The organism is Mesorhizobium sp. CA15 (genome assembly GCF_020165215.1).
Classification (GTDB): Bacteria; Pseudomonadota; Alphaproteobacteria; order Rhizobiales; family Rhizobiaceae; genus Mesorhizobium.
The window spans coordinates 397,394-454,731 of the sequence record NZ_JAIUHQ010000003.1; the positions used below are offsets into that span (position 1 = coordinate 397,394).

The 57,338-nt window shown below is 62.5% G+C and carries 50 protein-coding genes and 1 tRNA gene (2 of these 51 running past the window's edge); 26 read left to right on the plus strand and 25 right to left on the minus strand.

All coding sequences use genetic code 11. From position 1 onward, the window contains the following. Window positions 1–949 carry the 5' portion of an A/G-specific adenine glycosylase gene (mutY, locus tag LB515_RS08545; RefSeq protein ID WP_224707420.1) on the minus strand. The gene continues 206 nt to the left of window position 1, outside the view, so only the first 949 of its 1,155 coding nucleotides appear in the window; its start codon is at window positions 947–949; its stop codon lies beyond the left edge, outside the window. Between the two features lie 32 nt (window positions 950–981). Here mutY and LB515_RS08550 point away from each other — a divergent pair, with 32 nt between their 5' ends. From LB515_RS08550 to smc, 3 genes are all read left to right on the plus strand, one after another. After that, window positions 982–1,491 (plus strand): DUF721 domain-containing protein, encoded by a 510-nt coding sequence (locus LB515_RS08550; protein ID WP_224637707.1) that lies wholly within the window; start codon window positions 982–984, stop codon window positions 1,489–1,491. Between the two features lie 154 nt (window positions 1,492–1,645). Beyond that, entirely contained in the window at window positions 1,646–2,392 is a 747-nt protein-coding gene (locus LB515_RS08555) for a DsbA family protein (protein ID WP_140847337.1), read from the plus strand. 63 nt (window positions 2,393–2,455) lie between these two features. Further along, window positions 2,456–5,914 carry a chromosome segregation protein SMC gene (gene smc, locus LB515_RS08560; protein WP_224707421.1) on the plus strand — a complete coding sequence of 1,153 codons (3,459 nt, stop codon included), beginning with the start codon at window positions 2,456–2,458 and terminating at the stop codon, window positions 5,912–5,914. A 31-nt stretch (window positions 5,915–5,945) separates the two neighbouring features. On the opposite strand, the gene LB515_RS08565 is transcribed toward smc, so the two are convergent. Further along, on the minus strand, window positions 5,946–7,658 hold the full coding sequence (locus tag LB515_RS08565; RefSeq protein ID WP_224707422.1) for an HAD family hydrolase: 1,713 nt from the start codon (window positions 7,656–7,658) through the stop codon (window positions 5,946–5,948). A gap of 247 nt (window positions 7,659–7,905) precedes the next feature. Here LB515_RS08565 and LB515_RS08570 point away from each other — a divergent pair, with 247 nt between their 5' ends. Continuing rightward, complete coding sequence (locus LB515_RS08570) at window positions 7,906–8,415, plus strand: anthrone oxygenase family protein (RefSeq protein ID WP_224707423.1); 510 nt, start codon at window positions 7,906–7,908, stop codon at window positions 8,413–8,415. 85 nt (window positions 8,416–8,500) lie between these two features. Here LB515_RS08570 and LB515_RS08575 read toward each other — a convergent pair. From LB515_RS08575 to LB515_RS08595, 5 genes are all read right to left on the minus strand, one after another. Then, window positions 8,501–8,575: transfer RNA gene (locus LB515_RS08575), tRNA-Gln, on the minus strand. Window positions 8,576–8,806: 231 nt separating this feature from the next. Then, complete coding sequence (locus LB515_RS08580; protein ID WP_224707424.1) at window positions 8,807–9,763, minus strand: NAD-dependent epimerase/dehydratase family protein; 957 nt, start codon at window positions 9,761–9,763, stop codon at window positions 8,807–8,809. Between the two features lie 95 nt (window positions 9,764–9,858). After that, on the minus strand, window positions 9,859–10,842 hold the full coding sequence (gmd, locus tag LB515_RS08585; RefSeq protein WP_224526321.1) for a GDP-mannose 4,6-dehydratase: 984 nt from the start codon (window positions 10,840–10,842) through the stop codon (window positions 9,859–9,861). 99 nt (window positions 10,843–10,941) lie between these two features. After that, a complete protein-coding gene (locus LB515_RS08590) occupies window positions 10,942–12,366 on the minus strand; it encodes a phosphomannomutase (RefSeq protein ID WP_224707425.1) in 1,425 nt (474 codons plus the stop codon). Between the two features lie 90 nt (window positions 12,367–12,456). After that, entirely contained in the window at window positions 12,457–12,801 is a 345-nt protein-coding gene (locus tag LB515_RS08595) for a VOC family protein (protein ID WP_224707426.1), read from the minus strand. A gap of 214 nt (window positions 12,802–13,015) precedes the next feature. Between LB515_RS08595 and ppdK the strand changes: the two genes are divergently transcribed. The 4 genes from ppdK to LB515_RS08615 all read left to right on the plus strand — a co-directional run bounded on the left by ppdK (window position 13,016) and on the right by LB515_RS08615 (window position 19,207). Beyond that, entirely contained in the window at window positions 13,016–15,700 is a 2,685-nt protein-coding gene (gene ppdK, locus LB515_RS08600) for a pyruvate, phosphate dikinase (protein ID WP_224637714.1), read from the plus strand. A 119-nt stretch (window positions 15,701–15,819) separates the two neighbouring features. Then, window positions 15,820–16,923 carry a glycosyltransferase family 9 protein gene (locus LB515_RS08605; protein WP_224707427.1) on the plus strand — a complete coding sequence of 368 codons (1,104 nt, stop codon included), beginning with the start codon at window positions 15,820–15,822 and terminating at the stop codon, window positions 16,921–16,923. Window positions 16,924–17,176: 253 nt separating this feature from the next. Continuing rightward, entirely contained in the window at window positions 17,177–18,334 is a 1,158-nt protein-coding gene (locus LB515_RS08610) for a glycosyltransferase family 9 protein (protein WP_224707428.1), read from the plus strand. A gap of 135 nt (window positions 18,335–18,469) precedes the next feature. Then, window positions 18,470–19,207 (plus strand): polysaccharide deacetylase family protein, encoded by a 738-nt coding sequence (locus tag LB515_RS08615; protein WP_224707429.1) that lies wholly within the window; start codon window positions 18,470–18,472, stop codon window positions 19,205–19,207. Window positions 19,208–19,290: 83 nt separating this feature from the next. On the opposite strand, the gene LB515_RS08620 is transcribed toward LB515_RS08615, so the two are convergent. Together LB515_RS08620 and LB515_RS08625 are read right to left on the minus strand one after the other, a co-directional pair. Continuing rightward, complete coding sequence (locus LB515_RS08620; RefSeq protein WP_095766800.1) at window positions 19,291–19,680, minus strand: DUF427 domain-containing protein; 390 nt, start codon at window positions 19,678–19,680, stop codon at window positions 19,291–19,293. Window positions 19,681–19,884: 204 nt separating this feature from the next. Beyond that, a complete protein-coding gene (locus LB515_RS08625) occupies window positions 19,885–20,241 on the minus strand; it encodes a hypothetical protein (protein WP_224707430.1) in 357 nt (118 codons plus the stop codon). A gap of 189 nt (window positions 20,242–20,430) precedes the next feature. Here LB515_RS08625 and LB515_RS08630 point away from each other — a divergent pair, with 189 nt between their 5' ends. Together LB515_RS08630 and LB515_RS08635 are read left to right on the plus strand one after the other, a co-directional pair. Then, the gene (locus tag LB515_RS08630; protein WP_224707431.1) at window positions 20,431–22,059 is read left to right on the plus strand and encodes a fatty-acid--CoA ligase; all 1,629 of its coding nucleotides are present in this window, start codon (window positions 20,431–20,433) and stop codon (window positions 22,057–22,059) included. Window positions 22,060–22,140: 81 nt separating this feature from the next. Next, complete coding sequence (locus tag LB515_RS08635; protein WP_224637718.1) at window positions 22,141–22,926, plus strand: DUF1499 domain-containing protein; 786 nt, start codon at window positions 22,141–22,143, stop codon at window positions 22,924–22,926. On the opposite strand, the gene LB515_RS08640 is transcribed toward LB515_RS08635, so the two are convergent. Then, window positions 22,927–23,835: an MBL fold metallo-hydrolase gene (locus LB515_RS08640; protein WP_224707432.1), complete on the minus strand. Its 909-nt coding sequence runs from the start codon at window positions 23,833–23,835 to the stop codon at window positions 22,927–22,929. It abuts the gene before it with no gap. A gap of 221 nt (window positions 23,836–24,056) precedes the next feature. Here LB515_RS08640 and LB515_RS08645 point away from each other — a divergent pair, with 221 nt between their 5' ends. From LB515_RS08645 to LB515_RS08685, 9 genes are all read left to right on the plus strand, one after another. Then, window positions 24,057–24,647 carry a biotin transporter BioY gene (locus LB515_RS08645; RefSeq protein ID WP_224707433.1) on the plus strand — a complete coding sequence of 197 codons (591 nt, stop codon included), beginning with the start codon at window positions 24,057–24,059 and terminating at the stop codon, window positions 24,645–24,647. A gap of 221 nt (window positions 24,648–24,868) precedes the next feature. Next, a complete protein-coding gene (gene rfbA / locus LB515_RS08650; protein WP_224526296.1) occupies window positions 24,869–25,759 on the plus strand; it encodes a glucose-1-phosphate thymidylyltransferase RfbA in 891 nt (296 codons plus the stop codon). Further along, window positions 25,752–26,306 (plus strand): dTDP-4-dehydrorhamnose 3,5-epimerase, encoded by a 555-nt coding sequence (gene rfbC, locus LB515_RS08655; RefSeq protein ID WP_224707434.1) that lies wholly within the window; start codon window positions 25,752–25,754, stop codon window positions 26,304–26,306. Before rfbA ends, rfbC begins: the two co-directional genes overlap by 8 nt. A gap of 14 nt (window positions 26,307–26,320) precedes the next feature. After that, window positions 26,321–27,496, plus strand: coding sequence for a dTDP-glucose 4,6-dehydratase (gene rfbB / locus LB515_RS08660; RefSeq protein WP_224707514.1), 1,176 nt, complete (start codon window positions 26,321–26,323; stop codon window positions 27,494–27,496). Beyond that, on the plus strand, window positions 27,493–28,434 hold the full coding sequence (gene rfbD, locus LB515_RS08665) for a dTDP-4-dehydrorhamnose reductase (protein WP_224707435.1): 942 nt from the start codon (window positions 27,493–27,495) through the stop codon (window positions 28,432–28,434). The genes rfbB and rfbD overlap by 4 nt, the downstream gene beginning before the upstream one ends. Before the next feature lie 77 nt (window positions 28,435–28,511). Further along, window positions 28,512–29,978: a glucosyltransferase domain-containing protein gene (locus LB515_RS08670; RefSeq protein ID WP_224707436.1), complete on the plus strand. Its 1,467-nt coding sequence runs from the start codon at window positions 28,512–28,514 to the stop codon at window positions 29,976–29,978. Further along, window positions 29,975–30,943 carry a class I SAM-dependent methyltransferase gene (locus tag LB515_RS08675; RefSeq protein ID WP_224707437.1) on the plus strand — a complete coding sequence of 323 codons (969 nt, stop codon included), beginning with the start codon at window positions 29,975–29,977 and terminating at the stop codon, window positions 30,941–30,943. Before LB515_RS08670 ends, LB515_RS08675 begins: the two co-directional genes overlap by 4 nt. Before the next feature lie 93 nt (window positions 30,944–31,036). Next, window positions 31,037–32,137, plus strand: coding sequence for a rhamnan synthesis F family protein (locus LB515_RS08680; protein ID WP_224707438.1), 1,101 nt, complete (start codon window positions 31,037–31,039; stop codon window positions 32,135–32,137). Beyond that, window positions 32,124–32,855, plus strand: coding sequence for a hypothetical protein (locus LB515_RS08685; RefSeq protein ID WP_224526275.1), 732 nt, complete (start codon window positions 32,124–32,126; stop codon window positions 32,853–32,855). The genes LB515_RS08680 and LB515_RS08685 overlap by 14 nt, the downstream gene beginning before the upstream one ends. Before the next feature lie 24 nt (window positions 32,856–32,879). Here LB515_RS08685 and LB515_RS08690 read toward each other — a convergent pair whose 3' ends face one another. The 6 genes from LB515_RS08690 to LB515_RS08715 all read right to left on the minus strand — a co-directional run bounded on the left by LB515_RS08690 (window position 32,880) and on the right by LB515_RS08715 (window position 38,076). Continuing rightward, window positions 32,880–33,260, minus strand: a complete 381-nt coding sequence (locus tag LB515_RS08690) for a hypothetical protein (RefSeq protein ID WP_224707439.1) — start codon at window positions 33,258–33,260, stop codon at window positions 32,880–32,882. Then, on the minus strand, window positions 33,250–34,200 hold the full coding sequence (locus LB515_RS08695; protein ID WP_224707440.1) for a WxcM-like domain-containing protein: 951 nt from the start codon (window positions 34,198–34,200) through the stop codon (window positions 33,250–33,252). Before LB515_RS08695 ends, LB515_RS08690 begins: the two co-directional genes overlap by 11 nt. Further along, window positions 34,197–35,135: a glycosyltransferase family 2 protein gene (locus LB515_RS08700; protein ID WP_224526267.1), complete on the minus strand. Its 939-nt coding sequence runs from the start codon at window positions 35,133–35,135 to the stop codon at window positions 34,197–34,199. The genes LB515_RS08695 and LB515_RS08700 overlap by 4 nt, the downstream gene beginning before the upstream one ends. Beyond that, on the minus strand, window positions 35,132–36,394 hold the full coding sequence (locus tag LB515_RS08705) for a DegT/DnrJ/EryC1/StrS family aminotransferase (RefSeq protein WP_224707441.1): 1,263 nt from the start codon (window positions 36,392–36,394) through the stop codon (window positions 35,132–35,134). The genes LB515_RS08700 and LB515_RS08705 overlap by 4 nt, the downstream gene beginning before the upstream one ends. A gap of 61 nt (window positions 36,395–36,455) precedes the next feature. After that, window positions 36,456–37,199 (minus strand): ABC transporter ATP-binding protein, encoded by a 744-nt coding sequence (locus LB515_RS08710; protein ID WP_224707442.1) that lies wholly within the window; start codon window positions 37,197–37,199, stop codon window positions 36,456–36,458. A 7-nt stretch (window positions 37,200–37,206) separates the two neighbouring features. Further along, window positions 37,207–38,076, minus strand: a complete 870-nt coding sequence (locus LB515_RS08715) for an ABC transporter permease (protein WP_224707443.1) — start codon at window positions 38,074–38,076, stop codon at window positions 37,207–37,209. 314 nt (window positions 38,077–38,390) lie between these two features. On the opposite strand from LB515_RS08715, the gene LB515_RS08720 reads away from it, so the two are divergent. The 3 genes from LB515_RS08720 (at window position 38,391) to LB515_RS08730 (ending at window position 41,969) form a co-directional block, all read left to right on the plus strand. Next, window positions 38,391–40,424 (plus strand): UDP-N-acetylglucosamine 4,6-dehydratase, encoded by a 2,034-nt coding sequence (locus tag LB515_RS08720; RefSeq protein ID WP_224707444.1) that lies wholly within the window; start codon window positions 38,391–38,393, stop codon window positions 40,422–40,424. 93 nt (window positions 40,425–40,517) lie between these two features. After that, complete coding sequence (locus LB515_RS08725) at window positions 40,518–41,429, plus strand: glycosyltransferase family 2 protein (RefSeq protein WP_318012617.1); 912 nt, start codon at window positions 40,518–40,520, stop codon at window positions 41,427–41,429. Between the two features lie 3 nt (window positions 41,430–41,432). Next, window positions 41,433–41,969 (plus strand): sugar transferase, encoded by a 537-nt coding sequence (locus LB515_RS08730; protein ID WP_224707445.1) that lies wholly within the window; start codon window positions 41,433–41,435, stop codon window positions 41,967–41,969. A 13-nt stretch (window positions 41,970–41,982) separates the two neighbouring features. On the opposite strand, the gene LB515_RS08735 is transcribed toward LB515_RS08730, so the two are convergent. Both LB515_RS08735 and LB515_RS08740 read right to left on the minus strand, forming a co-directional pair. Continuing rightward, entirely contained in the window at window positions 41,983–42,927 is a 945-nt protein-coding gene (locus LB515_RS08735) for an NAD-dependent epimerase/dehydratase family protein (RefSeq protein WP_224707446.1), read from the minus strand. Beyond that, a complete protein-coding gene (locus LB515_RS08740) occupies window positions 42,924–44,216 on the minus strand; it encodes an O-antigen ligase family protein (RefSeq protein ID WP_224707447.1) in 1,293 nt (430 codons plus the stop codon). The genes LB515_RS08735 and LB515_RS08740 overlap by 4 nt, the downstream gene beginning before the upstream one ends. Window positions 44,217–44,668: 452 nt before the next feature. Between LB515_RS08740 and cysD the strand changes: the two genes are divergently transcribed. From cysD to cysQ, 3 genes are read left to right on the plus strand one after another with little or no spacing between them, the layout of a single operon-like run. Continuing rightward, window positions 44,669–45,574 carry a sulfate adenylyltransferase subunit CysD gene (gene cysD / locus LB515_RS08745; protein WP_224707448.1) on the plus strand — a complete coding sequence of 302 codons (906 nt, stop codon included), beginning with the start codon at window positions 44,669–44,671 and terminating at the stop codon, window positions 45,572–45,574. A gap of 2 nt (window positions 45,575–45,576) precedes the next feature. Beyond that, the gene (cysN, locus tag LB515_RS08750) at window positions 45,577–47,514 is read left to right on the plus strand and encodes a sulfate adenylyltransferase subunit CysN (RefSeq protein WP_224707449.1); all 1,938 of its coding nucleotides are present in this window, start codon (window positions 45,577–45,579) and stop codon (window positions 47,512–47,514) included. A gap of 7 nt (window positions 47,515–47,521) precedes the next feature. Further along, complete coding sequence (gene cysQ, locus LB515_RS08755; RefSeq protein WP_224707516.1) at window positions 47,522–48,301, plus strand: 3'(2'),5'-bisphosphate nucleotidase CysQ; 780 nt, start codon at window positions 47,522–47,524, stop codon at window positions 48,299–48,301. 117 nt (window positions 48,302–48,418) lie between these two features. Here cysQ and LB515_RS08760 read toward each other — a convergent pair whose 3' ends face one another. From LB515_RS08760 to LB515_RS08790, 7 genes are all read right to left on the minus strand, one after another. After that, window positions 48,419–48,715 (minus strand): DUF982 domain-containing protein, encoded by a 297-nt coding sequence (locus LB515_RS08760; RefSeq protein WP_140846230.1) that lies wholly within the window; start codon window positions 48,713–48,715, stop codon window positions 48,419–48,421. 200 nt (window positions 48,716–48,915) lie between these two features. Continuing rightward, the gene (locus LB515_RS08765) at window positions 48,916–51,084 is read right to left on the minus strand and encodes an amylo-alpha-1,6-glucosidase (RefSeq protein WP_224707450.1); all 2,169 of its coding nucleotides are present in this window, start codon (window positions 51,082–51,084) and stop codon (window positions 48,916–48,918) included. A gap of 224 nt (window positions 51,085–51,308) precedes the next feature. Next, window positions 51,309–52,403, minus strand: a complete 1,095-nt coding sequence (locus LB515_RS08770; RefSeq protein WP_224707451.1) for a glycosyltransferase family 4 protein — start codon at window positions 52,401–52,403, stop codon at window positions 51,309–51,311. A gap of 466 nt (window positions 52,404–52,869) precedes the next feature. Further along, window positions 52,870–54,012 (minus strand): DegT/DnrJ/EryC1/StrS family aminotransferase, encoded by a 1,143-nt coding sequence (locus LB515_RS08775; protein WP_224707452.1) that lies wholly within the window; start codon window positions 54,010–54,012, stop codon window positions 52,870–52,872. A 255-nt stretch (window positions 54,013–54,267) separates the two neighbouring features. After that, window positions 54,268–55,191, minus strand: coding sequence for a carbohydrate kinase family protein (locus LB515_RS08780; RefSeq protein ID WP_095766827.1), 924 nt, complete (start codon window positions 55,189–55,191; stop codon window positions 54,268–54,270). Continuing rightward, window positions 55,188–55,634 (minus strand): RbsD/FucU family protein, encoded by a 447-nt coding sequence (locus LB515_RS08785; protein ID WP_095766828.1) that lies wholly within the window; start codon window positions 55,632–55,634, stop codon window positions 55,188–55,190. Before LB515_RS08785 ends, LB515_RS08780 begins: the two co-directional genes overlap by 4 nt. A gap of 1 nt (window position 55,635) precedes the next feature. Beyond that, window positions 55,636–56,859: an ROK family transcriptional regulator gene (locus LB515_RS08790; protein WP_140845712.1), complete on the minus strand. Its 1,224-nt coding sequence runs from the start codon at window positions 56,857–56,859 to the stop codon at window positions 55,636–55,638. 212 nt (window positions 56,860–57,071) lie between these two features. On the opposite strand from LB515_RS08790, the gene LB515_RS08795 reads away from it, so the two are divergent. After that, on the plus strand, window positions 57,072–57,338 hold the start of the coding sequence (locus tag LB515_RS08795) for a sugar ABC transporter substrate-binding protein (RefSeq protein WP_095767162.1). 768 nt of this gene lie beyond the right edge of the window; 267 of the gene's 1,035 nt are visible here — the first part of the coding sequence; its start codon is at window positions 57,072–57,074; the stop codon falls past the right edge of the window.

A 57,338-nucleotide genomic window follows, 5' to 3' on the forward strand; every position in this document is an offset into this window, starting at 1 on the left:
AATCGGCGGGAAAAGGCGCGGCATCCGCCGTCGTCGCGCCATCCACCCTGGCGGTCCAGGCGGTGGTCGGCACCTCCGTCATGCCGCCGAGCAGGCCTTTGTCGGGCCGCTTGCGCAAGAGGATGGCGCCGTCGTCGCGCTCGGCGACGAAGGCGGCACCCTTGCGCAGCGGCTTGTCGTCCTTCGGCAGGCGGACCGGAAAGCGTTCCGGATCGCCGCTGAGAATGGCGCTGCAATCCTCGCGCACCGGGCACAGCATGCAGCGCGGGCGCTTCGGCGTGCAGATCGTCGCGCCGAGATCCATCATCGCCTGGGCGAAATCGCCGGGCCCCGTTTGCGGTACCAGCTTTTCGACCAGCGCTCGGATCTGCGGCTTGGCCTCGCTGAGCGGTGTTTCGATCGAATAGAGCCGGGTCACGACCCGCTCGACATTGCCGTCGACGACCGCCGCCGGCCGGTCGAAGGCGATCGCCGCGATCGCCGCAGCGGTGTAGGCACCGACGCCCGGCAATTCGCGCAGGCCGGCCTCGGTGTCGGGAAAGCGGCCGCCTCGCAGCGCCACGAGGTCGGCGCAGGCCTTCAGGTTGCGCGCCCTTGAGTAATAGCCGAGCCCGGCCCACGCCTTCATCACGTCCTCGGCGGGTGCCGCCGCCAGCGCCTCGACCGTAGGCCATTTCTCGACGAACTTGCGGAAATAGGCTTTTACCGCCTCGACCGTGGTCTGTTGCAGCATCACCTCGGACAGCCAGACGCGATAGGGGTCGGGCCTTGCGCCTCGCGCAAACGCGCTTGGCGTCACACGCCAGGGCAGGTCACGATGATGCGCATCATACCAGGCAAGCAGGCAGGCCCCGATATCCCGGGATCCAGCTTTGCTGGTATCTCCGGATCCCGCGTCGCCGGATGCGGCCTGCTGTGATGCCTTGCGGGTCTGGTTTAGTGGTGCCATTGATCGGATGAGCTGGGGACTGGAGAACGCACATGGCAGGGAAAAGGCCCTTCGGCAATCCCGTTCCGGTCAGCGATCTCGCGACCGAGATCCTCGATCCGGTGCTGAAGAAGCGCGCCGGCATCTCGATAGGGTTGGTGCAGTCCTGGGAAGAGATCGCCGGACCGCGCCTTGCCGCCTACTCGCGGCCGGAAAAAATCCAGTGGCCGCGCCGGCTGCATGAGGACGACCCGTTCGAGCCGGCGACATTGATCATCGCCTGCGAGGGCATGGCCGCGCTGCATCTGCAGCACGAGGCCGGCGAGGTGATCAACCGCGTCAACGCCTTCCTGGGTTTCAACGCGGTCGGCCGCATCAAGATCCTGCAAAAACCGGTGCTTTCGCAAAAGGCGCGCCCAAAGCCAGCGCCGCGGCCTTTGAGCGAGGCCGAAAAATCGAAGCTTTCGCGCATGGTCGGCAAGATCGAGGACGACGGCCTGCGCGCTTCGCTGGAGCGGCTCGGCGCTACAATTATGGGTGAAAGGAAGCCCAAAGGGTCGTAAGAAGCGTCATGAATGCGTTACCGATCTCGCGCATTCGTGATGCTTGTGATCAAGTTTCCCGATTGGATTGAGGATCGCGATGCCTTAATTCGCGCCAACTCTCGCCTTTTCTAGCCCTTGCATTGCAAAATCCAACCGATATCAGGTGATTCGCATGAACCGTGCCCCGTTTGGCAAAAGTCTGTCTCGCAGAAACCTTCTGACCACGCTGGCTGCTGTTCCTGCGGTGGCGCTGCTTGCAGCATGCAGCGACTCCGGCGAGGAGGCCAAGGCCGCCGATGTGAAGCCGGCCAACCCGTCGACGCCTGCCAAGCCGGCCGCGACGCCTGCGGCGGCCCAGGTGCCCGAGGCGCAGGGCACCGTCGACATGGCGGAGCTGCTGAAGCCCGGCGCGCTGCCCGACAAGCAGCTCGGCAAGGACGACGCCAAGGTCACAATCGTCGAATACGCATCGATGACCTGCCCGCATTGCGCGCATTTCAACGACACCACCTTCCCTCAGTTGAAGTCGAAATACATCGACACCGGCAAGGTCCGTTACATCCTGCGCGAATTCCCATTCGACCCGAGCGCTGAGGCCGGCTTCATGCTGGCGCGCTGCTCGAAGGATAATTACTTCGCCATGGTCGACGTGCTGTTCAAGCAGCAGCCGAGCTGGGTTGGCGTCAGCAACACCAAGGAAGCGCTGCTGCAGATCTCGAAGCTTGCCGGTTTTACACAGGAGTCCTTTGAGTCCTGCTTGACGGACCAGAAACTTCTGGACGATGTGAGAGCAGTCCAGAAACGCGGAGCGGACGAGTTCAAGGTCGACTCGACGCCGACCTTCTTCATCAATGGAAAGACCTACAAAGGGGCGATGTCGATTGAGGAAATGTCGGCCATCATCGACCCTCTGCTCTGACATCCAGGCCGCGCCGAAGCGGTCCGGCTTCGGCGCGCACCCCTGTAGTGTCGGGCGGCGCGAATGAAGTTTTCGCGCCTTCGCCTCCTTGGTTTCAAGTCCTTCGTGGAGCCCGGCGAGTTCGTCATCGAACGCGGGCTGACCGGCATTGTCGGGCCGAACGGCTGCGGCAAGTCGAACCTCGTCGAAGCGCTGCGCTGGGTGATGGGCGAAAGCTCCTATAAGAACATGCGCGCGTCCGGCATGGACGACGTGATCTTCTCGGGCTCGGGTGCGCGGCCTGCGCGCAACACCGCCGAAGTCACGCTTTTCCTCGACAACACCGACCGCACGGCACCCGCCGCCTTCAATGATGCCGATGAATTGCAGGTGTCGCGCCGCATCGAGCGCGAGGCGGGCTCGCTCTACCGCATCAACGGCAAGGAAGCGCGCGCCAAGGACGTGCAGCTTCTGTTCGCCGACCAATCGACCGGCGCGCGCTCGCCCTCGATGGTCGGGCAGGGCCGCATCGGCGAGCTGATCCAGGCCAAGCCCCAGGCCCGTCGCGCGCTGCTCGAAGAGGCGGCCGGCATTTCCGGCCTGCACACGCGCCGTCACGAAGCCGAGCTCAGACTGAAGGGTGCCGAGCAGAATCTCGAGCGGCTGGACGACGTCGTCGGCGAGCTGGAAGGTCAGATCGAGAGCCTGAAGCGCCAGGCGCGCCAGGCCTCGCGCTTCAAGAATCTCTCGGCCGATATCCGCAAGGCCGAGGCAACGCTCTTGCATCTGCGCTGGACGCTGGCCAAGGCGCAGGAAGGCGAGGCGCGTTCAGCGCTTGCCGTCGCCACCACGCTGGTCGGCGACCGCGCCGCCGCCCAGATGGCGGCGGCCAGGGAGCAGGGCATCGCCGCGCACCGGCTGCCCGATCTGCGCGACGCCGAAGCCGCCGCAGCCGCCGCCTTCCAGCGCCTGTCGATCGCCAAGACCCAGATCGAGGAAGAGGCCGGCCGCATCCGTGCGCGCCAGACCGAGCTCGAACGCCGGCTGCAGCAGCTCGACGCCGACATCGCCCGCGAGGAGCGGATGGTGCGCGACAATGCCGACATCCTCGAGCGTCTGCGCGCCGAGGAGGCCGAGCTCAATTCGGAAAACGCCGGTGCTGCCGAGCGCGAGGCGACCACGCGCGCCGCCTTCGAGCAGGCCGGCGCGACGCTCTCGCAAAGCGAGGCGAAACTTGCCGAGCTGACAGCCGAGCGTGCCGAGGCGGCTGCCTCGCGCCACCAGATCGAGCGTAGCTTGCGCGAGACCGCCGAGCGCCGCGACCGCTTCGCGCGCCAGCTTGCCGAGGTCGACCGCGAGCTGTCCGATATCGTCGCGCGGATTTCCGGCCTGCCCGATCCGGCCGAAAAGCGCCTGCTGGTCGAGGACGCGCTGGCTCGGCTGGAAGAGAGCGAGGCCGGCGCCATTTCCGCCGAGCAGGCCGTCGCCGAGGCTCGCGCGGCCGAAAGCGCCGCTCGCCCGCCGCTGCAGGATGCAAGGGCCGAACTGGCGCGCATCGAGACCGAAGCGCGCACGCTGGCCAAGATCCTCAACGCCGCCAGTGGCGATCTCTTTCCGTCCGTGCTGGAGCAGATCAATGTCGAGCGCGGCTATGAAACCGCGCTTGGCGCGGCCCTCGGCGAGGATCTCGACGTCCCGCTCGACCGCAGCGCCCCGGTGCATTGGGGCGAAAGCGCGGTGCAGCCCGGCGATGCGGCGCTGCCTGAAGGCGTGAAGAGCCTTGCCAGCGTGGTGCGCGCGCCGGCGCAGCTTGCGCGCCGTCTGGCGCAGATCGGCATCGTCGACGGCGCCGACGGCCGTCGTATTCAGGCGCAGCTTGCGCCCGGCCAGCGGCTGGTCAGCCGCGACGGCGCGCTCTGGCGCTGGGACGGCCTGACCGCGAGCGCAGATGCCCCGACCGCCGCCGCGCAGCGGCTGGCGCAGAAGAACCGCCTGGCCGAGCTCGATGCCGAAGCCGTGCAGGCGACGCGCGTCGTGCGCGAGGCCGAGGAAGCGCTGGCTCGCGCCGAGCAGGCGATGCGCCTGGCAAGTGAGGCCGAGCGCAATGCTCGCCAGGCCGGCCGCGATGCCCAGCATGCGCTGGATGCCGCGCGTAACGCGCTGGCCGAGGCCGAGAAGGCTGGCGGCGAGCTGTTGAGCCGGCGCGCCGCGCTAGAAGAGGCACGCGCTCGCATCGTTGACAGCCACGAGGAGACGCAGGCCTCCTTCCTCGAAGCCGAGGAGATGCTGAAGGACGCGCCCGATCTCGGCGATCTGCAGCTTCAACTCGAACAGGCTTCCGCCAACGTCTCGCGCGACCGCGCCACGCTTTCCGATGCACGCGCCGTGCATGAAGGGCTGCGGCGCGAGGCCGAGGCGCGCATTCGCCGGTTGGACGCCATCGGTGCCGAGCGCAAAAACTGGGTGGAGCGCGCCGAAAATGCCTCGACGCAGATCGCCGCCCTTGGCGAGCGCAAGGCAGAAGCCGAAGCCGAGCGCGAGCGGCTGGCCGATGCGCCCGACGAGATCGACGCCAAGCGCCGTGCCCTGCTGACGCAGCTTTCCGAGGCCGAGGCGCTGCGCAAGGCTGCCGGCGACCGCCTGCAGGAGGCGGAAAACAAGCAGGCGGAGCTCGACAAGGCGGCCACCGCTGCCATCCAGTCGCTCGCCGAATCGCGCGAAACCCGCGTTCGCGCCGAGGAGCGGCTGACCGCGGCGGATGAACGCCGCGCCGAGGTCGAGGCGCGCATCCAGGAGGCGCTGAACACGCCGCCACATCTGGTCATCAAGCATACCGGCCTCGAAGCCGACGATCCGATGCCCGACATGGCCGAGATCGAACGCCAGCTCGACCGGCTGAAGATCGAGCGCGAGCGGCTCGGCGCCGTGAACCTGCGCGCCGAGGAGGAGCAGAAGGAACTGTCCGACAGGCTGGAAACCATCGTTTCCGAGCGCGAGGACATCATCGAGGCGATCCGCAAGCTGCGCCAGGCGATCCAGAGCCTCAACCGCGAGGGCCGCGAGCGGCTGCTGTCGGCCTTCGAGGTGGTCAACGGCCACTTCCAGCGGCTGTTCTCGCATCTCTTCGGCGGCGGCACGGCCGAGCTGCAGTTGATCGAGTCGGAGGATCCGCTGGAGGCGGGGCTGGAAATCCTCGCCCGCCCGCCCGGCAAGAAGCCGCAGACCATGACGCTGCTTTCCGGCGGCGAGCAGGCGCTGACCGCGATGTCGCTGATCTTCGCGGTGTTCCTCACCAACCCCGCGCCGATCTGCGTGCTCGACGAGGTCGACGCGCCGCTCGACGATCACAATGTCGAGCGCTTCTGCAATTTGATGGACGAGATGTCGAAGACCACCGAGACGCGCTTCGTGATCATCACCCACAACCCCATCACCATGGCGCGCATGGACCGGCTGTTCGGCGTCACCATGGCCGAGCAGGGCGTCAGCCAGCTGGTTTCGGTGGACTTGCAGGCGGCCGAGGCGATGCGCGAGGCGAGCTGAAAGCTCGGCCGGTCAGGCCGGCGAACCTGCTCTACTTCTCCGCAGCCGTAGCAGGCGCCGTGTAGCGCCGCCGCACGGCGTCGATCACCAGCTTGCGGCTCTCGTCGGCCGATAATGCCTTGTTCTTCTCCGCCTCAGCCGTTTCTCGGGCGAGGTCCTTGTCCCTGATCTGTTGGCGGAACCATTTGGAATAGTCGCCGGCGCGCAGATGGTATTCCCATGTCTTGTCGTCGATGCCTTCCGCCATCTGCGCGAAGATGATGAGATTGTGGGCCCTGAGGTTCATCGCCTTCCTCGGACCGGTGAAGTAGAAGCTGCCTGCCTCGTCGAGCTCGCCCTCGGCATATTTGCGGCTGTGGCGCTTCAGCGACTGGTCCGGCTCGATTGCCTTTACCGTGATCGGCTTCTTGCCGTCGTGCGGCCGCCAGAACAGTACCCGGTCGCCCTTGGGCAACGGAATGCTCTTTGGCGCCTGGAGCCCCGTTTCCTTGCAGAAGGTCTTGATCACGCCCTTCGCCTTGGGCCCAAGCGCAATCACCGCCGTCACCAGGCCGAGCGCATCGGTCGAGATCGCTTCCGGATGGACAGTGATCAGCACCGTGCCGGGCAGCTCGATCGAAAGCACGGATCGCGTATCCCCGCGTCGCTTGGGCATCAAATGATGCGCCTCGTCGATGATCAGCCAGTGCGGCCTTGCCGTGCGATAGCGGACATTGCCGAGGCCCGGCAGCAATTCAGCGAAGAAATCGGGCCTCTCATCGACCTTCAGCGCCAGGCCGTTGACCACGATATTGGTCTGCGGTTTCTCGATCAATTCCAGCAACTGTTCCTTGTTCGGCGCGGTCGAGCCGTTGCCGAGCGGCACCGCGCCTTTCAGTCCGTCATAGTCGCCCTCGGGGTCGAAAATGCAGAATTGCAGACCCTTTTCGACCAGCCGCTCGGTGAGCGCCGTGGCCAAGGTCGATTTGCCTATGCCCGAGCTGCCGGCGATCAGCACCGTTTCCATCGGCGACAAGTAGATGTCCTTGCCGCGTGAGGTCCCGAGCAGCACGCCGCGCAAGCGTTTTTTAGCCAGCAGATGATCGTGCTTGACTAGCCTGCGGATCAGCTCCTCGACGCCCTTGCCGCGCGTTTCCTTGGTGACGAGGTCGGCGGTTTCCTTGACGGCGGGCAGCGCATTGGCCACCGCGACGCTGCAGCCCGAAGCCCTGAGGAAGGCGTGGTCGTTTTCGGCGTCGCCGACGGCCACGACATTGTGCGGCGACAGCTTCAGGTCGTCGAGCGCCGCCGCCAACCCGGTCGCCTTGTTGATGCCGGAAGGCAGGATCATAACCGCGCCCTTGTTGAAGATGATCTCCAGCTCCAGCCCAAGCTGCTTGATGACGTCGAGCACGGTGGCTTGGTGCGGCTCCCAGGTGGCGACGATCGAGCGGCCGACGGACAGCGGCTTCACGCCGCGCTTTTTGAGCCTGTCGACAAGATCCGCGGAAGGCGAGGGGGCGATCGTGCGCTCTTCCTCGCTGGCCGGCGTGTAGACCAGCGCGCCGTTTTCGGCGACCACCTTGTCGAACAGGGAAAGTTCGGGAAACACCTCCTTGAGATCGGGCAGTTCCCGTCCGGTGACCAGGATCAGCTTGCGCCCGGACTTCTTCAGCTTCTCCAGTGCCAAGATCGTGCTGGCCGCGACAAGGCCATCATGCGCCAGCGTGCCATCATAATCGGTGGCCAGTGCCATGAAATACATCGGTTGAAACCTCTCCGAACGGTGTTTGTCGGTCCGTCTGGAACGAACAACGCCTGTCGGCGGAAAAGGTTTAGGCTGATGGTTGGCGCCGAAACGATCGCTGTGTTTCGCCCAGCTCACGGCCCATACAGCGTCGCCCAGCGGAATTGGAGCGTGTGCCGACGGGAACCCGGTCGGCAGGATCACGTTCGGTCTTGACGAGGTTGCTCCCGCACAAGCGCTCGAGCTGGAGTGAGAGGCCGATCCGATGTATGTCTTTCTGGAGGTCCTGACCGTCGTCCTTGTGGCCGGTGCGATGGCTATGGCGCTCGCCCACGCGCTGGAGCTGCCGGGCAAGTTGCGACTCGGCAGGCAAGAGTATTTCGTTGTCCAACGCATCTACTACCCGGGTTTCACGATTGGAGGCGGCATCGCGGAGATCGGTGGGATCCTCGCGACTTTTGCGCTGATGCTGACGTCGAGCGGTGCGCTCCATGTCTGGCTGATCGCCGGCGCCTTGATCGCGCTCCTCGCCATGCAGTTTGTCTTCTGGTTCATGACCCAGCCGGTCAACAAGCACTGGCTGCAGGACGTGGAATTGAACGCGCCGGCCAAGCGCTTCTTCGCGATTGAAGGCAGCGACGGAGCTCCGCTCCCACCGGCGCAGGAGTGGACGACGCTGCGCAACCGCTGGGAACTATCGCACGTTATCCGCGCGGCACTGGCGATGCTGAGCCTGATCTTGCTCACCACCGCAATCGCCATTCAAGGCGCCTGATGTCCGACCGGTTCTCGGTCGAGCCACGCGATGCTTCAAACGCGTTGGCCGATCGTCCGTTCGAGCTTGGCGCTGATGTGGAGGTTGGCTGGGGCGCCAGGATTCGAACCTGGGAATGTCGGTACCAAAAACCGATGCCTTACCACTTGGCGACGCCCCAGCAGGCGGGCATGCCGCGCTGCGCGCGGCGTTATAGGACGAGGCGACGCAAAGCTCAATGCCGGGAGATCAACTAAAATCGGCAGTGACGCGGGGCCGCCATTTCCGGCCAGTTCGTCGCCCGATCGCCCCGCGGTGGATCGTAAGCCGCACGCGTCGCGCGGCAGCTTCGGGCGGTGCAGGCCGCGAGCGGCTCAGCTCCGCGTTCAGGGAAGCAGGCATGCATCCTTTCCTAGACCTGGGCCACGCGCGCGCGGCAATCCTCCAGGACGGCCGCAAGCGTATCCTCGAAGGGATGCTCGGGCGCCCAGCCGAGCAGGGTCCGGGCGCGGGTGGCATCGCCGACGATGCATGGCAGATCGCTCGGCCGCAACCGCAGCGGATCCTGCTCCGTGACGATCTTGACGCTGCTGCGGGCCAGCAGCCGATCGAGGATGTCTCCCATCCGCCAGGATAGGCCGGACGCAAGGTTGAAAATGGCGTTCGGCGCAAGATCGCGGCTCTTCAGAACCGCGCGCGCATAGGCGTTGGCGATGTCGCGCGCATCCAGGAAATCGCGCCTCGCATCGAGGTTGCCGACGCGGATCACCGGCGGAGCCAGGCCCGCTTCGATCCGGGCGATCTGCATGGCGAAGGCCGGCACGGCAAATGCCTCGGTCTGGCCCGGGCCCGTATGGTTGAAGGGGCGCATTCGGACACACTTCAATCCCTGGCGCGAAAGCGCGCCGAGCGCGAGGTCGGCCGCGGCCTTGGTCACGGCGTAGTCGTCGATCGGAGCAAGCAGCGTGCCTTCGTCGAGCGGGCGTCCGGTCTTGGCGCTTTCGCCATAGACCAGGCCCGATCCGACATGAACCAGCCAGCAGTCCGGTGCTTTGTCGAGGATGGCATGGGCCACGTTGAGCGCGCCGTCCACATGAATGCGCCATGTGTTGCGGGGATCGGCCTGGGCGGCACCCAGGGCCGCGACCGCCGCCATGTGAATGACATGGGTGGGCTGGTGACAGGCAATGGCATCATGGACGGCGGCCGGATCGGTCACGTCCAGTTCTTCGACCTGGCCGAAGGCGGGATGCGGTCCACCATCCTTGGAGGTCGCGGCAATGACAATTTCGCGGCCGCAAATCCTGCGCAGCGCGTCGCCCACATAGGGCCCGACGAAACCGTTGGCGCCGGTTATCAAAACGCGCATGCCGGCCTCACGGACCACGACGAATTGTCCGCATGCGGATGCGTGACGGAAGACGGTGCGTCAAGTCATCGACCTGTTGATGCAAGAGCTTCCTTTCAATTCCTGGCAGCCGAGTGGCGCGCCAGATCGGCGTCCACCATTTCGCGGATCATATCCTCCAGGGAGATCGTCGCTTCCCATCCGAGCTTCGCCTTTGCCTTGGCCGGATTGCCGCGAAGGATTTCGACTTCCGCCGGCCTGAACAGGTCGGGATCGATGACAAGATGGTCATCCATCTCCAGCCCGACATGCTCGAACGCGATCCTGCACATATCGCGCACCGTCGTCGTCCTGCCGGTGGCGACCACATAGTCGTCGGGCTGATCCTGCTGCAGCATCAGCCACATGGCGCGGACATAGTCCCTGGAGTGGCCCCAGTCGCGCTTGGCGTCGATGTTGCCCAGGCGCAGTTCCTTGGCCATGCCCTTCTTGATGCGCGCGACGGCGTCCGTGACTTTGCGTGTCACGAATTCGATGCCGCGAAGCGGCGATTCGTGATTGAACAGGATGCCGCTCGAAGCGTGCAGGCCGAAGCTCTCGCGATAATTGACGGTGATCCAGTGACCATAGACCTTCGCCACCGCATAGGGAGAGCGGGGATGGAAAGGCGTGGTCTCCGACTGCACCGGCTCCTGGATAAGGCCGTACATCTCCGACGACGACGCCTGGTAGAAACGCGCCTCGGGGATCTCGAGACGCAGCGCCTCGAGAACATTGGTGACGCCGATACCGGTGACGTTGCCTGTCAGGATCGGCTGCTGCCACGAGGATCTGACGAAAGACTGTGCGGCCAGGTTGTAGACCTCGTCCGGCCTTACGTCGCGCATGGTTCGACTAAGACCCGACAGGTCCGTCAGGTTGCCGTCCACGATCCGCACATCGTTTTCGATCCCCAGCCATTTCAGGCGCATGGTGTTGACGTCGGCTGTGCTCGACCGCCGCGCCAGCCCGTGGACTCGGTAACCCTTCGAAAGCAGGAGCTGGGCCAGATAGGCGCCATCCTGCCCCGTAATGCCGGTTATCAACGCCGTTCTTGTCATCGATGCTCTCAGGGCTCGGGCGAGACGTGGGGCACGTGTCCCCGTTATTGTAGAGCGGGCCGCGCCCCAAGCCTGCGGCGATCGCCGGCTCCGTCTTCGTTATACGGCTTCTGATTCATCTGCCAGTGTGGTGTCGCGCGCTCGTTCCAGCGCCATTGCCACAATCTCGCTCGCCCTGTCATGGCTGGCGGCCTCGGCATAGCACCGAAATTCGGGAGCGTTGCCGGAAGGCCGCAGATGGATGATCTCGCCGCTGGTCATCCGTGCCCTGAGACCATCGGTCTCATCGACGTCCAAGACGCTGCCGAAGGGGGCAAGGAAGTGTTGCAAAGCATCACGGTCGGCGAGCTTTCGCATCAAGCCGCGCGATTTCTCGACAGGGAAGTTCTCGAGCCGTTCGCTGGCGCAGACCGGAAGGCTCCAGGTTTGGCGCAGGCCGGAAAGCGATTTTCCGGACGATGCCATCGTGCCTAGCACCGCCAGGATCGGCAAAAATGAATCCCGTGTCGGCAGCGCCGACAAAGCCTTGCCGTTCACCACGCAGTCCGACCCCAGAAGAACCCCGCCATTGGCTTCGAAGCCGACGATAATGCCGCCTGCCTGCCGCGCGGCGTCCATTTCCGCTATGACGAAAGGGGATCCGACCTTCGTTCTCCTGACGCCGAATCCGAAAGCATCGGAGATGCCTGAATTGGAGGTGATCGGCGTCACCACAATGTCGGCCTTGAGGAACAGCGCCGTGGCCAGCCCGATCAGGTCGCCGCGGAACAGTTCGCCATTTTCGTCGATGACAAGCGGACGATCGGCATCGGCGTCGGCCGAGAGCACGGCGTCGAATTCGAATTCGCGCACCCAGCCTTTCACCCTCGCCATCGTTTCCTGGCCGACGGCTTCCGTATCGACGGGCACGAAGGTTTCTGTTTTCCCGACGGGGATCACCTCGGCGCCGTAGGACCGCAGGACCTCGACCAGCAGCTCCGCCGCAACCGTGCTGTGCTGGTAGACGCCGAGACGCATTCCGGAAAGGGCGCCAGGGGGCAGAATGCCATCGACACGATCTCGAAAGGCCGCGAGCGCCTGTTCATGGCCGGCTTGCCGGTCCGCATGGGCCGGAGGCCAGGGATATCGATCCGACAGTTCCGCGACGTGACGGGTGATGGCGGCCTCGTCCGCCTTGTCGATCTCGCCCTTCGGCCCATAGAATTTGATGCCGTTGCGGTCGGCGGGAATATGCGACCCCGTCACCATAAGCGCCGCGGCGCCATGCAGGCGGGCGTAAAAGGCGAGCGCGGGCGTGGGGATGGGACCGCAATCGACCGGCTGGAAGCCGGCTGTGGCCAAAGCCGCCATGCAGTCTTCGGCAATCGTTGGGCTGCTGTCGCGCAAATCGCGCCCGACGAAGACCTTGCCTTGCTGAAATCCGGTCGACCGCAAGCGCCGGGCGAAACCCTCAGTATAAAGTCCGCTTGGCCTTCCCACCAATTCGGAAGCCAAACCCCGAACGCCGCTTGAGCCGAATTTCATCAGTCTGCTTTGCTGTTGGAAGATTGCCGACGCTCATTGGAATGAGCCCGGCTGTCAACATCAAAAATAACTCGAAATCCGCGTCTTTTCCTAATGTCCCCAAACGGCCAGTTCGTTGCCGGCCGGATCAGTGAAGTGGAATCGCCTGCCGCCCGGGAAGGAAAAGATCGGCTTGACGATGGTGCCGCCAGCACTCTCGACCGCGTCCAGCGTTTCCTCGAGATTTTTGGAGTAGATGACCGGAAGCGGCTTGGCCGGCGCCTCGCCGGCATCCGCCTGGAAGCCGCCGTCGAGGCCTTCGGCAAAGGCGGAATAGGTCGGGCCGTAGTCGGTGAACGACCATGAAAAGGCGGCGCTGTAGAAAGATTTGACGCTGTCCAGCGTGCCGCCCGTCGCAGGCAGTTCAAGATAGTCGAATTTTCCATTGAGTTTCATCACGCTACTCCACTGCGTTCCTGTTATGTTCTATATCGGTCGTTTCCCTCCAGCAAGTCTTTTTGACGCAGCTTTTGCTTAATCGATTGTAGCCGCAGTGGTTGCTTGCCGGTGCCTTGCCTTTCGCAGTGCAGCATCCTATCGCTCGGAGCGGGGAAGGCGGGAAACGGCCATCATCCGGATGTTTCTATCTCCCACGAACTGGAGGGCAAGCATGACCAAGTGGGTTTACACCTTCGGCGACGGCGCCGCCGAGGGCCGTGCCGGCGACCGCAACCTTCTCGGCGGCAAGGGTGCCAATCTGGCCGAGATGTGCAGCCTCGGGCTGCCGGTGCCGCCCGGTTTCACCATCACCACGGAGGTCTGCAACGCCTATTACGCCAACGGCCGCACCTATCCCGGCGGGCTCGAGACGGATGTCGTCTCCGCTCTCGACCATATCGGCCGGATTACCGGCCGCCGCTTCGGCGACCCGTCGAAGCTGCTTCTGGTCTCCGTGCGCTCCGGTGCTCGCGCCTCGATGCCCGGCATGATGGATACGGTGCTCAATCTCGGCCTCAACGACGAGACGGTCGAGGCTTTGGCCGCCGATTCCGGGGATGCGCGTTTCGCCTATGACAGCTACCGCCGCTTCATCCAGATGTATTCCGACGTGGTCATGGGCCTGGACCACGAAGTGTTCGAGGAGATCCTCGAGGACCAGAAGGCGAGCCTCGGCCATGAGCTCGACACCGGCCTGACGGCCCAGGAATGGCAAGGCGTGATTTCGCTCTACAAGGCCAAGGTCGAGGAAGAACTCGGCAAGCCGTTCCCGCAAGATCCGCAGGAACAGCTCTGGGGCGCGATCGGCGCCGTGTTCTCGAGCTGGATGAACAACCGCGCCATCACCTACCGGCGCCTGCACGACATCCCGGAAAGCTGGGGCACCGCCGTCAACGTCCAGGCCATGGTATTCGGAAATATGGGCGACACGTCCGCGACCGGGGTCGCCTTCACGCGCAATCCCTCGACCGGCGAGAGGCAGCTCTACGGCGAATTCCTGGTCAATGCCCAGGGTGAGGACGTGGTGGCCGGCATCCGCACGCCGCAGAACATCACCGAGGCGGCGCGCATCGCCGCCGGCTCCGACAAGCCGTCGCTGCAGAAGCTTATGCCTGACGCCTTCCAGGCTTTCGTCGACATCTCCGACCGGCTGGAAAAGCACTACCGCGACATGCAGGATCTCGAATTCACCATCGAGCGCGGCAAATTGTGGATGTTGCAGACCCGCTCCGGCAAGCGCACCGCCAAGGCTGCGCTGAAGATTGCTGTCGAGATGGCGAAGGATGGGCTGATCACCAGGGAGGAGGCGGTCGCCCGCATCGATCCGGCCTCGCTCGATCAACTGCTCCATCCGACCATCGACCCGAATGCCGCGCGCGATGTCATAGGCACGGGCCTGCCGGCGTCGCCCGGCGCCGCCACCGGCGAGATCGTTTTTTCCTCCAGCGATGCCGAGGACGCCAGGGCGCAAGGCCGCAAGGTAATCCTGGTGCGCATCGAAACCAGCCCGGAGGACATCCACGGCATGCATGCCGCCGAAGGCATCCTCACCACGCGCGGCGGCATGACCAGCCACGCCGCGGTGGTGGCACGCGGCATGGGCAAGCCCTGCGTGTCCGGCGCCGGCTCGCTGCGTGTCGACTACAAGGCCGGCACGCTGCTCTCGATGGGCCAGACTTTCCGCAAAGGCGACATCATCACCATCGATGGCGGCAACGGCCAGGTGCTCAAAGGGGCGGTCGCCATGCTGCAGCCGGAGCTGTCGGGCGATTTCGCCGCCATCATGGAATGGGCCGACGCCGCGCGCCGCATGAAGGTGCGCACCAACGCCGAAACGCCGCTCGACGCCCGTATGGCGCGCTCTTTCGGCGCCGAGGGCATCGGGCTTTGCCGCACCGAGCACATGTTCTTTGATGGTGACCGTATCGTCGCCATGCGCGAGATGATCCTGGCCGACACCGAGAAGGACAGGCGTGCGGCCTTGGACAAGCTCTTGCCCATGCAGCGCTCGGACTTTCTCGAGCTGTTCGAGATCATGGCCGGCCTGCCGGTGACGATCCGCCTGCTCGACCCGCCGCTGCACGAATTCCTGCCGAAGACCGAGGCCGAGCTCGCCGAGGTCGCCTCCGCCATGAACGTGTCGGCCGACAAGCTCAGGCAGCGCACGGAAGCGCTGCACGAATTCAACCCGATGCTGGGCCATCGCGGCTGCCGGCTCGCCGTCTCCTATCCCGAGATCGCCGAGATGCAGGCGCGCGCCATCTTCGAGGCGGCGGTCGAGGCCGGCCACAAGGCCGGCGCGCTGGTCGTGCCGGAGATCATGGTACCGCTGGTCGGCCTGGTGAAGGAGCTGCAATACGTCAAGGCGCGCATCGATGCGGTCGCGCAAAGCGTCATGCAGGAGACTGGCACAAAGATCGACTATCTGACCGGCACGATGATCGAACTGCCGCGTGCGGCGATCCGGGCGCATGTCATTGCCGAAGCGGCCGAATTCTTCTCATTCGGAACCAACGATCTGACGCAGACCACGTTCGGCATCTCGCGCGACGATGCGGCGTCCTTCCTGGAAACCTACCGGCAGAAGGGCATCATCGAACAGGATCCGTTCGTGTCGCTCGACATTGACGGCGTCGGCGAGCTGGTGCGGATCGCGGCCGAAAAGGGCAAGGCGACGCGGCCGGGCATCAAGCTCGGCATCTGCGGCGAGCATGGCGGCGACCCGGCCTCGATCCGCTTCTGTGAGGAAGTCGGCCTCGACTATGTGTCGTGCTCGCCCTACCGCGTGCCGATCGCCAGGCTGGCCGCCGCGCAGGCGGCCGTGGCGGCAGCGAAGGGCGCGACAAAACGCGCCTGACATCCCGACACCTTACGGTTTTGTATGCAATGTCACGCGAACGTGCGCGTGACAGCCCTGAATCTCGACACCGTTCCAAGCGACTTTCCGGCACCGAATTTGTTGGTGTCGGAAAACCCATGTTGCAGATTTCCCCATCCGTTTACCGATCGATCCTGATCCTGCAGACCAAGTTCATCGGCGACATCGTGCTTGCCTCGGCGTTGGCGAAGAACCTGCAGCTTCAATATCCGGGCGTCAGGATCGTGTTTCTCTGCGAAGCCCATTTCGCCGGCTTTCTGACTGCCCATGGCATAGCTTCCGAGGTCGTCCCCTTCAGCCGTGCCAAGATGCGTGGCTCGCCGCTCGAACGAGGGCGCGAGCTCTTCCGCATGGTGCGCACATTGCGGCAGCACCGCTTCGATATGACCGTCGACATCACAGATTCCAAGACCTCGCGGATCATTTCCGGACTGGTCAACGCTCCGGTCAGGGTCGGCTATTTTCCGACCGAGCGGCCTTTGCGCTGGCACGAGCGTCAACCCGCCAATGTCAGGATGAAGCCATTCGGATTCGGCAAGAAGCATTATCTCTACCGTTATTTGTCTCCGCTGGAGGCCCTGGGCATCGATCTGCGCGTCAGGTCGCCGGCCATCCGGCCGCTGCCCTTCGAGACGACGCGCGTCCTGGCCTTGCTTGCCAGGCACCAGATCCAGCCAAACGCTTTTGTTGCGGTCCATGCCGGAGCAAGCTTCGCGGGGCGGCGGTGGCAGCCGGAACGCTTTGCCGAGACAATCGACAGAATCGTCCGCGAAACCGGCCTGCGTGTGGTCCTGGTCGGCGGTCCGGACGAGGTTGAGGCGACCGACAGGATCATGGCCGTGGCGAAGACGCCCGTCGTCAATCTGGCGGGCACGCTGCGGCTGGAAACGCTGCTGGCGCTGCTCAGGGAGGCTCGGCTGTTTCTGGGCAACGAAAGCGGACCGATGCATATGGCAGCCGCGGCTGGAACGCCGGTCGTCGGCCTGTTCGGCCTGACCAACCCGGTCCTTTGGGCGCCGGTCGGCGTGCCCAGCATTTCGTTGCGGCCATCGATGCCTTGCGACTGCATCGGGGGCGACCTGTGCCGTCGGACCGACCCGAGCAAGGCATGCTGCGTCTGGCGCCTAGAAGTCGATCCGGTGGTGGACGCGGCGCTGGAACTCCTGGCGCGCACCGAGATGGTCCTGGAAGCCGCGGTCTGACATTTGCTGGAATTGCGGACCGCCCGCCGGCCGCGTCCCCCGCTTTGCGCAAGCCAGGAAAAAGTGTGAAACGGTCAGGTCCTGGGACTTCGCCTTAGCCTTCCGTCCGGAATTGCGTCAAAGACGACGAAATAGCGCATTCTCCGCGGTTTCCGAGAAACGGTGAAACGCTCTATCCGCGCGCGAGAGTCCGATGGTCCGCGACCGTATCGTCTTGTATAAGATCACGTGAAAATGCGCGTGATGGTTCCACATGTCGACATCTCAACCCAGCTTCGCGAACTCCGGTCTGTCCGGAGCTCAGACACCGATGTTGCGGGCTCCCTTTGCAGTCCGCTCGATCCTGATCTTGCAGACGAAGCACATTGGCGATCTCGTTCTTGCCTCCGCGCTGGCGAAGAACCTGCAGCTCGAATATTCCGACGCCCGCATCGTCTTCCTCTGCGACGCCCGCTTCGGCGGTCTCCTCACCGCCAACGGCATCGCCTCGGAGGTTGTGACCTTCCGCCGTTCCCATATGCGCGGCACGCCGCTGCTACGCCTGCAGGAACTCGTTCTCACGCTCTTTAAGTTGCGCCGCTACCATTTCGACATGGCCATCGACATCACCGACACCAAGACGTCGCGGTTCATCTTGGGGCTGGTCGGCGCACGGGTTCGCGTGGGATATCACCCGTCCGAAAGGCCCCTGGGTTGGTTTGCGCGCCAACCTGCCAATGTGAAGGCCAAGCCGTTCGGGTATGGCGAGCAGCACTTTCTCTATCGTTATCTTTCGCCGCTGGAGGCACTTGGCGTGGACTTGCGCGCGCGGGCTCCCGCCTTCCGGCCGCTGCCGTTCGAGACGACGAAAGCCTTGGCGCTGCTGGACAAGCTGCACCTTCGGCCGAACGCCTTTGTCGCGGTGCATGCCGGGGCAAGCTTCCCTGGGCGCCGCTGGCAGCCCGAGCGCTTTGCCGCCGCAATCGATCGGATAGCGGCCGAAGCCGGTCTCGACGTCGCCCTGGTCGGCGGTCCGGATGAGAACGAGGTGGCCGAGAAGATTCTGGCGACTGCGAAGACGCCGATCGTCAACCTGGTCGGAGCGCTCCCGCTCGAAACGTTGCCGGCGCTGTTCAAGCAGGCGCGGCTGTTTCTCGGCAACGACAGCGGCCCCATGCACATGGCTGCCGCAGTCGGCACTCCCGTCGTCGGCCTGTTCGGCCTGCAGAGCCCGATCCACTGGGGGCCAGTCGGCGCGCCGAGCGTCGCGGTATGCCCGTCCATGCCTTGTGACTGCGTCGGTGGCGACCTGTGCGAACGGCCCGACCCCAACAAGGCATGCTGCGTCTGGCGTCTGGAGGTCGACGCCGTCGTCGAGGCAGCGCTCCAGTTGCTGGCCCGAACCGAGATGCCTCTGGAAGCAGCTGTATAGGCGAAAGCAAATTTTCGCGATTGCTGTTTTTACGCTGTTTGCCGTCCCGATTTTCGCCTAGATGCCGGTCTTCTAGAGACAAGTTTTTGACGCGGCGCGAAGGATGATGCCGAGCCTGCCGGTTTGGAATGAATGATGGGTCTGCTTCGAAACTCCCTTTGCGCGATGGCGCTGTTCGCGGCGTCGGCGGGCAATGCCGCGACGCTGCTCGAGCCGACGCTGCATCTGAAGCCGCAGGGAGTTGAAGGCGGCGGTCGCGTCGCCTTGACGCTCGATGCCTGCGGCGGAAAGACCGACACAAGGATACTTTCGGCGCTTGTCGACAACAGGATACCGGCGACGATCTTCGTTACCGGCATCTGGCTGAAGCGCAATGCCGAGGCCGTCGAGATCATGCGGGCGCATCCCGACCTGTTCGAGCTGGAAAATCACGGCGGCCGCCACATTCCGGCGGTCGATACGCCGCGGAAAATCTTCGGCATCCGCAGCGCCGGCAGCCCGGACGCCGTGCAGGCCGAGGTTGAATCCGGCGCCGCCGCCCTGGCCGGCGCGGGCGGCCCTGCGGCAAAATGGTTTCGCGGCGCCACCGCCGAATACAGTCCCTCGGCGATCGCCATGATCCGCAGGCTGGGCTTCAAGATCGCAGGCTTCTCGGTCAATGGCGACGGCGGTTCGCTGCTCGGCGCGAAGGAAACGGCGCGCCGCATCGGCGCCGCCAAGGACGGCGATGTCATCATCGCCCACATCAACCAGCCGACCCATGCCGCCGGCGAGGGCGTGGTTCAGGGCTTGCTGGCCTTGAAGCAGAAGGGCATGACCTTCGTGCGCCTCGACGATGCCGAGGGCGTCGGCAATGACGGCACCACCGATTGAGAGCGTGGTGCGAGGGTGGCGACCGCTGAATTTTGGCGGCCACATCATTCCGAGATCGACCTAAGGGCCCCTCCCTTTACGGCTCAGTCCGGCGTGGCTTCGACCGTCACCTTGTTCGTGTAGAACGCGCCGTGATTGCGGATCTCGACCATTTCGTCGAACGGATGCTCATAAGCCCACATCGCGTTCTCGCCGGCTTCGCCGGCCGGCTGGACGCTCCAGTAGCTGGCATCGCCCTTGTATGGACAATGTGTCGAATGGTCGGTCGGGGTGAGCTTGCCGAAATCGATATCGTCGAACGGGATGTAGAAGACGGCCGGGTAAGGTGGCTCCGAGAGAACCTTTGCCGCAGTCGATGTGGCGATGATCCTGTCGCCGGCGCGGACCGTGACGGTGCCGCGATAAGGTTCGACGGTGATCACCTTGTCCGGGTTGCGCTGGAAGCCGGGGGCTGGATTGGCAAGCTTGTCCATGAATGGTCTCCTGGAGCAATTCTAGAAAAAGTGCGAAGCGGTTTTCCGTCCGGAATTGCGTCAAACAAAGAGAGAGCGTTTCGTTGTTTCCGCGAAACGGTGAAACGTTCTCAGGGGAGACTTACATGTGTCGGGCAGGCGGGTCGCGCAAGCGCGCGTCACGCTTGGCGTCATCACCATTCATTGAACGTCTGCTTCCGGTCGTCAGGCGGCCGTCTTGAAGGCGTCCATGAGGCCGGCATAGGCGGCGGCAATGCCCGCGACCGGATTGGTGCTTCTCGCCGCCGTCTCGACCTTCAGCGCGCCGCCGGTGGTCGGCAGCGTGAGCAGCAGGAACTGACGATTGTCGGCGTTGCCGATGCAGGCCGCGGCGACATGCTCGCCCTCGGCGCCGTTTTCAACGCGAATCTTGAACAGCAGCGTTCCGCCGACGGCCTCCAGCGCACCGCCGACGACTTCGGCAAATTCATCTTCGGAAACGGTTTTGATGTCCGGCGTCAGATCGTCCAGACTTTCGGCAAGCGTGCTTTCGAGGGCTTTTTCGTCGAGCTGCGCGTCCATGCGAATCTCTCCATTCGCCAATCTCACCCAGCCCGTTAACGAAGCTTAACGGCGACGATGGCCGGATTATGGCGGTTTTCCCGGTCCTTCGATCCATCCACTGGCTTCGACTTATGGCGGCTGGACAAACCGCCGGTTCGTTTCACAATGCGTGAAACAAATGACGCGAATGCGCAAAGGGAGGAATTGATGCTTGGATTGATGCAGGAATGGCCGCTGCTTTGCCATAAGCTGCTCGACCATGCGGAACGCCAGCACGGCAGCCGGGAGGTCGTGTCGCGTTCGATCGAAGGCCCGATCGTGCGCACCAGCTATGCCGAAATCCATCACCGTTCGCTCAAGGTGGCGCAACGGCTGGAGCGTGACGGCTTCAGGCTCGGCGACCGCATCGCGACCCTTGCCTGGAACACCGCCCGCCATATCGAGGCCTGGTACGGCATCATGGGCATCGGCGCGATCTATCACACGCTCAACCCGAGGCTTTTTCCCGAGCAGATCGCCTGGATCATGAACAATGCCGAGGACAAGGCGATCTTCGTCGACCTGACCTTCGTGCCGATCCTGGAAAAGATCGCCGGCGCGGTCCGATCGCTGCGACGGGTTATCGTGCTGACCGACCTGGCGCATATGCCGCAAACGTCGCTGCCGAACGCCGTCGCCTACGAGGAATGGCTGGCCGAAGCCGACGGCGCCTTCACCTGGAAGACGTTCGACGAGAATACCGCCGCCGGCATGTGCTACACGTCGGGCACGACGGGCGACCCGAAGGGCGTTCTCTACAGCCACCGCTCCAATGTCCTGCACGCCATGATGGCAGCCATGCCCGACGCCATGGGCATGTCCACCCGGGACGTGATCCTGCCGGTCGTGCCGATGTTTCACGCCAACGCCTGGGGGCTCGGCCAGAGCGGTCCGATGATCGGCGCCAAGCTGGTGATGCCGGGCTGCAAGATGGACGGCGCCTCGATCTATGAACTGCTCGACACCGAAAAGGTGACGTTCAGCGCCGCCGTGCCCACCGTCTGGATGATGCTGCTGCAATATCTTGAGGAAACCGGCAAGAAGCTGCCTCACCTGAAGAAGGTCGTCATCGGCGGGGCGTCCTGTCCGCGCGCCATAACCGCCAAGTTCCAGGACAATTACGGCGTGCAGGTGGTGCATGCCTGGGGCATGACCGAGATGTCGCCGCTGGGCACCCTCTGCACGCTGAAGCCGCAATATGAGGCGCTGACCGGCGAGGCGCGGCTCGATGTCCAAGGCAAGCAGGGTTTTCCCCCCTTCGGCGTCGAGATGAAAGTGACAGACGACGACAACAACGCGCTGCCCTGGGACGGCAAGACCTTCGGACATCTCAAGGTGCGCGGCCCCGCGGTGGCCCGAGCATATTATGGCGGCGCCGGCGCCGAGCAGTTCGACGCCGACGGCTGGTTCGACACCGGCGACGTCGCCCATATCGACGCCAGCGGCTATATGCAGGTCACCGATCGCGCCAAGGACGTCATCAAGTCCGGCGGCGAGTGGATATCGACCATCGATCTCGAGAACCTTGCCGTCGGCCATCCGGACGTGGCGGAGGCAGCGGCCATCGGCATCCCGCATTCCAAATGGGGCGAGCGGCCTTTGCTCGTCGTCGTGCGCAAGCCCGGCAAGGAGCCGACCAAGACCGACATCCTCGCCTTCATGAGCGGCAAGGTGGCGAAGTGGTGGATGCCCGACGACGTCGCCTTCGTCGGCGAAATTCCGCACACCGCCACCGGCAAGATCCAGAAGACCAGTTTGCGTGCCCAGTTCAAGGATTACCGCCTGCCGACGGATTGACGAAAAATGTTCGATCTTTCGGCTTCAAGCCGGCGCCAAAAACCGCTAACTCTCGGCCGGGTTGGGGCGATACGGCAGAGAATGGCATCTATTCCTGAACGGCAGACGTCAAGGGCGGCCGGCTGGTCGCGGCGGATCGGGGCATTCTCTCTCGTCCTTTTGCTCACCGCCGTTGCCGCTTACAGGCTGGGTCTCGTCGAGACGCCGCCTTTCCTGTGGGTGCTGGCGCTCGTGGCGCTGCTGGCTGCGCTTGCCCTGTTGCTGGCCGGTCTCGGCCTGGCCAGGGTCTGGAGCTTCGGCGATCGCGGCGGCCGCGATCTCTCCATCGGCGCGCTGCTGGCGCTGCTGGTGCTGGCACCCTACGGCGTCGCCGTCTACTGGGCGACGATCTATCCGCCGCTGCGCGACATCTCGACCGATCTCGACGATCCGCCCGCGTTGGACACCAGCGATCGCACCGCCGACATGAACGAGTTGTCGCCGCCGACCCCGGGCGAACAGGCCCTGCAGGCCGAGGCCTATCCGCTGGTCAGCGGGCGCAGCTACAATCTGCCTTTCGAAACCGTCGTCGACGCTGTCGAAACCGTGCTCGACCGCCGCGACTGGCAGTTGACGGCGCCTTATCCCGACATCAACGGGCAGAGCGAGGCGACGATCAACGCGCTGGCCAGGGGCTTTGTGCTCGGACTACCGGCCGACGTCGCCATCCGCATCACCGACGACGGCGAGCAGGTCATCGTCGACATGCGCTCGGCCTCGCGCTACGGCCGCTACGACCTCGGCGACAACGCCGCCCGCATCACCGATTTCCTTGGCGAGCTGGACCAGCAAGTCGCCGGGCAGGTCGGCGCGGCGCCGGCTGAGTGATCACGCGGCGGGGCTGAAAATGCCGTCTATAGCCGGATCGCCTTCTGTGGTCACGAGGCCGCGGGCAACCAGATCCTCGAGATGGGCAAGCACCGAAAGACCGGCGGCGCCGTGTAGCCGCGGGTCGGTGTCGCGATAGATCGCCGCGACCATTTCCGCGATCGTCAGGTCTCCGGCGCGGATGCGCTCCAGGATCGCCCTTTCGCGCATCTTGCGATGCGTCTTCAGGCCGCGCATGAAGCTTTGGGGCGCGGCCACAGGTCCGCCGTGGCCAGGCAAAAGCAAGCGATCGTCGCGCGCCAAAAGCTTGTCGAGGGAGCTCATATAGTCGGCCATGGCGCCGTCCGGCGGCGCGACGATCGAGGTCGACCAGGCCATGACGTGGTCGGCTGAAAACAGCGTTCCGGTCCCCTCGAGGGCAAACACGGCGTGGTTGGCGGTGTGGCCGGGCGTCAGCACGGTGCGGATGGCCCAGCCGTTGCCCTCAGTCAGCGCATTGTCGGCCAGCACGACATCGGGAACGAAGGCGAGATCGGCGCTGGCGTCGAGCGGATTGACCTCGCCGATGCGCAAGGGGCGCGCCGGCCGATGCGGGCCTTCGGCAAGCGTTGGCGCGCCGGTGCGCTCTTTCAGCCGCGCCGCCAAAGGCGAATGGTCGCGATGGGTGTGGCTGACGAAGATGTGACTGACCGGTCGGCCGCCGATCGCCTTGAGCAGTGTTTCTAGATGGGCGTCGTCTTCCGGCCCCGGATCGATCACCGCCAGCGTGTCACTGCCGACGAGATAGCTGTTGGTGCCGTGGAAGGTGAAAGGACCCGGATTTCTTGCTGTGATGCGCAGCACATCCGGCGCAACCGGAACCGCCCGGCCGTAGGCGGGATCGAAGCTGGTGTCGAATTCAAGGGCCATGCCTGCGGGCTCCGTTGCAAGGCGGCAAAATGATTGCCGTCCGATACGGAAGCCAATATAGGAAAATCAATGGATGTCGCCCAAAACTGCGCAGCGGTTTTGGGAGAACGACATGCATCAGGACAATTTTTAAAGCGCGTCGCCTGAATGCGTTTCTGCGCGATGCGCTTTAAGAGCCAGCTAATCAGCCACCCGGCAAATCAGCCAGAATGGGGAAGACCATGGCAACTGCAACCACGATGCGCCCGCTTGTTTCTCTCACCCTGCCGGATCGGGGTGTTGCCCGGCTGGCGACCCAGCTCTTCCTGGCGCTCGCCGGAACCCTGCTGCTGACGCTTTCGGCCAAGACCAAAGTGGTGCTCGGCCCGGTCGACATCTCGCTGCAGACGCTGGCCGTGCTGCTGATCGCCTCTGCCTTCGGCCTGCGCCTTGCCGTCGCGACGCTCCTTCTCTACCTCGCCGAGGGCGCTTTTGGTCTGCCGGTCTTCCAGGGCACGCCGGAAAAGGGCATCGGCATTGTCTATATGCTGGGCTCGACGGGCGGCTATCTCGCCGGCTTCGTGGTCATGGCCGCGATTGCCGGATGGGCCGCCGACCGCGGCTGGGACCGCGATCCCTTCAAGCTGTTCGGCGCCATGTTGACGGCCGAGGTCGTCATGATGGCCATGGGCTTTGGCTGGCTGGCCACGCTGATCGGGCCGGAAAAGTCCTGGCAGTTCGGCGTCCTGCCCTTCATCGTCGGCGACCTGATCAAGGTGGCTTTGGCCGCCAGCCTTGTGCCGGCCGTGTGGACATTGCTCAAGCGCGGCTGAGAACAATCGACGAGAAAAGGGCCGGCGGGCGACAAGCGCCCGCCGGCCCTTTTTCATGGCGCTGTCGGATTTCGCTCGAAACCGCCTCCTGTCGGATGATAGAAAGCGATGAAGTAACGTCGGGAAGCAGTCAAAGCCGACATTGACAAGCCAGCGCCCGAAAACTAAGCACGGGCAACTTGGCGTCGAGGCGGGGGCCGCGGTAGTTCAAGGAGAGCTTGTTGAAAGGAATTATCCTTGCGGGTGGCAGCGGAACACGTCTTTATCCGCTAACATTAGCGGTTTCTAAGCAAATACTGCCGATCTACGACAAGCCGATGATCTATTACCCGCTGAGCGTGCTGATGCTCGCGGGAATTCGCCAGATTCTGGTCATTTCAACTCCGCGCGACTTGCCGGTCTTCCAGGCGTTGCTGGGCGACGGTTCCGAATTCGGGCTGGAATTGTCCTATGCCGTGCAGGCGCAGCCCAACGGCCTCGCCGAGGCCTTCATCATCGGCCGCGACTTCATCGGCAAGGACAGCGTGTCGATGATTCTCGGCGACAACATCTATTTCGGCGGCGGCCTGTCGCAGCTCTGCCGCGAGGCGGCGACGCGCGATGGCGGCGCATCGGTCTTCGCCTATTATGTCGACGATCCCGAGCGCTATGGCGTGGTCTCCTTCGACAAGGCCACCGGCAAGGCTCTGACGATCGAGGAGAAGCCGCAAAAGCCGAAGTCCAACTGGGCCGTCACCGGTCTTTATTTCTACGACAACAAGGTAGTCGATATCGCCTCGACGATCCGCCCTTCGGCACGCGGCGAGCTCGAGATCACCGCGGTCAACAATGTCTATCTCGAGCGTGGCGAGTTGCATGTCCACCGCCTCGGCCGCGGCTATGCCTGGCTGGACACCGGCACGCATGACAGCCTGCTCGAGGCATCGTCTTTCGTGCGCACGATCGAGCATCGCCAGGGCATCAAGATCGCGTGCCCCGAGGAGATTGCGCTGGAGCAGCACTGGATCAGCGCCGACAAGGTGCTGGATCGCGCCGCGCGGCTCGGCAAGAACGAATATGCCGCCTATCTGCGCCGGCGGGTGGCCGATCTGATGGAGGAACGCGGTGCTTGAGGTCAGGCGGCTCGGCCTCGACGGCGTGCTGGAGATCGTGCCGAAGCGGCATGGCGATGCGCGCGGCTTTTTCAGCGAGACCTGGAATGCGGAGCGCTTCGCCGAAGCCGGCATCGATCTCGCTTTCGTGCAGGACAATCATTCCTATTCCGCCGCGGCCGGCGTGCTGCGCGGCCTGCATTACCAACTGCCGCCGCGCGCGCAAGCCAAGCTGCTGCGCGTCATCCGCGGCAGCGTGCTCGATGTCGCGGTCGACATCCGCCGTTCTTCGCCTACTTTCGGCAAATGGGAAGCGCTGGAGATATCGGCCGACAAGGGCAACCAGGTCCTGGTGCCGAAAGGCTTCGCGCATGGTTTCGTCACGCTCGTGCCGCATACCGAGGTGCTCTACAAGGTGACCGACACCTATTCGCCCGGGCACGACCGCTCGATCCGCTTCGACGACCCGGCGATCGGCATCGCGTGGCCGGAGATCGCGGGCGGCTTCCAGCTTTCGGACAAGGACCGCAACGCGCCGCTGCTGGGCGCGGCGGAGGTGTTCGCGTGAGGAGGGACGGCGGCATGAATTTCCTGGTCACCGGCGGCGCCGGCTTCATCGGCTCGGCTGTGTGCCGGCATCTATGCGCCAATCCGGCCTACCGCGTCACCAATCTCGACAAGCTCACCTATGCCGGCAACCTCGCCTCGCTAAGGCCGATCGAGAACGCGCATAATTACCGCTTCGAGCACGCCGACATCTGCGACGAGCGCGCGGTGCTGGAGATCCTGCGCCGCGACGACATCGACATCGTCATGAACCTCGCCGCCGAGAGCCATGTCGACCGCTCGATCGACGGTCCAGGCGCCTTCATCGAGACCAACATCGTCGGCACCTACCGCATCCTGAACGCGGCGCTGGAATATTGGCGCGGCCTGTCCGACGAGCGCAAAGCGGGCTTCCGCTTCCACCATGTCTCTACCGACGAGGTGTTCGGCGACCTGCCTTTCGACGGCGGCATGTTCGTGGAGGAAACGCCCTATGCGCCGTCCTCGCCCTATTCGGCCTCCAAGGCAGCCTCCGACCATCTGGTGCGGGCCTGGCACGAGACCTACGGCCTGCCGGTGGTGCTGTCCAACTGCTCGAACAATTACGGCCCCTACCATTTCCCGGAAAAGCTGATCCCGCTGGTCATCCTCAACGCGCTCGACGAGAAGCCGCTGCCCGTCTACGGCGCCGGCGCCAATGTGCGCGACTGGCTGTTCGTCGAGGATCACGCGCGCGCCCTTGAGCTGGTGGCCACGAGGGGGCGGCCGGGCGAGAGCTACAATGTCGGCGGCAATTCCGAGCGCACCAATCTCGGCGTCGTCGAGGCGATCTGTGATCTTCTCGACCTCAGGCGCCCGCGCGCCGGCGGCAAGCGCCATCGCGAGCTGATCGCCTTCGTCACCGACCGCCCCGGCCACGACCGCCGCTATGCGATCGACGCCTCCAAGATCGCGCGCGAGCTAGGCTGGACGCCCAAGGAGAATTTCGACAGCGGTCTGGCGAGGACCGTCGACTGGTATCTCGACAACAAATGGTGGTGGGAGCCGATCCGCGAGCAGCGCTACGACGGCGCGCGGCTGGGCCGGGCTACGGCGCGCCCAGTCGAGAACGCCCCAGCCGAGAACGCCTTGATCGGCAACGCCCCGATCGGCGCTGCAAAGACCGAAGGCGGCCCGGTCGGGAACGCGGCCGAGGGCAGGGTGACCACGTGAGGCTTGCCGTCACCGGACGCGAAGGCCAGGTTGCCGCAAGCCTGGTCGAGGCGGCGCGGGGCCGCGACGATGTCGAGGTCGTCGCCGTCGGCCGGCCGGCGCTCGACCTTGCGCGGCCCGACACCGTGCTCGCGGCCCTTGAAGCGGCAAGGCCCGACATCGTCGTGTCCGCCGCCGCCTACACCGCTGTCGACCAGGCCGAGGACGAGAAGGACCTGGCCTTCGCGGTGAACGCAACCGGCGCCGGCAAAGTGGCGCAAGCCGCGGCAAGGCTCGGCGTCCCCGTCATCCATCTGTCGACCGACTATGTCTTCGACGGCGCCAAGGACGGCGCCTATGTCGAGACCGACCCGACCGCGCCGCTCGGCGTCTACGGCGCCTCCAAGCTCGCGGGCGAAGAGGCGGTCGCCGCGGCCAACCCGCGCCATCTCATCCTGCGCACGGCCTGGGTCTACAGCCCCTTCGGCAGGAACTTCGTCAAGACCATGCTGAGGCTGGCCGCCGACCGCGACGAGATATCGGTCGTCGCCGACCAGTGGGGCAATCCGACCTCGGCGCTCGACATCGCCGACGCGATCCTGCATGCGGCGCCGAAACTGGTCGGCGACGGCAGTTTCGCCGCCTTCGGCGTCTATCATCTGGCGGGCGAGGGCGACACCAACTGGAGCGGCTTTGCCCGTCACATCCTCGACACAAGCCGGGCGTTTGGTGGCCCGCACGCGAAAGTGCGCGATATCGCGACGGCGGATTATCCGACCAAGGCCAGGCGCCCGCAAAATTCGCGGCTGTCGAGTGCCAAGTTTGTAGAGGCGTTTGGGTGGCAGGCGCCGGGGTGGCGCGAGTCGGCTGAGAAGGTGGTTGTCCGTCTAGTCCGAGATGACCGGGGCCTGTGTCTTCCATCGGGATGTGACGCAACGGACCGCCACAGACAAGCTTAACCCCATGGCTTTCTGTTGCCAGCAGCAGCTTTCAAGATGCGCGTCCTGAAAGTGCAGTGCACAGATTGAGAGGACTGATGGTGAGTCAACAGACAGCGGTAGAGAACGCGAAATCCGTCGCGCGATTGTGGCTGCTTTTCGTCGCCATTTATTTCCCAATGATGACAACGTTGCCTCTTTACATCGATGCGGAAATCGCAGCGACGAGAGACTCCGGAGGCGCGTGGATAGCGCAAGGCCGATGGATGACTTACGTGCTGTTACGGTACATTCTGCCGTTTCCAGTTGTGCCTGCCTTTACGGTTGGCTTATTTGGTCTCTGCGCTGCAAGCGCGTATATGCTTTTCCTCCGTGGTTGCCGGCAGCCATTCGGGGTTAGTTCTTTTCTTGCCTTTGCAGCCTTCGCGGCATTTCCGATTTGGAGCTGTCTGCTCGAATTTCCCGCGAATACTTCCTCGGCTGGTATTGGTTTATTGCTCTGCGGGGTTGTCGCTTACACCGTGGAACGATACTTAACTGAAAACAACAAGGTGTTTTGGGCGATTGTGATGGTTGTCTCCGCAACGGCGGCAATCGGCACCTACCAGGCGTTTGCCTTTGTTGCCCTGGTGGTTGGCCTGGCGGTTGTCTTCTTCAGCAACAGTGAACGACAAATACGGGGCACTATTTCCGTTTTCGCTTTGATCGTTGCGTCGATTGCGATGCACCTCTTGATTCAGAAACTCTTTGTAACTTTTTCGGGGATACCGATCGCCTATATCGAGGCATTTATGAGACCGGACATCCTATTGGCGGATCCTCTCGGAGTCGCGGGCAGGACAATTGCGAATAGCATCTTGGTTTTAATCGGCGCGCGTTCAATGTTTGGTACGGCGATTTGGGCTAGCGGTTTTCTTATTGCGTTGGCCGTCTTTATCGTCATCACACAGAGAAAGTATATATCTACGTTTCTTCTATTGATGATATTACTTGCGCCGTTTCCGCTCATGTTATTGGCTGGTGGGTTGGTTCCAATGAGGACTCTGCTCGCCGTTCCGAGTTCAATCTGCGTTTGTTCGATTGTGGTTATGAATTCGAAATCGAAGCAACTGAGAATAACGGGTTACATTTTGACAGGAGCGCTTGCAATTCAGTCAGCGGCAGCCATTTCCCAATACCAAGCGGAACGAGTTTTGGCTGCCGACTTTGATAGGCAAATGGCAAGCAGGATATATGAAAGAATGTCGGACGTAGCTGACCTCAGTAAACCTCAGAAATTCGATATATATGGTGGTGCAGTCCGCTCGAGCCTGTATCCGATCGCGGTGGGCTCTACAGCTGGTGCTTCATTCTTCTCTTGGGATGGCGGCAACATCGAGCGAATGTCCGCTTATTTGCAGATGCAGGGATATAAGAACCTCGTGCAACTGCCTGGCAGTCAGCGGAGGGCGCTCAAACCTGAGTTTGACGTGATGCCAGTTTTTCCTGCAAAAGGTAGCGTCCGTCTACTGAACGATGTTGTTCTCGTAAAACTCGGCTTGCAATCAGGATATTATTCACCATGATTGGTAATCAATACTTCTCCAGAATTTGGGGGAGTCTCTCTGGACCAAAGAGGGGTGCACGAGATTCATTAAGCCAAGAAGCAGTTCAACTTCCGATGGTGGAGGCGGGTCTTTGCCTGGACATGGAGTTCTACCGCAAAAGTTACCCCGACCTAGCTCGCATGACCGACGAGCAGCTTCGTGATCATTTTTTGAGAATTGGTTCTCGGGAAGGAAGATTGGGTTCTCCTCTGTCACTGCGTGAGCGCTTCTTGGACGAAATGAGATCCAGCCGGTCGATCCTTGAGATTGGCCCCTTTTGTAATCCCCAGGTGATTGGCGAGCAGGTTCGGTATTTTGACATCCTTGACAGCGAGCAATTGGTCGCCAGGGCCAAGCAGATCGGATATCCGATAAAAGCTGTCCCGAAGATTCACTATACATCGCCGATCGGCGATCTCTCGGTGGTGTCTGAAAAGTTCTCTGCAGTGGTTAGTTGCCATTGCATCGAGCATCAGCCCGACTTGATCCACCATTTTCGACAAGTTTCAGGAATTCTGGAGGATGGTGGAAAATATTATATTATTGTACCAGACAAAAGATATTGCTTTGATCACTTTATCGCTGAATCTACGATCGCCGACATTCTTGACGCATGCTTATCTCGGCGTAGAACTCACCGGCTTGCGAGTGTGATCGAACACCGAGCGCTGACCGTGCACAATGACTGTGTCCGGCATTGGCGCGGAGACCATGGCGTCGAACTGCAATCATCTGAGCTCGGGAAGCGCGTACGAGCTGCAATTGAGGAGCACCGGCAAGCCGACGGCGGCTATGTTGATGTCCACTCATGGCAATTTACCCCGGAAGGCTTTCAACGCAACATCCAGGCGCTGTTCGAACTTGGATATTCGCCATTGCGCCCCGTGAGTGTGCATGCAACGCCGTTCAATCGTAATGAATTCACAGCCATCCTCTCGAAGTGAGGAGTTGGGGCTACCGTCGATATCTGTCCCAGACCGGTATGAACGACCGATCGCCCCACATGGGGTAGAAGGAACCAGGAGGGAAGTTATAACGTGACGAACAAGAATGTCGCTGATCGATTGAAAGAGGCCGCGATTAAGGTTCTTGCGCGATCGATTTTCTATTATCCAAAGGTATTTTCTGCGGTTATTCGTCGATTGTTTGGAAAAGACGGATTTATAACGGAAAGTATCGAAGGAAATCGCCGCTTCGAAAACGGAAAATTTGCTATCTTTCTGATATGGCAGCCGAAAGAACTGTCATGGTATGTAAAAAATGCCCTTGACGCGTTGGCAGAGGCGGAAGTAAACCTTATCGTGGTGGCTAATCACACGCTAAACGACGCTACCAGGGCGGCGCTTATTTCACAAAGTCGTTGGATTCTGACCAGAGACAATACGGGATTCGATATTGGCGGATTCCAAGACGCAACTCATTTCCTGCGTAAGCATTTTGATGTTGAGCGTCTTATTTATCTGAACGACAGCGTCTATTTCTTCCGAGAAGGCCTGACCGAGATGATCCAGCGGCTGGCGACCTCTAAAGCCGACATCTGCACGGCGTTTGAAAATTGGGAGTTTTTTTATCATATTCAATCGTTTTGCTTCTCTGTGTCGCGGCGGATGTTGGATACTCCCGCTGCTGTTGAGTTCTGGCGGAAATATCTGCCGGTAAATTCGAGAAGATGGGCGATACAAAGGGGAGAGATCGGATTGTCAAAGGCAATAGTGCCCTTTGCCGATGAAATAGATGTTATATACTCACCTAACGAAATTCAGCCTTTTATGAAAGATCTTTCCCTGGGAGAGTTGATTTCGCTTAGCGGATCGCTTCCTTCTGCAATCCGGTTGCGCAGGGAAGATCACAAGGGTGCTCGCGGAAACGAAGTGCAAGGCGATATACTGAATCGCATATCGGGGCGTTCTCAGATTCACACCGGAGGTTTTCTCTACCGAAGGTTTCTAAGATGTCCGCTTCTGAAGCGGGATCTGGTATACCGCTTGCAGTATTCAATCTATGATGTTGAGGCTTGCCTAAGGGACCTAGGGCATGAGGGTCATCTTCATGAAATTTTGTCGGATATGAGACGGAAAGGGGCTGGAACTCAACTGAGCTTTTTGAAAAGAATTCAGTTCAACGATGGAATCATTTAGCGGGGGCGGCATGCTGCGGGGGGCATCGAAACGATTTGAGTGGCTATCTAAACGTAGTCGCCCGTCGGCGCAGGTCGATATCAATCAACTTAGAAACTTCGGAGTCCATATCATCAATAATAGCGTGGCGGGAGGCACTGCGACGATTGTTGTCGTTGGTGCGCCTCGCTCGGGCACTTCCATGGTGGCGGCCACGCTGGATTCCCTTGGAGTTTACCTGGGCGCCCAGGCCGACAAGGCGGTGTTCGAGGACTTGGAATTCGCAGATGCCATTGAAAACGCGCCGGACGAGTTGCCTGCGATGATTGGCCGGTACAACAGCGTCCACAACGTCTGGGGCTTCAAGCGGCCTATGGCCTTCCAAAGTGTTGGAAGCTATCTTCACCTGTTTCGCGAGCCGAGATTGGTTATACCTTTTCGCGATCCAGTCGCCATCGCAAAACGGGAAGAAATCTCGATGGTTTGCGAGTTCCGTGATCAACTGCGCAGAGCAGTCGAACTAAATCTTGAGATTGTGAACCTAATCGAAAAACTCACTGTTCCTGCACTCCTTGTCAGTTATGAGAAAGCGATCTTTCAACCCGCAAGCTTTGTAGCTGCTCTTGCCGATTTCTGCGGCCTGCAGTCGTCAGATCGAGTCAAATCTAGAGCGGTGGACGTAATTCGTAACGGCCCGGAATTATACTTAAAAATGTCTCAGATAAGATTCCCTTTTTAGCTTTAATAGGGGATCTCCATTACCTTACCGTTTCTTACGTAGTATAGATCGGGAGATAGTAAAGTTGAGCGTTGTTGTGATGGCTAGCGTTGCAAAGAACGCCGCCGCTCGGCTTTGCAGCGCTCGTTCGAGAAGATGAAGGGTTACTAAGCCTGCCACAAACACCGCGGCGACCGAGCCGCCGACTGCCAGCCGGTCCGTCAAGCCGGTGCGCCCGCCAGGAAAGACGCGGTCTGGATAGAACGCCATCACGAATGCGAGGCCTACCAGCCAGGCAATCGTATAGGAAATGCCCGACGACAGGATCGTCAGGCCGGCAAAGTAGACGGCACTCGTCAGCGCGGTGTTCAGTCCTCCCGCAGCAAGAAAACGAAGCGCATCCGAGCCTATCCGGTCAGTGGCCATCCGGCCTGACCGTCGCGAGGAAATCCGAATAGTCCCTGATATAATCGCTTGCATCATACGGATGCGAGGCCATGACCAGCAGGGCGGTATCCGGCTGGAACTTGTACTGGATACCCCATACCCCAGGAGGCAGGTAAAGGCCGATCGAGGGATCTGCCAGCGACACTTCCTTTCTGTCGTGACCGTCATCGACGACCACCGACAGGCGGCCATGGGTGGCAATCAGGAATTGATGGCACTGGCGGTGCGCATGCTCACCCCTGACCTTGTCCGAAGGTACACCGTAGACCAAAAACGACCGCATGGGCTTGAAGGGCAGGTTCTGTCCGAACTCGAGCGGGGCCAGTTCGCCGCGCAGATCACTAAAGTGTGGCAACCGCCAGAGCTCACATCCGCCGACGCCGAGCGCCATCCTGTCGCCTGCAGCACCGGGGGTCGCTTGCGTCATCACAGGCTCGACCTGCGGACCGGTCTGATAGCCAACGATGACGGCCGGATTTCCAACGACCACGGCGTTTGCCGGCACGTTCTTGGTCACCACGGCTCCGGCGCCGATCATCGCCTGGCGGCCAATCGTTATGCCCGGCAGGATCGTTGCGTTGGCGCCGATCGACGCGCCGTCCTCGACGATCGTCTGGAGAAACGACTCCGGATAGTGTTTCGAACGCGGGAAGCGGTCGTTGGTGAAGGTCGCATTCGGACCGACGAACACGCGATTGCCCAACCGAATGCCGTCCCATAGCTGAACGCCGCTTTTTATCGTGACGTCATCGCCGACGCTCACGTCGTTTTCGATGAAGACATGATCGCAGATGTTGCAGTTCGCGCCGATCACGGCCCCAGGGAGGACATGGGCAAACGCCCATATGCGCGTTCCGTTGCCGACGCGCGTGCTTTCGCAGATGCCGCGGTCATGAACAAAAAATGGTTTGTCGTTCATGCGGACGTCCCGTCGACAATGCGGCTTATTATCCGCAATGGGCGCGATTTGGTATTTTCAACCGCCCGCCAAAGATAACAGCCAAGGATGCCTTGCACCGCGAGGATCGCTGATCCAAACCCCGCGATCAGCAACACCAGCGTCGTGTATCCGGCCGGGTCGATCTTGCCAAGCAAGCGGGCGACGACGGTGATTGCCGCAAACACAAGACTGAGCACGCAGCCCGCAATGCCTACCCAGAGTATGAAAACGATCGGAAAGTCGGAAAACGAGAAGATCGAGTCCATCATATATCTGAGCCGGCGCCCAATGCCCCAGGCACTCTTCCCATGCTCCCGCTCGCGCCGCCGGTAAGGCACGAACTCCCGTCTGAATCCGACCCAGAACAGCTGAACCACAAGCGAGCTGTTTGGCTCCTCGATTGACAGGATCGCATTGAGCGCCTGGCGGTTGCAGGCAAATATATCGACGCCGCCGCTCGGCATGCTGGGCATAATCAGCCTGCGGTAAACGCTCCAGAAGGCCCGGGACAGGAAACGTGTCAGAAGGGGGTCGTCGCGGCCGGTTCTGCGGCCAAACACGACATCGGCCGTGTCCTTCTCCAACATCGAAAAGAATTCGACAATCAGTTCGGGCGGCTCCTGGAGGTCAGCAGCCATCGCGGCCACATGTTTGCCGGATGCATGCTCAAGCCCCGTCCGAATGGCCGTGAAGGAACCAAAATTCCGGCTGTGGAAGATGATCTTGTACTTGTAGCGGGCGTCCTTCAAAGCCCTGACCAGCAGCCCGCCCGACTGGTCGGGCGACCCGTCGATGACGAAGACAAACTCGATGTCGCCCTCATACATGGCGTCGAAATCGGCGACGGCCTGCAACAGGGAAGGGATGTTCGGCTCATTGCGGTAAATGGGAAAAACCAGAGAGCGCGCAGTCACATTGCCTCCCAGTCGCTGAGGGCCCTGCACACTTGCTCGACCTCATCATTCGTCATGTCCGGGTAGCACGGGACGGAACAGAGACGACTGATGCTTGCCCTGGAGATCGCAAGATTTTCGGTCCCTTTCATGGGCAGGGCAGCCCAACCAACCTGATCGCAATCGAGCACGGGGTAGTGGACATCGGTATCGACGCCGCGCTCTTTCATGAAGGTGCGGAATGCGTCCCGGTCGTCACACAGCAGGACCGCGAGGTGTGCGACGGCGCCATTGCCGCCGTCGAGGAATTTGAGCCGGCGTCCGGTGACGGCCCTAAATCGGCTAACGATGCTGCGGCGTTGTTCGTTGCGGCTGTTCAAGTCCGGAAGGAGCACATCCAAAATAGCGGCCTGGACCTCGTCCATGCGAGAGTTGCGCCCTCCCGGCAGGGCCACATGATATTTGGAACTCCAGCCATATTGATGAAGCTGACGAACGCGGTCCGCCAGTCTTGGGTTGGAGGTGAGGACTGCGCCGCCGTCACCCATCGCGCCAAGATTTTTGGTCGGATAGAAGCTGAAAGTGGCGATGTCCCCAAGTGATCCAGCCGTTTCACCCCTGATGCGAGCACCATGTGCCTGGGCGCAATCCTCGATGACCGGTATGTGCGACATGCCGGCATTGACAAGTCCTGCCCGGATAGCGGGTACATCGACCACGCCGCCGTAAAGATGGGTAGCGACAATGGCAGCCGTATCGGTGCTCACCGCTTCCAGCACCGACTGGACGCTTGCAAGTTGGCTAGCTGGTTCGATATCGACGTAGTGTGGAATGAGGTCGTTGTGCCAGCACGCGCAACTGGCATAACCCCCGGCATTCGCCGCCACGATCACCTCGCGTCCATGCGCATCGCCAAGCCCGACGATAGAGCGTAAGGCGAGTTCAAGGGCGTCCGTTCCGTTGGCGACGAGGATGCAATCCGAGGTTCCTGCAAACGTCGCAAAGTTCGCTGCGAATCGCTTCCCTGCCGCGCCATTGAGCCACCATCCGGACCGTAGCGTGCTTGCTACTTCGCGCGCGATTTCAACCTCATAGCGCTGGTACAGACGCTTGAGATCATTCATCGGAACGGCATTCGGCTTCATCATCGACAACTCGACAGCGTGTCTTCTTCGTTCCGGCGTGTTCGCCTGCAAAGCATTCGGAAATTCAGATGATTCTAATAAAAGAACCGAGAATACTTGCATCGCGGAAACAGCGGAAGCCAGAACCGCATGCACAACTATTGAGATTCCGGCTCGGTCGCAACAGGCTGGCGTCATTTTGGGGAACGCTCTGGGCCTAGGGGCTGGCCAATGCCGCTTCGGCAGACCTGATCGGGACCGCCGTCAGCGACTCCACTCGACCGCCTTTGAGCGTCAGCCGTTTCGTACACACGCTTTGAATAAGACCTTCGCTGTGGCTCGCCAGAACGATGATGCCTGCCTTTTCGGCCAGTTCGTCCATGCGCCTCTTGGCTTTTTCCTGAAAAGAAGCATCACCTGCCCCGATCCATTCGTCCATCAGCAGGATTTCCGGTTCAAGCGCTGTCGCCACCGAAAAAGCGAGCCGCGCCGCCATACCCTGGCTGTAGGCCTTGAATGGAAGGTCGATGAAATCGCCGAGCTCGCTGAAGGCAATGATGTCTTCCATCTTTTCTTCGATCTCGGCTTCCGACCATCCGTTGATCAAGCCTCGCAATACGATGTTCCGGCGGCCCGTCGCTTCGCGGCGAAATCCGATGTTGATGTTGAAAAGAGCATCGACCTTACCTTCGATCGCGATGCTCCCTCCGGAAGGCTCGTAGATGCCGTAGAGGACCTTCAGCAGTGTGGTCTTCCCAGCTCCGTTCGGACCTACAAGGCCAAGCCGATCGCCGGCCTTCAGTTCGAAACCGACGCCGTCGAGCGCCTGAACGAACTGCTTTCGGCCAGAACCTTCAATTCTTCCGCCTGTCGGGCCCAAACGCCGATCCCGCGCCGAAAGCGTCAATTTTTCGTGCAGCTTGTAGACCAGGCTGACGTTGTCCAGTTTTATGGAAACCATCACAAACTCAAATCAAAAAGACGACCTGGCGGCGATATCTGCCAAGCAACAGCAGCGCGATCGCCCACATAAACAAGGCTACCATGCCTGTAACGGCGAAGGCATTACTCGGAAACTGACCGCTCAGGATTGGGGTGCGTGCAACGTCCAGGAAGTAGGCGAACGGATTCCATTGATACGCATACCTTTGGATGGCGTCTTGCCCATTATAAACCCAGAACACGGGTGTGAAGAACATGCCAACGCGCATCAGATTGCCGACGATGAATTCGCTGTCCGGGAAGAATGCGCCGGTAAACGCAAAGACTGTGATGAGAGCCGGTGTGGCCAACAAGATCAGGAGAAGCCCCATAAGCGACCACAGCCACGCCATCGTTGGCCCCGAGCCACTCAGCAATAGAATGACAATGCAACCTGCAATCGCGTATCCGGCTCTGATCGCAGATTGCAAGGTCAATCGCATCACATAGACAAACAGTGGAAGCGTCGTGCCTTCGATGAAGCTCTCCTCGCGCTTGAAGAGCGACACGCTCAGCGAGATAACCTCCATCAGGAAGAACCACACCATCAAGCCAATCGCCACGTAAGCGGAATAGCCGGCGGCATCCTTGCCCGCAGGCTGGAACACGAAGACGAAAGTGCCGACGAAGGCAAGATAGTTCACCAGCAACCAGAGCGGCCCGAGCGTGGTGCGCCGATGCTGATCTCCGATATCTTCATGGGCCAGGGCGATCCATACCCTTCGCAGCTTCATGGCCCTGAATATGTCGTCGAAGGCGCCGTTCAGTGCCGAAATCATCGTTGTGGTGCCACCGCTATTGTTCTGGTGATTTGTCCCTCGCCCCTCACGTCCGCCGTGCACCTCTTTCATGGCCATTGCGACAAGCTTATGGCAGCGTGCTGTGGCTTAGTGAAGCCGGATCGTCACATCGTGACACTTATTAGCTCCCCCTGTTAGGCGCCTGACAGTTTCTCTGAACGACTGGCAATCCAGCCTGAGTTATTCCGGCTTCAAGTCAAATCATTCGCACAATCGAATATTGCCCAAAAAACCTCTAGCCCTCCCGCCCTCTCCGCGCTAAGCGGTAACCGGGTGACGGGGTTGGGGATTGCAATCTGAAGTGGCGATGGACGATGTTTTGTCCGCGGCCGTTCTGATAGTATCCCCGCGCCTGGAGTCAGTACTGCTCAATGACCGCCTACGTAGAAGCCGTATCGGAACTCCGACCGAGGATGCGGCGCGCCATCATCATGGTCCAGGATCTCGTCATGGTCCTGGTCGCAGTGGCGCTTAGTCTCATCCTGTCGCAGTCGCGGCTTTCCTTCGATGCGTTCTCCGTCGGCGGGCTGGCCTGCTGGGCGCTCATCGTGCTCATCGCCCATCTGCTGTTCCGATCCAGCGGCCTCTACAACACCGTCTGGCGCTTTGCCTCCACGCCCGACTTCTTCAACATCCTCAAGGGCTGCGGCAGCCTGACGGTGGTGCTCTATCTGGCCTCGCTGGCCTTCCGCTTCTTCTTCCAGCCGGTCGCCGGCCTCAACGAGCGGCAGTTCATCGTCTTCTTCCTGGTCTCCTTCACCATCATCTCGGCGCCCAGGCTCTATTATCGCTTCCTGCGCGACGGCGCGAGCTGGCGCATCCTGCGCCGCGCCGCCGGCGACGCCTCGACCAAGCAGGCGCTGTTCATCGGCCGGCTGGGCGAGGCGGATCTGATCGTGCGCTTCACCCGCACGGCTCAGCCCGCCGAATACGCCATCGCGGGCATCATGGCCACCGAGAGCGCCGCGCCGCTCGGCACGCGGATCCAGGGCGTTCCGGTCGTGGCGCTGCGACCGCGCCTGGTCGAGGTGCTGGAAGACTATGTCAAAGGCACGCAAAGCCTCGACCTCCTGATTTTCGGCCAGGGGGTCGAGCGCGAGATCGAAGACTATGCCGAGCTGGTGCGCGTCGCCCGCCATAGCGGCATCGCCGTCGTCCAGTTTGCCGGCCTGTCGGAGCTGGGGCAGGGCGGCAAGCTGGTTCTCGATGCCGTCGAGATGGAAACCATCATGCGCCGTTCGGCGGTTGCCACCGATACCACGCGCATCGGCGCCTTCGTCGGCGGCAAGCGCGTGATGGTCACCGGCGGCGCCGGCTCCATCGGCCGCGTGCTCGTCAAGCGCGCGCTGGAGTTGGGCGCCGAGGCGGTGCTGGTGGCCGACAATTCCGAATTCGGCATTTTCCAGCTCGATCAGCAGACCGACGACGCCGACCGCGACCGGCTGACCAGCCGCATCGTCGACGTCGCCGACCGGCCTCACATGACGCGCCTCGTCAGCGAGTTCAAACCCGCCATCATCTTTCATGCCGCGGCGCTGAAGCATGTGCCGCTGCTCGAGGAGAACTGGGAAGCGGCGATCGAGACCAATGTCTTCGGCACGCTCGCCTGCGCCGAGATCGCCGCCGAATGCGGCGTGCCGCAGTTCCTGTTGATTTCCAGCGACAAGGCCGTCGACCCGACCTCGGTGCTGGGCGTCACCAAGCGTGCGGCCGAACAGATCGTGTCCTCGCTGCATGAGGCCCAGGCGGCCTCGCTGCCGCCGCGTGCCGGCGCGGCGAACGGCCATGCCGGCCCCGCCGATCTGCGTCATTCGGGCACGAAATTCATCGCCGTGCGCTTCGGCAACGTCTTCGGCTCCAACGGCTCGGTGGCGACCGTCTTCCAGGCGCAGATCGAGGCCGGCGGGCCGGTCACCATCACCGACCGGCGCATGACCCGCTATTTCATGACCATGGCCGAGGCCGTCGACCTCGTCATTATGTCGGCCGCCGATGCCGAGCAGCGCCAGGGCAAGGACGACTACGCCATCTACATGCTCGACATGGGCGAGCCGGTGCCGATCCTCGAAGTCGCCGAAACCATGATCCGCATGGCGGGCAAAAGTCCCTATACCGATATTCCGATCCGCTTCACCGGCATCAGGCCCGGCGAGAAGCTGCACGAGACGCTGCACGCCGAGAACGAGGAGGTGGTCAAGCTCGACACCGCCAAGATCTTCGGCCTCAGGACCGGCGTCGTCGAATGGCCGAGGATCGAGGCGGCCCTGCCGGCGCTGGCGGCCGCGATGCAAGCTCGCGACAAGACCGCGGCACTTGCCATCCTGGCCGGGCTCTATCGGGCGGAAGAAGACATGGGCGGCGTGCGCGAAGAGGCGGTGTCGAAAGCGGCCGGGCAGGTCGGTTAAAACTTTGCCGCGGGCCCGCAATTAGATATTGAAAACCTTTCAAGCACCTCGCGGGCAAGTGATTCCAAAGCCGTGACCAGAAAAGATCAGCGCGTGGCCGTTCTCATGGGCACGAAGGATGGCGCGGCCTATATCGGCGAACAATTGGAATCCTTGGCTACGCAATCCTGGCCGCTCGTCGATCTCTGGGTTTCCGACGACGGCTCGTCGGATGCCACGGCCGCGATCGTCGAGGCGTGGCGACCGCGCTGGACCAAGGGGTCGCTGACACTTTTGCAGGGCCCGCGAAGGGGCTTCGCCGCCAATTTCCGCTCCATGATCCTCGATCCGCGCATCGATGCCGACTGCTACGCCTTTTGCGACCAGGACGATGTCTGGGAGCCGGATCGGCTGGAGGCCGCCATCCGCTGGATGGAGGGAGAGGACATGGAAACGCCGCTCCTGTTCTGCTCGCGCACGGCGACTATCTCTGAGGCCGGCGCTCCGGCCGGCTACTCGCCGCTCTTTCGCCGCCCGCCGTCCTTCCGCAACGCGCTGGTGCAAAGCATCGCCGGCGGCAACACCATGCTCTTCAACCGCAAGGCGCGCGACCTTCTGGCGAAAGCGTCGGCCAGAACCGAATTCGTCAGCCATGACTGGTGGGCCTATCTCATCGTCACCGCCGCCGGCGGCAAAGTCCGCTACGAGCCGCGGCCGCTGGTCAGATACCGCCAGCACGCGGCAAACCTCGTCGGCGCCAACGTTTCATGGAAAGCGAGGTTTTCAAGGCTGGGCCGTCTGTTCAAGGGCCAGTTCGCCACCTGGACGGACACCAATCTGCGCGGCCTAGCCGTCAACCGCGACCTCATCGCGCGCGATGCAGCGCTTTGCCTTCGCCTGTTCATCAGGGCACGCAAGGGCAATATCTTCAAGCGCTTCGGCCTGCTCGGCAAAAGCGGTGTCTACCGGCAGACATTCATGGGCACGGTCGGGCTCTATGTCGCTTTCCTCTGGCGCCGGATCTGAGCCATGACGGCAAAGCGCGCGCTCGACCTGGCGGTCGCCGTTCCGATGCTGGCGCTGGCGTCGCCGGTCCTGCTTGTCGCGATGCTGGCGATCCGGGCGACGTCGACCGGCCCCGCCATCTTCTCGCAGATCCGCGTCGGCCGGGGAGGAGCCCTCTTCGCCTGCCACAAGCTGCGCACCATGTATCGGGAAACCCCTTCCTTGCCCACCCACGAGGCGCCGGCCCGTTCGGTCACCGCGGTCGGCAAGGTTCTGCGCGCAACCAAGATCGACGAACTGCCGCAGCTCTGGAACGTGCTGAAGGGTGAGATGAGCCTTGTCGGCCCTCGTCCATGCCTGCCGACGCAGGCGGAACTGATCGAACGGCGCAAGGAACTGGGCGTGCTGGCAGCACTTCCAGGCATCACAGGGCTGGCGCAGGTCAAGGGCATCGACATGTCCGATCCAAGACTTTGCGCTGAAACCGACGCGGCCTACGTCAAGGCCGCCTCGACCGGCCTAGACCTCAAGATATTGCTGGGCACGTTCTTCCGCACATAGGGCGGTTCACCGCTCACGGAAGCGGCGAACGGCTCCTCTGTCGCGCCAGTTCTTCAAGCCGGCCGAGTGTGTCGGCCTCCCGTTCCCAGCCTTCCGACGCAAGCAACGACGAATCGCAGACCTGCGTCGCCACCAGAGCTTGCCACGCGGCCCGTCTGCCGCTGAGCGTGGCCAGCATTCGGAACGGCCAGGCCGGCACGGGAAGGAGCCGGGCCGGCCGGCCATATCCGCGCCGGAACGCGGTGACGATTTCGGACACCGCAACCGGCGAAGCATCGCCCAGCACATAAATTGGGAGCGGCGCCGTGGGACGGCTCAAAAGATGCGTCACGGCGCCGGCCACGGCGTCATGCGAGAGGAGCGAACGAACCGCAGTCAGAGCGGCTGTCGGCAGCGGCAGGCCGGTGGCGGCCAACCGCATCAGCCCGCGCAGATTTCCCTTCATGCCTTCGCCATAGACCGGCGCCAACCGCAGCGCCGTCGCGCCGGCGCGTCCGGCCGTTGCAAAAGCCTCCAGCATTGCGATCTCGCCTTCGCGCTTGGAGCGCCCGTAGGCGCATTGCGGGGCAGGGGGCGTGGCCTCGTCGATCGTGCCGCTGAACCCTGCGCCCACCACGGCGCGAATCGAGGAGAGATAGACGAAGCGCCCGTCGAGACGCGTGGCGGCGGCCTGGGCGAGCCGTCCGGTCAGCGTCGCGTTGACGGCTCGCAAGTCGGCCGCGCCGGCGCTGCGGTCATTATTGAGCGCCGCGCAGTGGACGACATGTGTCACGTCACGCATCAGGGTCAGAAAGGCCTCCTGCGGTGCATCGGTAGCGGGCAGCGCGACGGCATCGCCCTCGCCTGCCAGCCGCTGCGGCAGGCGCGATGCGATCCGTATGTCGAATCCGGCCTCGCTCAACCGGCTGACGATCCGGCGTCCAATGAAGCCCGTCGCGCCGGTGACCAGGACCTTCATGGTTGCGGGCTGGCGCTCGGCGCCATGGTGGGCGCGCTTTTTCCGGTCGGTTCTATCGTCCGTCCGGAAGCGAGGTAGGTTCCCGAGATCAGGAACACCATTAGCGTCGCGTCGAGGATATCGTGGCCGACCAGGATTCCGGCCATTCCGCCGGTGAGATAGGTGATGACGGCGACAAGGATCATCGTCGCGCCGAACCTCTCCACCGGATCGGCGCTGCGGCGCAGCGTCCGTGCCGCGTTCCGTGCGGCAACGACGAAGATCGACGCCAGGGCCAATGCCCCCAGCAGGCCGGCCTCGACCAGCGCCGTCAGGAAGCCGTTGTGGAAATGGCTGAAACCCTGCTGTAGGCCGAACTGGTCCTGCAAGCCGTGCTTCATCAGCGCCCGGCTCGCCGAGATGCCGTGGCCGAAAATCGGCATCTCGCGAAACGCGGCAAAACCGATTTCCCACATCGCTACGCGCAAGCCGAGCGCGGTCGAATGGTCGCCATTGACATTCAGCGCATCCCAGTCGCTGACCAGGAAATCGGCCCGGTCCAGGATGACGCGAGAGCCGATGGCGGCAATCACAAGGGCGACCACGACGCCGATCGCCACGAAGCGCGCCACGCTGGCGCCGGTGAACCGGCGGCGGTTGATGAGGAGCACGACGATGCCAGCAATCGGCACGGCCATCCAGATCATGCGCGATCCCGAATAGACGATCGCCAGGGCTCCGGCTATCGCTGCCAGGACCAGCAGCTTCCAGCGTTTCTCGATGCCTGACAGCGCGCCAGCAAGGCATGTCATGGCGGCAAGGCACGTGACGGTAGCGAAGACGATCGGATTGCCGGCGCCGCCCTCCGCCCTCACACCGAGCCGGTGGGACTGGAACACGGCCATCGCCAGCGCGCCGAAGCAGGCCGCGGTGCTGGCCAGAATGGCGATGCGTGCCAGCGCGGTCTTCTCGGTGATGCTCCACGTCGAATAGGAGAGGGGGAAAAGCAGGAAGGTGATCAACGGCAGGAAGAACCGCAAATCAGCAGCCAGCGTGCCGTTGACGATCGAAGCGAGAACCATCGCCGCGCAATAGGCATAGATCGCCGCCGTGACGGCGAGCATCGGCCGGTCGATATTGAAGCGTCGCCGCTTCGCGGCCACCAGCATCGCCGACCACACGCCACCGGCATTGAAGGCGATGCTGACCAGCGATCCAAGCACCGGCGGCGAAAAAAAGCAGACGATCGAGAAATAGATGTTGATCTGTGCGGGCGTGAGGTGGCGCCGGAGCGTTGTAGACGGGTTCAAATGCTTCGCTTCGCAATTCCAGGTTGCGCCCGGATCCATCGAGCCAGCCAAAGGCCGCCTCGCTGGTCTCCGTTTGCCGCGCCTTGCCCGTACCCCGAGCCCATATAGCGGCTGGCGCCGATCCGCGATAGTGCGGTCGACAATGTTGCGACAGAAATCCCCTGGTCTGGCGAGGATCGGGGAACTCAGGAATTGTCTGGGCGCCACGGCTTTTCCCGCTCAGCGTTTTCTATGGCTCCGGCAGGATTTTCCGCTTTGCCGGGCGTGTTTGGAAAATTCGTTCTCCAATCACCGCGCGCCGTGCGGGTCTTGCATTGTTATCGGCGGCACCGATCTGTTAGAACGCCCGCACGAAACAGTTTGTCCGAAGTGAAGTTTGCACCCGGGCGGCACGGGATTGCCCCTGCGGTGCAAGATTCCGCCCGACGGCACGAGAGAACGCTCGACGCTCCATGAATATCGCGCTCACGCATCTGCAGCGGCTCGAGGCCGAATCCATCCACATCTTCCGCGAGGTCGCGGCGTCTTTCTCCAAGCCGGTGATGCTCTATTCGGTCGGCAAGGATTCCTCGGTGCTGATGCATCTGGCGATGAAGGCCTTTTATCCGGCCAAGCCGCCTTTCCCGTTCCTGCATGTCGACACCACCTGGAAATTCCGCGAGATGATCGCCTTTCGCGATCAGATGGCGCAGAAGCTAGGCTTCGACCTTTTGGTCCACGTCAACGAGGATGGTGTGCGCGACGGCATCAATCCCTTCGACCATGGTTCCAACACCCACACCCATGTCATGAAGACGGTGGCGCTGCGCCAGGCGCTCGACAAATATGGCTTCGACGCGGCGTTCGGCGGCGCCCGTCGCGACGAGGAGAAGTCGCGCGCCAAGGAGCGCATCTTTTCCTTCCGCAACGCCCAGCATGCGTGGGACCCGAAGAACCAGCGGCCGGAAATGTGGAAGATCTTCAACACCCGCATCGCGCCGGGCGAATCGATCCGCGTCTTTCCGCTGTCCAACTGGACTGAGCTCGATATCTGGCAGTACATCCTGCAGGAGAACATCCCGATCGTGCCGCTCTATTTCGCCAAAGAGCGGCCGGTGGTCGAGCGCGACGGCATGCTCATCATGAAGGATGACGACCGCATGCAACTGCATCCCGGCGAGGCGGTCGAGAACCGCCTGGTGCGCTTCCGCACGCTGGGCTGCTATCCGCTGACCGGCGCGATCGAGTCGGATGCCGACACGCTGGAAGCCATCGTCGGCGAGATGCTGACCGCACGCACCTCCGAGCGCCAGGGCCGCCTTATCGACCGCGACGAGGCCGGCTCCATGGAAAAGAAGAAGCGCGAAGGGTATTTCTGATAATGCGCCACATGATGGCCAAGAGCCTCGCCCCCACCGATTCGATCCGCGACTACATGGCCGCGCAGGAGAAGAAGTCGCTGCTGCGCTTCCTCACCTGCGGCTCGGTCGACGACGGCAAGTCGACGCTGATCGGCCGGCTGCTCTCCGACACCAAGCAGATATTCGAGGACCAGCTCGCCGCGCTCGAAAAGGATTCGCGCAAGCACGGCACCACCGGCGACGACATCGACTTCGCGCTGCTGGTCGACGGGCTGGAGGCTGAGCGCGAGCAAGGCATCACCATCGACGTCGCTTACCGCTTCTTCGCCACGCCGAAGCGCAAGTTCATCGTCGCCGACACGCCCGGCCACGAGCAGTACACGCGCAACATGGCGACGGGCGCCTCGACAGCCGATCTCGCGATCGTGCTGATCGACGCGCGCCAGGGCGTGCTTCGCCAGACCCGGCGTCACTCCATCATCGCCTCGCTGCTCGGCATCCGGCATATCGTGCTTGCGGTCAACAAGATCGACCTCGTCGGCTTCGACAAGACCGTGTTCGACCGGATCGTCGCCGACTACGGCGAATTCGCCAAGGAACTGGGCTTCATGAGCGTCGCGCCGATCCCGATGTCGGCGCGCTTTGGCGACAACGTCACCAGCCGCTCGGAGCGCACGCCCTGGTATTCCGGGCCGTCGCTGATCGAGCATCTGGAAACCGTGTCTGTCGACGAGGCCGCCGTCGAGCTGCCGTTTCGCTTCCCCGTCCAGTATGTGAACCGTCCGAACCTCGATTTCCGCGGCTTTGCCGGCACCATCGCCTCGGGCACCGTCTCTGAAGGAGACGAGGTCGTCGTCGCGAAATCCGGCAAGGCGTCCCGGGTCAAGCGCATCGTCGCGCAAGGCGGCGACCTTGAGCAGGCGGTCGCTGGCCAGGCGATCACGCTCGTCCTCGAGGACGAAGTGGAGGTATCGCGCGGCAACTTGCTGGTGTCGCCGGCCGCGCGTCCGCAGGTCGCCGACCAGTTCGCCGCCAACATCGTCTGGTTCGACGAGCAGGCGCTGCTGCCCGGCCGCTCCTACATCCTGCGCACCGAAACCGACCAGGTGAGCGCGACTGTCACCGACCTGAAATACCGGGTCAACGTCAACGATTTCGCGCACGAGGCGGCGAAGTCGCTCGACATCAACGAGGTCGGCGTCTGCAACCTGTCGACGCGCGCGCCGATCGCTTTCGATCCCTTCGTCGAAAATCGCACCACCGGCGCTTTCATCCTGATCGACCGCATCACCAACGCCACCGTCGGCGCCGGTATGATCCTGCATTCGCTGCGCCGTGCCGAAAACATCCACTGGCAGTCGCTCGATGTCGGCAAGCGAGGCCGCTCCGACCTGAAGAACCAGCGGCCGGCCGTGTTCTGGTTCACCGGGCTTTCCGGTTCAGGCAAGTCGACTATCGCCAATCTGTTCGAGAAGAAGCTGTTCGCGTCCGGCCGTCACACCTACATCCTCGACGGCGACAATGTCCGCCACGGCCTCAACCGCGATCTCGGCTTCACCGACGCCGACCGCGTGGAAAACATCCGCCGCGTCGCCGAGGTGGCCAAGCTGATGGCCGATGCCGGCTTGATCGTAATCGTCTCCTTCATCTCGCCCTTCAGCGCCGAACGGCGCATGGCGCGCGAGCTGATGGCCGAGGGCGAGTTCGTCGAGGTGTTCGTCGACACCCCGTTCGAGGAATGCGCCCGCCGCGATCCAAAGGGTCTCTACGCGCGCGCCTTGAGCGGCGAGATCAAGAATTTCACCGGCGTCGATTCCCCCTATGAGGCGCCGGAGAACCCGGAAATACACCTGAAGACTCTGGGCAGGAGCCCGCAGGAGATGGCGGAAGCCTTGGAACGCTGGCTAACCGAGCGCGACATTGCCGAGGAGCAGTATGACAATGGCGGCGGTATCTGACGAGGCGATGCTCGGCGTCTTCGAGCGCCTGGCGCTGGAAGCGGGGCGCGAGGTGATGCGCGTCTTTCATGAAGGCTGCGCCGTCGACAGCAAGGCCGATTCTTCGCCGGTGACGGAAGCCGACCGCGAAAGCGAGAAGATCATCCTGGCCGGCCTGCGCGCCGCCTATCCGGACATCCCCTGCGTGGCCGAGGAGGAGGTCGCAGCGGGAATTGCAACGCCCGATCTCGACGGCGCCTTCTTCCTGATCGATCCGCTCGACGGCACCAAGGAATTCGTCAACCGCCGCACCGATTTCACCGTCAACATCGCGCTGATCCGCCATGGCGTTCCGGAAGTCGGCGTCGTTTTCGCGCCGTGCACGGGACGCTTTTTCTCCGGGCGACCCGGCAAGGCCGAGGCGCTGGAGGTCGATGCCGACTATCGCATCGCCGGCCGCCGGCCGATCACGGTGCGGGCAGGGGGCACGCCGCTCGCGGTCGTGGCAAGCCGCTCGCACAACACGCCGGAAACCGAGGAATTCATCCGCGATCTAGGCGCCGCGGAGATCGTCTCGATCGGCTCGTCATTGAAATTCTGCCTGCTCGCCGCGGCGGAAGCCGATGTCTATCCGCGCTTCGGCCGCACCATGGAATGGGACACGGCCGCCGGCGACGCAGTGCTGCGCGCCGCCGGTGGCATGACGCGCACGCTGGACGGCCAGCCGCTCGTCTACGGCAAGCGCAACCAGGCCAGCGACAGCGATTTCGCCAACCCGCATTTCATTGCGCGAGGGAAGGGCGCGTAGCCTCGCCGCTTGAGGGGGGAGGGCCGGCAGGTCAGAAGGGGATCGACGCCCAGGTTTGCGTTTCGCTCCGGCGCGATTCGTCGCAAGCTGCCCCTGACGAGGAGGCCTTTCGCAACCTCACAAGAGGTCTGCGTTGCTGATCTTTGGCCCAGTCATCCACGGCGGTGCTGTGGGCACGTCCTCGATGACGCCAACCTTGCGGGCCCAAGTCGTAAAGGCCTTGTGCGCGGCCTCGACTGGTTTCCGACCGTCATAGGCCGAGTAGCACGCCTCGCAGGCCGCCGCGTGAAGCAGGCCGCGTCTCTCCACAGGCCATTCTTCCAAAAACTCAATGGCATCCATCACGCAGTCGATCTTTTGGATGTAGCCATTCTCCCCTACGAAAACTGACTGCTTGAAAGCATCACTTTCCATAGTGACCTCCCTTCAACAACTGACCCCGTTGGTCATTTCCGCAGATGCACCGCTAATATTCGAACACCTGCACGCCCGGCTGGGGACAAGAGAAAAGATTGGAAGCAGCTCTTTTCAGTTCAAGAGGAGCCTGCGAGACATCACCAGCAGCACCTGGATGCTACAGTGAGCATCGATAGCAGGCCCTGCTGTCCCGGTTGCTAAGAGCGAACGACCAGCGGCACTAGGCCCTCGTGCCGCTCGCCGAGATAGCAGACGACCCGGTCACCGACGCGCTGGAAATTGAGGTCGACCTTCGCCTCGCCCACGGTTAAGTGCCGGATGACGATGTTGTCGATGCCTATCGGCAACCGTGGGCGTTCGACATTGATCTCGCGCTTCCAACCATCGATGCGGATCCCCAGGCAGGCCTGCAGCATCATGAACGCGGAACCGGCCGACCATGCCTGCGGCAGACAGGCGACGGGATAGGCGATCGGCGCATCCCCGATCGCCCGCGTAAAGCCGCAGAATAGCTCCGGAAGCCGCATATTGAACCGGACCGCCGCCTCGAACATGCTGCTCATAAGCTTCACGACGCTGGTGCGCTCCTGGTAGCGGGCTAGCCCGGCGGCACAGATCGCCGTGTCATGCGGCCAGATCGAGCCGTTATGATAAGACATCGGATTGAACGGAATCTCATCGTCGGCCAAGGTGCGAACGCCCCAACCGCTGTGCAGATGCCCCGACAGCAACTGCTCGGCAATTGATTTCGCCCGTTCTGCCGAGGGCAGCCCTACATAGAGCAGGTGACCCGCGTTGGAGGCGCGCACCGCGCATTGCCTGCCTTCTCCATCGATTGCCAAAGCGTAGAAATTGCGGTCCGGCATCCAGAACCGGGCCTCCACTGCGCTGCGTATTTTTTCTGCCATGGCGCTCCAGTGCGCCGCCTTTGCGGCGTCTCCGCGTTTGGCTGCCAAGGCGGCCATGCCTTGATAGGCTGCGAAGACGTAGCCTTGCACCTCGACCAGTGCGATCGGACCGCGAGGTATTTTGCCGTCGGCATGGAAGATAGCGTCGGCGCTGTCCTTCCAGCCCTGGTTGAAGAGACCCGTGTCCGCCGCCCTATTATAGGTCACGAAACCGTCGCTGTTGCGGGCACCGACTTCCTCCATCCACGCGATTGCTGCGCACAGCGAATCCCACATGCGATCGACGAACTCGTCATCGCCCGTGCGATCGGCGTAGGACCAAGCCAGGTAGACATAGAGCGGAGTGGTGTCGACGCCGCCATAATAGCGGCCGAACGGCAGCTCGCGCAGTATAGCCATTTCCCCTTTGCGCGTTTCATGCATGATCTTGCCGGGCTCGGCATCGTCGAACACAGAGGTCTCCGTCGATTGATAGCGGCCAAGGAACGCCAGCACGCCGCGGGCAAGCCCGGGGTTGAGCCACAGCATTTGCAAGGCGGAAATGACGCCGTCGCGGCCGAAGGCAGTCGAAAACCAGGGAATACCGGCATACGGATATGGCCCGGTCTCCAGATCGGTGGTCAGCAGGGCGATGTCGGCACGTGTGCGCGTGAGCCAGTCATTGAACACGCGGCCAGAGCTGAAAACAGTGGCGCCCTGTCGACGCTTTGAGCGCATTGCAAATCGCGCTCGCGCCGCGGCGGCGCGGAACCGATCACTGGACGGGATTTCTTCGTTCTGACCGACTTCCAGATACAGCGCCTTTCTGTCGTGCCTCCCCACCAGAATGAGAAACTCTGCATGATGGGGATGGATCTGGTCGGGCCTCATCGAAAACGCGATGACGGATTGGCGCGCCACATTATCGAGGCCCTCGTAGCAAAATGTCACGCCTGACTCGCCGACCAAGGCGTCATGTGCGCGACCGCGCCGGCTGCGCGTAGTGCCGCGCACCTCGAACATGTCACGGAAATCGGCATCGAAGTCGAACCGGACCGGCAGCAACACCTCACGCGCGGAGTAATTCGTGAAAGTGACTCGCTCGTACATGCGGTCGTGCCAGATGAATCTGGTCCGCTCGATGTGCACGACCCCAGGCAGCGTTTCACTGCCGTCGGGCCCGATGGTAGCCAAATTTGTGAGATTGGCGGTGAATAGGATGTTGTCCTGCGACAGCGACGCTCCGAGCAGCGACGGCATGCGGCCGCCTATGAACAGCCGGAAACGCGACAGCACTCGCGTATCATCGCGGAAAAGCCCGTCGCCGCTGCCGCGTATGTCGCCATAGCTGTCCGCGACGACGAAGCAGTCCTCATGCTTCAGCGCAAATTGCCTATGCGGCTCGCGCGGGGCCGATTCATCGAGTGCGGGGAGAGCGACCGCTGGATTAAGCTTGCGTTCTTCGACTTCGATGCTCATCTCAACCCTCCTGTTCAGACGGCCGATGCTGGCGCTCATCGCATATGCCTGCGCCCGACCATCTCCTATCAACAGTATCTCGCATCAATGCTGCGATGCCCATGATCTCGGAGAGCGTCATTGAAATCTTGGCGGATGTTCGGCGAAGCTTCCGCTGTTCGAGTCCGATCGAATGCGGCGGGAACCCGGCGATTCTAACCGCCAACTCGTCTCAAGCGGTGCTGTTAAAAAGTGCTGGCTATTTCAGCCGCGTTTTCGGCGAACCCGTTTCGCGAGCCGAGTGGAAATTGCTCGTCGCGCGCCAGCAGGCGGTAGATCCCCAAATAGTCGGTGCACATGCGCCCGACCGTGAATCGCCTTTCAAAAGTTTTCCGCACACGTGCGCGATCGAGACTGCCTATCCGCCGCACAGCTTCGACGGCTTCGTCAATGCTTTCCACTATCAGTCCGGACACGCCATGATCGATGACCTCCGGAACGGCTCCGCGGTTGAACGCAACCACCGGGGTACCGCAGGCCATCGCCTCGATCGTCACGAGGCCGAACGGCTCCGGCCAATCGATCGGGAACAGCAGCGCCGTCGCATTGCCCAAAAATTCCGCCTTCGCACGCTCATCAATCTCGCCAATGAACTCGACATTCGAATGTCGAAGCACCTGGGGTTCGACCTTACCGCTCCAGAATGATTGGTCCACTGCGTCGATTTTGGCCGCGATCTTGAGCGGCATCCCGACGCGCGCGGCGATTTCTATCGCGGCTTCCGGGCCTTTTTCGGGTGAGATGCGACCGAGGAACGCGAGGTATCCAGAGGCTTTCGGCCGGAATGGGAGGATATCGTTCGGCAGGCCGTGATAGACCGTTCCAAGCCAGTTGACCGGCGGCATGGGCCGGCGCTGGTCATCCGAGATCGAGACCAGTGGAATGTCGTTGAACATCGCGTAAAGCTGCGCCAGGTCCGGAAGGTCGAGTCGGCCATGAAGCGTGGTAACGGTTCGCTGCGCGAACTCTCGAATTATCGGGAAATGGAGAACGTCGACGTGGAAATGCAGCACGTCGAATTCATTCGCCCGTCTGCGAACCTCTTCAAGCATCATGACGTGGTAAGGAATGGGATTCTGTGCTTTCTGATTCAGGCGTAGCGCAACGTCGCAACATGCCACCAGTTCGGCCGAAGTACGTGAATCGCCGCTGGCGAACAAAGTCACGTCATGGCCCCTTCGAACCAACTCTTCCGTTAAATAGGAAACGATGCGCTCGGTCCCGCCATAGAACTTGGGTGGCACGGACTCAGTCAGGGGTGCGATCTGGGCAATCTTCATGTGCAGGGCATCCTGGAACGAAAGTCGGCCTTCAACGAACCGGGGACGGCAGCGGTTACTCCTTCTCCCGGTTCGCCGTTCTCGCGAACTTTCGGACTGCTAATTTGTTCCCGGCATCAATCACTTCGCCGTGGCATCGTATGCAAAAGTGAAAGGGCGGAATGTAAACTGCCGGACGGGCAAGCCCGTTGGCGAACATGGCGGCGATCGAGGCGCCGGTCAGGCTGACAAAGAAAGACCGCAGAGCATGTACGCTGCGGCTGATGCAGTGCGGCCGCATTCAGGCTTGGCCTTGCTAATCAATGAGGAACATCCGCCCGCTTGATCCGCGAGCATCCCCGATTCTGATAGCGCCACATTCGCATCCCGAGATATGCACCGGTACCCCATCTGAGCGTGAAGAAACCGCGGCTGTGAGTCCTATGCGATGGCGACCCTCTGTCGCCTTGAGCGACACTGAGGGAGATCAGGCCGCCGCTACATGCGCCGAGTTCGAGCCGATGTAATTCCTGATCGTCTCGATAATCCGGTCCTGGTCGGCTTCGCTCAAATAGGCATGCATCGGCAGGCAGAGGATCTGCTTCGGCAATTGCTCCGAGACCGCAAGGCCGGTCGGTGTCCGCGGATAGTGCTTGTAGGCGACCTGCTCGTGCAGCGGCTTCACATAATAGATCACCGACGGGATGCCCTTTTCGCCGAGATGGGCCTTGAGCCCGTCGCGCTTCGGCGTCTCGATGGCGTACTGCGCCCAGGCCGAGCGGCCGTGGCCGAGATTGCGTGAGGCCTTGACGATGTCGCCAAGGCCCTTGGCATAGCGGTCCGCGACCACCTGCCTGGCCACCATCTCATCCTCGAGGATGGCGAGCTTTTCGATCAGGATCGCCGCCTGCAGCGTGTCGAGGCGCGAATTGATGCCGACGCGGACATTGTCATATTGCGTCTCGCCCTTGCCGTGGAAGGCGAAGGAACGCAGCTTGTCGGCCAGCGCAGCATCGTTGGTGAACATCGCGCCGCCATCGCCGTAGCAGCCAAGCGGCTTCGCCGGATAAAAGCTGGTCGAGCCGACATGGCCGAAGGCGCCGCACATGGTGCCGTCGGCGGAACCGCCCATCGACTGCGCAGCGTCCTCGATCACCAACAGGTTTTCGCGCTTGGCGATCGCCATGATCGCCTCGTAATTCGCGGAGAGCCCGAACAGATCGACCGGGATGATCGCCTTCGGCTTCAGCCTACCTTCCTTCTTGATCATCTCGATCGCCGCCTCGAGGCTGGCGATGTCGATGTTATAGGTGTCGCGGTCGACGTCGACGAAGACCGGCTCGGCCTTGGCGAGCGCCACCACCTCGGCGGTGGCTGCGAAGGTGAAGCTCGGCACGAACACGGCATCGCCCGGGCCGATGCCGGCGGCAAACAGCGGCAGGAGCAGCGCGTCGGTGCCGTTGGCGCAGGCGACCACATGCTTGACGCCGATATAGGCGGCGAGCTTGTTCTCGAATTCCGTGACCTGCGGCCCGAGGATATAACGGCCGTCCTCGACGACGTGGTCGATCGCGGCCTTCAGCCGGTCGCGGATACGTTCGCGCTGCGCGCCAAGATCGATGAACTGCATGTCGCCCTCGAAACTGCCTGTAAAAACCGGCCCGCTGGTAACAGACTTGAACCGGCTGAGAAAGCCGGTGGCGGCCGGCGCAAATTGCTCAGGTGTCGCAGCCTGTTGCCGATTTTGCCGGCGCAATGCCTGAAAAAGCCGGAAATCCGAGCCGCGAGAGGCGTTTTCCGGCCCCTCTTATCGCGTCGTTCCACCGGTGGGAAACATAAAGTGATCAGCCGCGAAGGACGGTTTCGCGTCCGCTCCCACGCTGGATCAGGCGATTTCGTGCCGCCAGGGCGGGTTGGCGCCGGCCCGCGAAACCGTCACCGCCGCCGCCTTGGCGCCGAGCTCCAGCGCCTGCCGGATCGCATCTTCCGGCAGGTCGCCGATCGCCGCTTTGGTGAGCAGGCCCTGCTCGTGCAGGGAGGCCAGAATGCCGGCGTTGAAGGTGTCGCCTGCGCCGACCGTGTCGATGACCTTCACTTTCTGCGGCATGACGGTGACCTTGTGCGCCTTGCTGTAGCCGACGGCGCCTTCGCTGCCATGGGTGACGACGATCAGCTTCGGCCCGCGCTCCAGCCAGTTGCGCACCACATCCTCATGCGAGCCGGCCTCGTCGAACCATTTGAGATCCTCGTCGGACAGTTTAACGATGTCGGCCATCGCCATCATCTCGCGGATACGCCTCAGATGCTTCGCCTTGTCGGGGATGAAATTCGGCCGGATGTTGGGGTCGAGCATCATCACCCGACTCCGGTGCTCGCGCCGCATGAATTCCTCATAGGCCGATCCCGCCGGCTCGGAGATCAGGCTGATGGCGCCGAACAGCATCGCCTCGATCTCGGGCCCGAGCTTCGGCAGGTCCTCGATGGTCAGCATGCGCCCGGCGGTGTTCTCGTCATAAAAGGTGTAGGTCGCCTGGCCGTTGGTGAGCCGCACGAAGGCGAGTGTCGTCGGACGCGGCGAGGTGTGCGCATAGGTGGAGCTCACCTTGCTTGCGCCGAGCGCCTCGCGGAACTGGCCGCCGAACAGGTCGGAGGAGAGGCCGGAGAAGAAGCCGGCCGGAGCGCCGAGCCGGCCGAGCGCGATCGCCGAGTTGAACACCGCGCCGCCGACATAGGGCGCGAAGGCCGCTTCGCCTTGCGTCGTGGTGCGCGGCAGCATGTCGATCAGGGCTTCGCCACAGCAAAGGATCATGTCGTCTTGGTCTCCGGCGGATGGATCACGCCCTTGCGAATGATGATGTTGGCAAAGAGCCTGGGTTCGCTGGTCGCAACGATGGCGTGCGCCGCCTTGACGCGTGCATAGAAGTCAGGCCCGGCCAGAGCAACCACCTTGTGGCCCGGCGCACGCCTGGCGCAAACCGATTCCATCTCATGATGTACGGCGTCGGCCAGCGCCGGGTCGCCCTTCACCGAGGCACGAAACAATGCCTCCGGCACAGCCTCGTCCACCGGCAGCACACTAAGCACGGCGTCGAGGACGGCTATAACGTGGTGGCCGTCGGCGCGAATCAGCCGCCGCGCCTGTTCCTCGGCCGGATAATTGCCGTCGACGATCGCGATCTCGTCGCCATGGCCCATTGCCCTGAGCGTCGCCAGGAACTGGGGCCCGAGCAGCGACGGGATGCCGATCAGCATGTCAGGCGCCTCCGGACGTGTGAGGCCCGATCAGGAAGCGCTCGGAGAGCGGCAGGCTGGCGCCGCCCATGGCGCGTGCGTGAATGCCGACCGTTCCCTCGCGCACGACAGGCAGTTTCAGTCCTTCGGCATCGACACGGGCGATCGCTTCCGTAACGGCATCGACCAGCCGGCGCCGCACATCGAGCGGCATCCAGCCGTCGATAACCGCCGCTTCGAAATCGATGACCGACGAGGCAGCGACAATGGCATAGGCCAGCGCCCGCGATGCGCTGGCGATCCACTCGTCGAGATCGGCGCCGATCTCGCCCCATTCCTGCGGCGAGGTCCACAGATAGGAGCCGTCGATGCCCTTGGCCGAGAGCGCCTTTTCCAGCATCGCGATCGAGGCGACGTCGATGAGCTGCGTCGGCTTGCCGTCCGGCCCGGGCACCGGCATCGAGCCCAGCGCGCCGGCGTTGCCGTTCGGCCCGCTGTAGAGGCGGCCATTGAGCACGATGCCGCCGCCGGCGAAGGCGCCGATGTAGAAATAGACGAAATCGCGCGCTGCGCCCGCTCGTCCGAAGACGAGCTCCGCGCCGCAAGCCGAAGTCGCGTCGTTCTGCAGATAAACCGGGAACTCGCACTGCCCCTGGATGTCGGCGCGGATGTCGCGATGGCGCCATTCGTCCATGATCTCGCGCGGCGCGCCGGCCGTGTCTGCCCAGTTCCATAGCTCGAACGGCATGGCGATGCCGAGCCCGGCAATGCGCTTGTCCTGCGCCGGCGTCAGTTCGCCGCGCATCGTCTTGATGCCGGCAGTGACGAATTCGACGGTCTCGCGCGGTGCGGGATAGCGGTAGGAATGCTGCAGCATGGCGCGCACATTGCCGAGGAAGTCGATCAGCACGAGCTCGGCCGAGCGCCTGCCGATCTTGAGGCCGATGAAAAAAGCGCCTTCCGGATTGAGCGCCATCGGAATCGAAGGCTGGCCGATCTTGCCGCGCAGCGGCGCCTGGCGCACAAGCAGCTTGTCTTCCTCGAGCTCGCGCATGATCACCGACACCGTCTGGGCCGACAGCCCGGTCATGCGCGCAATGTCGGATTTGGCCAGGCTGCCATGCTGGCGCACCAGGGACAGCACGAGCCGTTCATTATGGTCGCGCATGCCGCTCTGGTTGGTGCCGCGGTGCAGCCGGCTCTCCAAAGCCTCGGGCGAACCGTGCCTCGCAATGCCGGTCTCCACCCTGTTTCCTCCCGTCTGTTTCCCCTCGATGCTTTTCGTTCAGAATGGGTGAACAGCGCAAGGCTGTCAATAATAAATAAGAGTGATTTAATTATTGACAGCCGTTGCGGACTGGTGTCTTTTGATCTGGCGTCCACGCTGGGAGAAATGGTTGGATGCGTTTGAGGCGCCGGGTTGGCCGGCGTCCGGAATGGTTCCACTGGGAGGAAATCGTGACCAAGAAATCGCTGCTGAAATCCACCGTATTCGCGGCGGCCGGGCTGGGCCTGCTCGCGTTCGCCTCGTCCGCGTCGGCCGCGGGCGTCGGCGCCTGCCTCATCACCAAGACCGACACCAATCCCTTCTTCGTCAAGATGAAGGAGGGTGCGACCGCCAAGGCCAAGGAACTCGGCGTTGACCTCAAGACCTATGCCGGCAAGATCGACGGCGACAGCGAGAGCCAGGTCGCGGCGATCGAAAGCTGCATCGCCGACGGCGCC

What these genes read in the sequence shown, in the direction of transcription:
- LB515_RS08770 (WP_224707451.1), bottom strand. Translation starts at nt 52,403, where the DNA reads ATGAAGATTGCCCAGATCGCACCCCTGACTGAGTCCGTGCCACCCAAG.
- gmd (WP_224526321.1), bottom strand. Translation starts at nt 10,842, where the DNA reads ATGACAAGAACGGCGTTGATAACCGGCATTACGGGGCAGGATGGCGCC.
- LB515_RS08640 (WP_224707432.1), bottom strand. Translation starts at nt 23,835, where the DNA reads ATGGCCCTTGAATTCGACACCAGCTTCGATCCCGCCTACGGCCGGGCG.
- LB515_RS08635 (WP_224637718.1), top strand. Translation starts at nt 22,141, where the DNA reads ATGGCATCTATTCCTGAACGGCAGACGTCAAGGGCGGCCGGCTGGTCG.
- LB515_RS08730 (WP_224707445.1), top strand. Translation starts at nt 41,433, where the DNA reads ATGACGGCAAAGCGCGCGCTCGACCTGGCGGTCGCCGTTCCGATGCTG.
- LB515_RS08720 (WP_224707444.1), top strand. Translation starts at nt 38,391, where the DNA reads ATGACCGCCTACGTAGAAGCCGTATCGGAACTCCGACCGAGGATGCGG.
- LB515_RS08695 (WP_224707440.1), bottom strand. Translation starts at nt 34,200, where the DNA reads ATGAACGACAAACCATTTTTTGTTCATGACCGCGGCATCTGCGAAAGC.
- cysD (WP_224707448.1), top strand. Translation starts at nt 44,669, where the DNA reads ATGAATATCGCGCTCACGCATCTGCAGCGGCTCGAGGCCGAATCCATC.
- LB515_RS08550 (WP_224637707.1), top strand. Translation starts at nt 982, where the DNA reads ATGGCAGGGAAAAGGCCCTTCGGCAATCCCGTTCCGGTCAGCGATCTC.
- LB515_RS08685 (WP_224526275.1), top strand. Translation starts at nt 32,124, where the DNA reads ATGGAATCATTTAGCGGGGGCGGCATGCTGCGGGGGGCATCGAAACGA.
- LB515_RS08690 (WP_224707439.1), bottom strand. Translation starts at nt 33,260, where the DNA reads ATGGCCACTGACCGGATAGGCTCGGATGCGCTTCGTTTTCTTGCTGCG.
- LB515_RS08555 (WP_140847337.1), top strand. Translation starts at nt 1,646, where the DNA reads ATGAACCGTGCCCCGTTTGGCAAAAGTCTGTCTCGCAGAAACCTTCTG.
- LB515_RS08765 (WP_224707450.1), bottom strand. Translation starts at nt 51,084, where the DNA reads ATGAGCATCGAAGTCGAAGAACGCAAGCTTAATCCAGCGGTCGCTCTC.
- LB515_RS08615 (WP_224707429.1), top strand. Translation starts at nt 18,470, where the DNA reads ATGGGTCTGCTTCGAAACTCCCTTTGCGCGATGGCGCTGTTCGCGGCG.
- LB515_RS08570 (WP_224707423.1), top strand. Translation starts at nt 7,906, where the DNA reads ATGTATGTCTTTCTGGAGGTCCTGACCGTCGTCCTTGTGGCCGGTGCG.
- LB515_RS08785 (WP_095766828.1), bottom strand. Translation starts at nt 55,634, where the DNA reads ATGCTGATCGGCATCCCGTCGCTGCTCGGGCCCCAGTTCCTGGCGACG.
- LB515_RS08590 (WP_224707425.1), bottom strand. Translation starts at nt 12,366, where the DNA reads ATGAAATTCGGCTCAAGCGGCGTTCGGGGTTTGGCTTCCGAATTGGTG.
- LB515_RS08710 (WP_224707442.1), bottom strand. Translation starts at nt 37,199, where the DNA reads ATGGTTTCCATAAAACTGGACAACGTCAGCCTGGTCTACAAGCTGCAC.
- LB515_RS08715 (WP_224707443.1), bottom strand. Translation starts at nt 38,076, where the DNA reads ATGGCCATGAAAGAGGTGCACGGCGGACGTGAGGGGCGAGGGACAAAT.
- cysQ (WP_224707516.1), top strand. Translation starts at nt 47,522, where the DNA reads ATGCTCGGCGTCTTCGAGCGCCTGGCGCTGGAAGCGGGGCGCGAGGTG.
- LB515_RS08580 (WP_224707424.1), bottom strand. Translation starts at nt 9,763, where the DNA reads ATGCGCGTTTTGATAACCGGCGCCAACGGTTTCGTCGGGCCCTATGTG.
- LB515_RS08625 (WP_224707430.1), bottom strand. Translation starts at nt 20,241, where the DNA reads ATGGACGCGCAGCTCGACGAAAAAGCCCTCGAAAGCACGCTTGCCGAA.
- LB515_RS08610 (WP_224707428.1), top strand. Translation starts at nt 17,177, where the DNA reads ATGTCGACATCTCAACCCAGCTTCGCGAACTCCGGTCTGTCCGGAGCT.
- LB515_RS08620 (WP_095766800.1), bottom strand. Translation starts at nt 19,680, where the DNA reads ATGGACAAGCTTGCCAATCCAGCCCCCGGCTTCCAGCGCAACCCGGAC.
- LB515_RS08775 (WP_224707452.1), bottom strand. Translation starts at nt 54,012, where the DNA reads ATGCAGTTCATCGATCTTGGCGCGCAGCGCGAACGTATCCGCGACCGG.
- LB515_RS08630 (WP_224707431.1), top strand. Translation starts at nt 20,431, where the DNA reads ATGCTTGGATTGATGCAGGAATGGCCGCTGCTTTGCCATAAGCTGCTC.
- LB515_RS08595 (WP_224707426.1), bottom strand. Translation starts at nt 12,801, where the DNA reads ATGAAACTCAATGGAAAATTCGACTATCTTGAACTGCCTGCGACGGGC.
- LB515_RS08565 (WP_224707422.1), bottom strand. Translation starts at nt 7,658, where the DNA reads ATGTATTTCATGGCACTGGCCACCGATTATGATGGCACGCTGGCGCAT.
- LB515_RS08675 (WP_224707437.1), top strand. Translation starts at nt 29,975, where the DNA reads ATGATTGGTAATCAATACTTCTCCAGAATTTGGGGGAGTCTCTCTGGA.
- LB515_RS08735 (WP_224707446.1), bottom strand. Translation starts at nt 42,927, where the DNA reads ATGAAGGTCCTGGTCACCGGCGCGACGGGCTTCATTGGACGCCGGATC.
- LB515_RS08605 (WP_224707427.1), top strand. Translation starts at nt 15,820, where the DNA reads ATGTTGCAGATTTCCCCATCCGTTTACCGATCGATCCTGATCCTGCAG.
- cysN (WP_224707449.1), top strand. Translation starts at nt 45,577, where the DNA reads ATGCGCCACATGATGGCCAAGAGCCTCGCCCCCACCGATTCGATCCGC.
- smc (WP_224707421.1), top strand. Translation starts at nt 2,456, where the DNA reads ATGAAGTTTTCGCGCCTTCGCCTCCTTGGTTTCAAGTCCTTCGTGGAG.
- ppdK (WP_224637714.1), top strand. Translation starts at nt 13,016, where the DNA reads ATGACCAAGTGGGTTTACACCTTCGGCGACGGCGCCGCCGAGGGCCGT.
- LB515_RS08670 (WP_224707436.1), top strand. Translation starts at nt 28,512, where the DNA reads ATGGTGAGTCAACAGACAGCGGTAGAGAACGCGAAATCCGTCGCGCGA.
- rfbB (WP_224707514.1), top strand. Translation starts at nt 26,321, where the DNA reads ATGAATTTCCTGGTCACCGGCGGCGCCGGCTTCATCGGCTCGGCTGTG.
- LB515_RS08645 (WP_224707433.1), top strand. Translation starts at nt 24,057, where the DNA reads ATGGCAACTGCAACCACGATGCGCCCGCTTGTTTCTCTCACCCTGCCG.
- LB515_RS08760 (WP_140846230.1), bottom strand. Translation starts at nt 48,715, where the DNA reads ATGGAAAGTGATGCTTTCAAGCAGTCAGTTTTCGTAGGGGAGAATGGC.
- LB515_RS08780 (WP_095766827.1), bottom strand. Translation starts at nt 55,191, where the DNA reads ATGATCCTTTGCTGTGGCGAAGCCCTGATCGACATGCTGCCGCGCACC.